Source organism: Arthrobacter sp. B0316-1-20, from assembly GCF_059091865.1.
Genome location: NZ_JBNHHC010000003.1, coordinates 171,458 through 228,771 on the forward strand (window position 1 = coordinate 171,458; position 57,314 = coordinate 228,771).

Annotated in this window: 50 protein-coding genes and 3 tRNA genes (2 of these 53 running past the window's edge); 37 read left to right on the top strand and 16 right to left on the bottom strand. The window is 68.4% G+C overall.

The window, feature by feature from the left end; all coding sequences use genetic code 11:
• The 3 genes from serA to AC5RW2_RS06025 form a co-directional block, all read left to right on the top strand.
• On the top strand, nt 1-1,426 hold the 3' portion of the coding sequence (gene serA / locus AC5RW2_RS06015; protein WP_494073765.1) for a phosphoglycerate dehydrogenase. Its footprint begins 164 nt before the window's first position; only the last 1,426 of its 1,590 coding nucleotides appear in the window; its start codon lies off the left edge, out of view; its stop codon occupies nt 1,424-1,426.
• 165 nt (nt 1,427-1,591) lie between these two features.
• Entirely contained in the window at nt 1,592-4,405 is a 2,814-nt protein-coding gene (locus AC5RW2_RS06020) for an ABC transporter permease (RefSeq protein ID WP_494073766.1), read from the top strand.
• Complete coding sequence (locus tag AC5RW2_RS06025) at nt 4,402-5,103, top strand: ABC transporter ATP-binding protein (RefSeq protein WP_494073767.1); 702 nt, start codon at nt 4,402-4,404, stop codon at nt 5,101-5,103. Before AC5RW2_RS06020 ends, AC5RW2_RS06025 begins: the two co-directional genes overlap by 4 nt.
• Before the next feature lie 276 nt (nt 5,104-5,379).
• Here the strand turns inward: AC5RW2_RS06025 and AC5RW2_RS06030 are convergent, their stop codons facing one another.
• Complete coding sequence (locus tag AC5RW2_RS06030; protein ID WP_494073768.1) at nt 5,380-6,276, bottom strand: type IV toxin-antitoxin system AbiEi family antitoxin domain-containing protein; 897 nt, start codon at nt 6,274-6,276, stop codon at nt 5,380-5,382.
• A gap of 196 nt (nt 6,277-6,472) precedes the next feature.
• On the opposite strand from AC5RW2_RS06030, the gene metG reads away from it, so the two are divergent.
• Entirely contained in the window at nt 6,473-8,032 is a 1,560-nt protein-coding gene (metG, locus tag AC5RW2_RS06035) for a methionine--tRNA ligase (RefSeq protein WP_494073769.1), read from the top strand.
• A gap of 155 nt (nt 8,033-8,187) precedes the next feature.
• Here the strand turns inward: metG and AC5RW2_RS06040 are convergent, their stop codons facing one another.
• Nucleotides 8,188-8,706: a hypothetical protein gene (locus AC5RW2_RS06040; RefSeq protein ID WP_494012353.1), complete on the bottom strand. Its 519-nt coding sequence runs from the start codon at nt 8,704-8,706 to the stop codon at nt 8,188-8,190.
• A 210-nt stretch (nt 8,707-8,916) separates the two neighbouring features.
• Complete coding sequence (locus AC5RW2_RS06045) at nt 8,917-10,323, bottom strand: APC family permease (RefSeq protein ID WP_494049787.1); 1,407 nt, start codon at nt 10,321-10,323, stop codon at nt 8,917-8,919.
• A gap of 183 nt (nt 10,324-10,506) precedes the next feature.
• Here AC5RW2_RS06045 and AC5RW2_RS06050 point away from each other — a divergent pair, with 183 nt between their 5' ends.
• Both AC5RW2_RS06050 and AC5RW2_RS06055 read left to right on the top strand, forming a co-directional pair.
• Entirely contained in the window at nt 10,507-10,833 is a 327-nt protein-coding gene (locus tag AC5RW2_RS06050; RefSeq protein ID WP_494073770.1) for a cupin domain-containing protein, read from the top strand.
• Nucleotides 10,834-11,070: 237 nt separating this feature from the next.
• Nucleotides 11,071-12,192, top strand: a complete 1,122-nt coding sequence (locus AC5RW2_RS06055; protein ID WP_494073771.1) for an LCP family protein — start codon at nt 11,071-11,073, stop codon at nt 12,190-12,192.
• An 89-nt stretch (nt 12,193-12,281) separates the two neighbouring features.
• Here AC5RW2_RS06055 and AC5RW2_RS06060 read toward each other — a convergent pair whose 3' ends face one another.
• On the bottom strand, nt 12,282-13,142 hold the full coding sequence (locus tag AC5RW2_RS06060; RefSeq protein ID WP_494073772.1) for a DUF2382 domain-containing protein: 861 nt from the start codon (nt 13,140-13,142) through the stop codon (nt 12,282-12,284).
• Nucleotides 13,143-13,474: 332 nt separating this feature from the next.
• Between AC5RW2_RS06060 and AC5RW2_RS06065 the strand changes: the two genes are divergently transcribed.
• From AC5RW2_RS06065 to AC5RW2_RS06075, 3 genes are all read left to right on the top strand, one after another.
• The gene (locus tag AC5RW2_RS06065) at nt 13,475-14,539 is read left to right on the top strand and encodes a 3-isopropylmalate dehydrogenase (protein WP_494000022.1); all 1,065 of its coding nucleotides are present in this window, start codon (nt 13,475-13,477) and stop codon (nt 14,537-14,539) included.
• A gap of 64 nt (nt 14,540-14,603) precedes the next feature.
• Nucleotides 14,604-15,707 (top strand): branched-chain amino acid aminotransferase, encoded by a 1,104-nt coding sequence (locus tag AC5RW2_RS06070; protein ID WP_494022884.1) that lies wholly within the window; start codon nt 14,604-14,606, stop codon nt 15,705-15,707.
• A 58-nt stretch (nt 15,708-15,765) separates the two neighbouring features.
• On the top strand, nt 15,766-16,140 hold the full coding sequence (locus AC5RW2_RS06075; RefSeq protein ID WP_494073773.1) for a DUF1304 family protein: 375 nt from the start codon (nt 15,766-15,768) through the stop codon (nt 16,138-16,140).
• A 106-nt stretch (nt 16,141-16,246) separates the two neighbouring features.
• Here the strand turns inward: AC5RW2_RS06075 and AC5RW2_RS06080 are convergent, their stop codons facing one another.
• Together AC5RW2_RS06080 and AC5RW2_RS06085 are read right to left on the bottom strand one after the other, a co-directional pair.
• The gene (locus AC5RW2_RS06080) at nt 16,247-16,867 is read right to left on the bottom strand and encodes a hypothetical protein (protein ID WP_494025693.1); all 621 of its coding nucleotides are present in this window, start codon (nt 16,865-16,867) and stop codon (nt 16,247-16,249) included.
• 63 nt (nt 16,868-16,930) lie between these two features.
• Nucleotides 16,931-17,329, bottom strand: a complete 399-nt coding sequence (locus AC5RW2_RS06085; protein WP_494000018.1) for a DUF7793 family protein — start codon at nt 17,327-17,329, stop codon at nt 16,931-16,933.
• Between the two features lie 241 nt (nt 17,330-17,570).
• On the opposite strand from AC5RW2_RS06085, the gene AC5RW2_RS06090 reads away from it, so the two are divergent.
• From AC5RW2_RS06090 to AC5RW2_RS06135, 10 genes are all read left to right on the top strand, one after another.
• Entirely contained in the window at nt 17,571-18,362 is a 792-nt protein-coding gene (locus AC5RW2_RS06090) for an MBL fold metallo-hydrolase (protein ID WP_494000017.1), read from the top strand.
• Between the two features lie 63 nt (nt 18,363-18,425).
• Nucleotides 18,426-19,199 (top strand): fumarylacetoacetate hydrolase family protein, encoded by a 774-nt coding sequence (locus AC5RW2_RS06095; protein ID WP_494022887.1) that lies wholly within the window; start codon nt 18,426-18,428, stop codon nt 19,197-19,199.
• A 4-nt stretch (nt 19,200-19,203) separates the two neighbouring features.
• On the top strand, nt 19,204-19,404 hold the full coding sequence (locus AC5RW2_RS06100) for a hypothetical protein (RefSeq protein WP_494073774.1): 201 nt from the start codon (nt 19,204-19,206) through the stop codon (nt 19,402-19,404).
• 56 nt (nt 19,405-19,460) lie between these two features.
• Nucleotides 19,461-20,960: a glutamate--tRNA ligase gene (gene gltX / locus AC5RW2_RS06105; protein WP_494073775.1), complete on the top strand. Its 1,500-nt coding sequence runs from the start codon at nt 19,461-19,463 to the stop codon at nt 20,958-20,960.
• Nucleotides 20,961-21,102: 142 nt separating this feature from the next.
• Nucleotides 21,103-21,174: transfer RNA gene (locus tag AC5RW2_RS06110), tRNA-Gln, on the top strand.
• Nucleotides 21,175-21,237: 63 nt separating this feature from the next.
• Nucleotides 21,238-21,310 (top strand) — tRNA-Glu (locus AC5RW2_RS06115).
• A 49-nt stretch (nt 21,311-21,359) separates the two neighbouring features.
• A tRNA-Glu gene (locus AC5RW2_RS06120) sits at nt 21,360-21,435 on the top strand.
• Nucleotides 21,436-21,534: 99 nt separating this feature from the next.
• Nucleotides 21,535-23,325: a dynamin family protein gene (locus AC5RW2_RS06125; protein ID WP_494073776.1), complete on the top strand. Its 1,791-nt coding sequence runs from the start codon at nt 21,535-21,537 to the stop codon at nt 23,323-23,325.
• A complete protein-coding gene (locus AC5RW2_RS06130; protein ID WP_494073777.1) occupies nt 23,322-24,932 on the top strand; it encodes a GTPase in 1,611 nt (536 codons plus the stop codon). Before AC5RW2_RS06125 ends, AC5RW2_RS06130 begins: the two co-directional genes overlap by 4 nt.
• Before the next feature lie 23 nt (nt 24,933-24,955).
• Nucleotides 24,956-25,990 carry a thiamine-phosphate kinase gene (locus AC5RW2_RS06135; protein WP_494073778.1) on the top strand — a complete coding sequence of 345 codons (1,035 nt, stop codon included), beginning with the start codon at nt 24,956-24,958 and terminating at the stop codon, nt 25,988-25,990.
• Nucleotides 25,991-25,997: 7 nt separating this feature from the next.
• Here the strand turns inward: AC5RW2_RS06135 and AC5RW2_RS06140 are convergent, their stop codons facing one another.
• On the bottom strand, nt 25,998-26,717 hold the full coding sequence (locus AC5RW2_RS06140; protein WP_493977303.1) for an IclR family transcriptional regulator: 720 nt from the start codon (nt 26,715-26,717) through the stop codon (nt 25,998-26,000).
• 148 nt (nt 26,718-26,865) lie between these two features.
• On the opposite strand from AC5RW2_RS06140, the gene leuC reads away from it, so the two are divergent.
• The 6 genes from leuC (at nt 26,866) to AC5RW2_RS06170 (ending at nt 33,459) form a co-directional block, all read left to right on the top strand.
• Nucleotides 26,866-28,332 (top strand): 3-isopropylmalate dehydratase large subunit, encoded by a 1,467-nt coding sequence (leuC, locus tag AC5RW2_RS06145; RefSeq protein WP_493986902.1) that lies wholly within the window; start codon nt 26,866-26,868, stop codon nt 28,330-28,332.
• Between the two features lie 15 nt (nt 28,333-28,347).
• Nucleotides 28,348-28,947 carry a 3-isopropylmalate dehydratase small subunit gene (leuD, locus tag AC5RW2_RS06150; protein ID WP_494000009.1) on the top strand — a complete coding sequence of 200 codons (600 nt, stop codon included), beginning with the start codon at nt 28,348-28,350 and terminating at the stop codon, nt 28,945-28,947.
• A gap of 224 nt (nt 28,948-29,171) precedes the next feature.
• Nucleotides 29,172-30,488, top strand: coding sequence for a UDP-N-acetylglucosamine 1-carboxyvinyltransferase (gene murA / locus AC5RW2_RS06155; RefSeq protein ID WP_494073779.1), 1,317 nt, complete (start codon nt 29,172-29,174; stop codon nt 30,486-30,488).
• A gap of 6 nt (nt 30,489-30,494) precedes the next feature.
• Nucleotides 30,495-31,280, top strand: coding sequence for a lysophospholipid acyltransferase family protein (locus tag AC5RW2_RS06160; RefSeq protein WP_494073780.1), 786 nt, complete (start codon nt 30,495-30,497; stop codon nt 31,278-31,280).
• On the top strand, nt 31,277-32,311 hold the full coding sequence (locus AC5RW2_RS06165) for an NAD(P)H-dependent glycerol-3-phosphate dehydrogenase (protein WP_494022893.1): 1,035 nt from the start codon (nt 31,277-31,279) through the stop codon (nt 32,309-32,311). The genes AC5RW2_RS06160 and AC5RW2_RS06165 overlap by 4 nt, the downstream gene beginning before the upstream one ends.
• An 11-nt stretch (nt 32,312-32,322) precedes the next feature.
• Nucleotides 32,323-33,459 carry a D-alanine--D-alanine ligase family protein gene (locus tag AC5RW2_RS06170; RefSeq protein ID WP_494001270.1) on the top strand — a complete coding sequence of 379 codons (1,137 nt, stop codon included), beginning with the start codon at nt 32,323-32,325 and terminating at the stop codon, nt 33,457-33,459.
• Between the two features lie 36 nt (nt 33,460-33,495).
• On the opposite strand, the gene AC5RW2_RS06175 is transcribed toward AC5RW2_RS06170, so the two are convergent.
• Entirely contained in the window at nt 33,496-33,975 is a 480-nt protein-coding gene (locus tag AC5RW2_RS06175) for a DUF3515 domain-containing protein (RefSeq protein ID WP_494000005.1), read from the bottom strand.
• A gap of 125 nt (nt 33,976-34,100) precedes the next feature.
• On the opposite strand from AC5RW2_RS06175, the gene AC5RW2_RS06180 reads away from it, so the two are divergent.
• From AC5RW2_RS06180 to rsmD, 4 genes are all read left to right on the top strand, one after another.
• A complete protein-coding gene (locus AC5RW2_RS06180; RefSeq protein ID WP_494073781.1) occupies nt 34,101-35,144 on the top strand; it encodes an LCP family protein in 1,044 nt (347 codons plus the stop codon).
• A 148-nt stretch (nt 35,145-35,292) separates the two neighbouring features.
• Nucleotides 35,293-36,231, top strand: a complete 939-nt coding sequence (locus AC5RW2_RS06185) for a DAK2 domain-containing protein (protein WP_494001269.1) — start codon at nt 35,293-35,295, stop codon at nt 36,229-36,231.
• Nucleotides 36,221-38,416 (top strand): ATP-dependent DNA helicase RecG, encoded by a 2,196-nt coding sequence (locus AC5RW2_RS06190; protein ID WP_494000003.1) that lies wholly within the window; start codon nt 36,221-36,223, stop codon nt 38,414-38,416. Before AC5RW2_RS06185 ends, AC5RW2_RS06190 begins: the two co-directional genes overlap by 11 nt.
• Before the next feature lie 3 nt (nt 38,417-38,419).
• Complete coding sequence (gene rsmD, locus AC5RW2_RS06195; protein ID WP_494025703.1) at nt 38,420-39,010, top strand: 16S rRNA (guanine(966)-N(2))-methyltransferase RsmD; 591 nt, start codon at nt 38,420-38,422, stop codon at nt 39,008-39,010.
• Here the strand turns inward: rsmD and AC5RW2_RS06200 are convergent.
• Together AC5RW2_RS06200 and AC5RW2_RS06205 are read right to left on the bottom strand one after the other, a co-directional pair.
• A complete protein-coding gene (locus AC5RW2_RS06200; protein ID WP_494012334.1) occupies nt 38,993-39,763 on the bottom strand; it encodes a spermidine synthase in 771 nt (256 codons plus the stop codon). The genes rsmD and AC5RW2_RS06200 overlap by 18 nt on opposite strands.
• Nucleotides 39,764-39,766: 3 nt before the next feature.
• Complete coding sequence (locus tag AC5RW2_RS06205; protein ID WP_494049798.1) at nt 39,767-41,008, bottom strand: aminotransferase class I/II-fold pyridoxal phosphate-dependent enzyme; 1,242 nt, start codon at nt 41,006-41,008, stop codon at nt 39,767-39,769.
• Nucleotides 41,009-41,071: 63 nt separating this feature from the next.
• Here AC5RW2_RS06205 and coaD point away from each other — a divergent pair, with 63 nt between their 5' ends.
• From coaD to mutM, 6 genes are all read left to right on the top strand, one after another.
• Nucleotides 41,072-41,554 carry a pantetheine-phosphate adenylyltransferase gene (gene coaD / locus AC5RW2_RS06210; protein WP_494073782.1) on the top strand — a complete coding sequence of 161 codons (483 nt, stop codon included), beginning with the start codon at nt 41,072-41,074 and terminating at the stop codon, nt 41,552-41,554.
• A 58-nt stretch (nt 41,555-41,612) separates the two neighbouring features.
• Entirely contained in the window at nt 41,613-42,545 is a 933-nt protein-coding gene (galU, locus tag AC5RW2_RS06215; RefSeq protein ID WP_494073783.1) for a UTP--glucose-1-phosphate uridylyltransferase GalU, read from the top strand.
• Nucleotides 42,546-42,664: 119 nt separating this feature from the next.
• Entirely contained in the window at nt 42,665-43,228 is a 564-nt protein-coding gene (locus AC5RW2_RS06220; protein ID WP_494012331.1) for a YceD family protein, read from the top strand.
• 2 nt (nt 43,229-43,230) lie between these two features.
• A complete protein-coding gene (gene rpmF, locus AC5RW2_RS06225) occupies nt 43,231-43,434 on the top strand; it encodes a 50S ribosomal protein L32 (RefSeq protein ID WP_127511582.1) in 204 nt (67 codons plus the stop codon).
• An 11-nt stretch (nt 43,435-43,445) separates the two neighbouring features.
• Complete coding sequence (gene rnc, locus AC5RW2_RS06230; RefSeq protein ID WP_493999996.1) at nt 43,446-44,165, top strand: ribonuclease III; 720 nt, start codon at nt 43,446-43,448, stop codon at nt 44,163-44,165.
• Entirely contained in the window at nt 44,158-45,153 is a 996-nt protein-coding gene (gene mutM, locus AC5RW2_RS06235; RefSeq protein ID WP_494073784.1) for a bifunctional DNA-formamidopyrimidine glycosylase/DNA-(apurinic or apyrimidinic site) lyase, read from the top strand. Before rnc ends, mutM begins: the two co-directional genes overlap by 8 nt.
• 4 nt (nt 45,154-45,157) lie before the next feature.
• Here mutM and AC5RW2_RS06240 read toward each other — a convergent pair whose 3' ends face one another.
• From AC5RW2_RS06240 to AC5RW2_RS06265, 6 genes are all read right to left on the bottom strand, one after another.
• The gene (locus AC5RW2_RS06240; protein ID WP_494073785.1) at nt 45,158-45,973 is read right to left on the bottom strand and encodes a serine hydrolase domain-containing protein; all 816 of its coding nucleotides are present in this window, start codon (nt 45,971-45,973) and stop codon (nt 45,158-45,160) included.
• A gap of 9 nt (nt 45,974-45,982) precedes the next feature.
• The gene (locus AC5RW2_RS06245) at nt 45,983-46,948 is read right to left on the bottom strand and encodes an NAD-dependent epimerase/dehydratase family protein (RefSeq protein ID WP_494073886.1); all 966 of its coding nucleotides are present in this window, start codon (nt 46,946-46,948) and stop codon (nt 45,983-45,985) included.
• A gap of 44 nt (nt 46,949-46,992) precedes the next feature.
• A complete protein-coding gene (locus AC5RW2_RS06250; protein WP_494073786.1) occupies nt 46,993-49,635 on the bottom strand; it encodes an alpha/beta fold hydrolase in 2,643 nt (880 codons plus the stop codon).
• Nucleotides 49,629-50,654 carry a 3-oxoacyl-ACP synthase III gene (locus tag AC5RW2_RS06255; protein ID WP_494073787.1) on the bottom strand — a complete coding sequence of 342 codons (1,026 nt, stop codon included), beginning with the start codon at nt 50,652-50,654 and terminating at the stop codon, nt 49,629-49,631. Before AC5RW2_RS06255 ends, AC5RW2_RS06250 begins: the two co-directional genes overlap by 7 nt.
• Before the next feature lie 179 nt (nt 50,655-50,833).
• A complete protein-coding gene (locus tag AC5RW2_RS06260; RefSeq protein ID WP_494073788.1) occupies nt 50,834-52,339 on the bottom strand; it encodes a hypothetical protein in 1,506 nt (501 codons plus the stop codon).
• Complete coding sequence (locus AC5RW2_RS06265; protein WP_493999989.1) at nt 52,336-53,346, bottom strand: glycosyltransferase; 1,011 nt, start codon at nt 53,344-53,346, stop codon at nt 52,336-52,338. Before AC5RW2_RS06265 ends, AC5RW2_RS06260 begins: the two co-directional genes overlap by 4 nt.
• 216 nt (nt 53,347-53,562) lie before the next feature.
• On the opposite strand from AC5RW2_RS06265, the gene smc reads away from it, so the two are divergent.
• Both smc and AC5RW2_RS06275 read left to right on the top strand, forming a co-directional pair.
• Nucleotides 53,563-57,174 carry a chromosome segregation protein SMC gene (gene smc, locus AC5RW2_RS06270; RefSeq protein ID WP_494073789.1) on the top strand — a complete coding sequence of 1,204 codons (3,612 nt, stop codon included), beginning with the start codon at nt 53,563-53,565 and terminating at the stop codon, nt 57,172-57,174.
• A 17-nt stretch (nt 57,175-57,191) separates the two neighbouring features.
• Nucleotides 57,192-57,314 carry the beginning of an alpha/beta fold hydrolase gene (locus AC5RW2_RS06275; protein WP_494073790.1) on the top strand. Its footprint extends 654 nt past the window's final position, so 123 of the gene's 777 nt are visible here — the first part of the coding sequence; the start codon lies at nt 57,192-57,194; its stop codon lies off the right edge, out of view.

The following is a 57,314-nucleotide window of genomic DNA, read 5'->3' on the forward strand; positions in this document are numbered from 1 at the left end:
GGACGCCGAGGCCATTGCCGCGGCCAAGAACCTGAAGGTCATCGCCCGCGCCGGCGTGGGCCTGGACAACGTGGACATCAAGGCCGCCACCCAGGCCGGCGTCATGGTCGTGAACGCTCCGACCTCCAACATCGTCTCCGCCGCTGAACTGACCGTCGGCCACATCCTGGCCCTGGCCCGCCACATCCCCGCCGCGAACGCCTCGCTCAAGGGCGGCGAGTGGAAGCGCTCCAAGTACACCGGCACCGAGATCTACGAGAAGAAGATCGGCATCATCGGCCTGGGCCGCATCGGCGCCCTGATCGCCGCGCGGATGCAGGCGTTCGAGACCCAGATCCTGGCCTACGACCCGTACGTGACCAGCGCCCGCGCCGCCCAGCTGGGCGTGCAGCTGGTTAGCCTGGACGAGCTGCTGGAGCAGTCCGACTTCATCACCATCCACATGCCGAAGACCCCGGAGACGGTGGGCATGATCGGTGCCGCCGCCTTCGAAAAGATGAAGCACACAGCCTGCGTGGTCAACGTGGCCCGCGGCGGCCTGATCGACGAAGCCGCGCTCTACGACGCGCTGAAGGAAGGCAAGATCGCCGGCGCCGCCATCGACGTCTTCGTCACCGAGCCGAGCACCGACCTGCCGTTCTTCGAACTGGAGAACGTGGTGGTCACCCCGCACCTGGGCGCCTCCACCGAGGAAGCGCAGGAGAAGGCCGGCATCTCCGTGGCCAAGTCCGTGCGCCTGGCGCTGGCCGGGGAACTTGTGCCCGACGCCGTGAACGTGGCCGGTGGCGTGATCGCCCCGGACGTCCGCCCGGGCATCCCGCTGATCGAAAAGCTCGGCCGGATCTTCACCGCGCTGACCCACGACTCGGTGACCCAGATCGACGTCGAAGTGGCCGGCGAAATCGCCGAGCTGGATGTGAAGGCGCTGGAACTGGCCGCGCTCAAGGGCGTCTTCCGGGACGTCGTCTCCGAGCAGGTCTCCTACGTCAACGCCCCCGTGCTGGCCGAGCAACGCGGCATCAACACCCGCCTGATCACCACCACGGAGTCCGAAGAGTACCGCAACGTGCTCACCATCCGCGGCGCCCTGTCGGACGGTTCGCAGATCTCCGTCTCCGGCACGCTGACCGGCCCCAAGCAGATCCAGAAGATCGTGGCCATCAACGGCTACGAGGTGGAGATGCCGATCAGCGAACACGTGATCGTCTTCCTCTACGAGGACCGTCCGGGCGTCATCGGCACCCTGGGCCGGCTGCTGGGCGAGCAGGACATCAACATCGCCGGCATGCAGGTGGCCCGCAACGACGCCAGCAAGCAGGCGTTGGCCGTGCTGACCGTGGACAGCGCCCTGCCGCAGGACCTGCTGGAAAGGCTCAGCGCGGAGATCGGCGCCGTCGTGGCCCGCGAAGTCGACCTGCAGGACTGACTCTCGCCGCGCGGTAAAGCGCGCCCGGTCCATGCTGTTCCCCCGGGGCCGGGCGGGCTTTACGCAGACCCGCGGGTCGATTCCTCGCCTGCGCTCACCTCGTGAGAACCTTAATGCCGGGTCAATTCGACCTCTGGCCTTTTTGCTGCCGTATGGAGTGATTCTGTGGAAATCCGGTTCAACGCTGCGTCACGCTTCATGCGCAGCCGTTCGCTCGTGGTGACGGTCGCCGTCCTGATCGCGGCAATGGTCCTTTCCATTTTCGTCCAGGGTCGGGCACAGGCATCGCTGACCCGGATCGTCGACGCCAACACCCGCGGCGTGTACGACATCCTGGTCCTGCCCGAGGGCACCGCGGGCGACGAACTGCGCCAGCCGGACTTCCTCAGCGGCAACGGCGGCATCGCCGCGTCGGATCTGGAGCAGGTCCGGGGAATCGACGGCGTCTCCGTCGCCGCCCCGATTTCGCTCGTGTCCAAGGTGGTCCAGGACATCGAGTTCCCGCAGCTGAAGGCCACCGATTACGTCGGCTACAACCCGAACATCGAGCAGTACCTCAAGGGCCAGGGCATCAAGGACGCCGTGCCGAAGGAAGAGTGGCCGGCGCCGGATTCCGTCTTCAACGAAGAACCGACGAACTACCGCATCACCGCCAAGGCCGTCAGCTCCGACGGCCTGTCGGACACCGTCCTCTTTGAAACAGCCGCCGAGGGTTCCCTGGGCCAGGCGAAGCTGGAGGAGCTGAAAGTACCCGGCGGCACCAGCCTGCGCACCGTGGCCCCCAAGGGCGAAACCGGCATCAAGTTCCCGGACCCGGCCGGCGGCAGCATGCACGGCGATTTCGACACCACCATCGCGCTGCCCATGCTCCCGCAGATCACCGAGACGGTGGTTGCCGTGGACCCGGCGGCCGAATCCGCGCTGCTCGGCGAGGCCGGCGACTTCCTGGCCCCGCTCAAGCAGGCACCGGAACCGACCGACCGCAACGCCCAGGAACTGGGCCAGCACTTCTCCTCGCAGTTCGGCATGGGCATGTTCTCCGAGGGCGGCGAAGGCGCCGCCATCGATGGGCACCCGTTCGAGTTCTGGAGCCCGTTCTTTGTCCAGTACCAGAACGCGGTGGAAGCCGGCACGCTGGACGAGGAATCCCAGGTCATCCCCATGGTGGTCCGCTCCGGCACCGACCTCGACCTGACCTACTCGGTCACCATCGAAGAACTGGACGACGCCGGCAACACCGTTTCGGAGGTCGGCACCGTCAGCAAGGAGCTGGGGGAGGGCTACCTGCCCTTCGCCTCCAGCAAGCCCTTCCAGCTGCGCTGGCCCGGCGGAGAGGACTACAACTACCTGCTGGGCTCCGGCGGCGTCCAGATGGTCGCCGGCCTGCACCAGCCGCCGGTGTGGACCACGGACTTCATGTCCAACCCGGAGTTCACCGCCGGGGATGCCGCCAGCGACGGGAGCGCGGAGCAGACCGCCACGCCGCAGGGTTGGATCCAGGTCAACAAGCTGCCGGAGAAGACCCTCCAGTGGCAGCTGGAACCGGACCAGAGCCAGCGGGAACCGGTGGAAGAGCAGTCCTACCGCAGCACCGTGGATTCCGGCGGCGAATCCGCCACTCCGCTGCCCTTCGTCTACGGCACGTTCGACGCTTCCGCCGTGCGCGAGGCCGCCGGCGACGTGAACTACCTGCCGTTGGGCGGGTACGACCCGACGCCGGTGACCATCACCAAAGACGCCGAGGGCAACAACGTCGACGACACCGTGATGAAGCCGGGCCTCAGCGGCGCCGGCCTGTCCGTGCAGTCCGCGGGCGCCATCACCGACTTCGCCGGACTGGCCGCCGTCCGCGGCACCGGCGCCGAGGAGCCGGTCATCGACGCGGTCCGCGTCCGCGTCGACGCCGCCGGCTCGTGGGCCGACGCCGAAGACCAGATCAACGCCGTGGCCGCCGCGATCGAGGACCTCGGCCTGCAGACCCAGGTGGTGGCCGGCTCGGCCCGCGAAGACGTGTCCATCTACGTGCCGGACTACTACAAGGACGCCTCCGGCACGGTCAGCGACCTCGGCACCGTGCAGCAGTCCTGGGTCCGCCAGGGCGCGGCCGGCGAGGTGCAGGGCGCCCTGAGCGCCTCCAGCGCGGCGTTGCTGGCCCTGACCGTCGGCGGCGCGGCCCTGTTGACCGCCGCCAGCGCCGTCGCCTTCACCCGCTCCCGCCGGACCGAAGCCGTGACGCTGCGGGCCATGGGCTGGAACCGGCGGCGCATCCGCTCCTGGTTCCTGAACGAGCTGCTGGTCGGCGGCGTCGCCGTGCTGGTGGTGGCCGTCGTGGCCAGCGCCATCAGCCGCAGCGCCGTGACCCTGTGGGTGTCGCTGATCGCGCTGGTCGTCTACGGTGCCTCCGCCTTCATCTCCGCCGCCATGCTCAAGCCGCACCCGGCGAAGGACGTCGAACCGTCGGGGGCGGCCGGTGTGCCGTCGGTGAAGACACCGCTGCAGTTCGCCGCCCGCCAGCTGAGCACCAACCGGTTCAACACCGTGGCCATCGCGCTGGGCGTCGCGGTGCTCGGCGCCGCGGCCGGAGCCCTGATGGCGGTGCTGGCGGACATTCCGCGGGCAGCCGGCAGCACAGCGCTCGGTTCGCTGGCCGCCGCACAGCTGAGCGGCCTGAACATCGCGCTGGCGCTGCTCGGCGTGGTCACGGCGCTGTTGCTGGCGCTGATGACCACCCGGTTCGAGGCGCGCCGCAAGCGCGAACAGTTTGCCATCCTCGGCGCCATGGGCTGGACGCCCACGCTGCTGCTGCAGGCCCGCCGCGGCGAGGCCGGCATCACCGCCGCCGTCGCCCTGCCGCTGGCGGTCATCGGCGCCGTCGTGACCGCCCTGTTTATTGCACCGCATACCGCGGTGTGGGCCGCTGCCGCTGGCATCGCGGCCGTGCTCCTTTGGTTTGTTTTGATGACAAGGACCCGGAAATGATCGAAGAACCCCTGACCCGCGCCGCCACCAAGGAGCGCACCGCCGACCATGCCATGCCGGTGGAGCTGCGGGGCATCACCATCCGGTACGACGGCGGTGCCGAGCCGCTCGTGATTGCCGACGACTTCGACCTCGGCCTGGAAGCCGGCACCATGCACTGCCTGGCCGGCCGCAGCGGCTCCGGCAAGACCAGCATCCTCACCGTGGCCGCCGGGCTGCAGCAGCCCACGGCCGGCGAGGTGTTCTGGCAGGGCGACGCCCTCAGCACCATGGACGACGACGAGATCTCCGACCGCCGCCGGGCCCTGATCGGCTACGTGGACCAAGGCGGCGCGCTGATCGACGGAATGAGCGCGCTGGAGAACGTCCTGCTGCCCGCCGTGCCCGACGGCAAGGTGGAAGAGCGCACCGAGATGGCCAAGGACCTGCTGGACCTGGTCGGGCTGGGCCGCCGCATGCGCCACCGTCCGGGCCAGCTCTCCGGCGGTGAACGCCAGCGGGTGGCCATCGCCCGGGCGCTGATCCTGGGCACCAAGGTCCTGGTCGTGGACGAGCCCACCGCCAACCTGGACCGCGAACAGGCCAACAAGATCATTCACATCCTGAAGGACACCACCAAGGACGGCATTGCCGTGCTCGTGGCGTCCCACGACCAGGAACTCATCAAGGCCGCGGACAGCAGCACCCGGATGAACTAGCGCCCGCGCAACGTAGCGACGAACCGGCGCCCGAGGGCAGAGGCACCTCCAAGGCCAAGCCCGCGCCCGTGACATGCCGGCGGGCGGGCAGGCGCCGGGAGACGTTGACCTGCCGGCCCTACGGTCCGGGCCGACGGCCATTAGCCACCGCGGTACGCGCCGAGTTCCCGGCAGGTGCTTCCGGTGCGGGGTAAATCCTTCAGTGCAGGGTCCACGCCCCCTGCACTGACCGGTAAACCCTGCACCGGGCAACGGGACGCGCCGTTAGCCGTTGTCCTAAGCGGCCGGGGGCCGACCGCTTGCGTAGACGGCCCGGTTGTAGGCCCTGGCTATGCGGTTCCTCAGAGCCGCCTCGTGATCCAGCTCCGGCCAGCGGACGCGGACAAAGCTCCAGCCGCATTCCATCAGCGCAGTTTCTCGTTTCCGCTCCTCCAGCAGCACAAAGTCAGTCGGCGCCCGGCCGTACTTGGTGTCGCCGTCGAACTCCAGGATCAGCATCAGTTCCGGCCATGCCAGGTCTGCCCGATACCGTCCGCTGGCTGTGTCGATCCCATACTGCAAAACCGGCGGCGGGAATCCCCATTCGATCACCTTGAGCCGGAGCCTGGTCTCGCCTGCGGATTCGCTCAACTCCCTCGCGGCGGCCACCACCCGGCGGGCTTTGCGGACATTGGCGTAGCCGGCCTGTTGATCGAGGATCGCAACGATTCCGTCCCGGCTGGCGCCGCCGTGCAGGGCCGAATCTGCAATGACCGTCGCCACGTCGAAAGGCAGGAGCTTGGCACAGTCGACGACGGTGCGCTCCCTGCTGGTCAGGCGGAAACCGTCCAGCGACGCCACTTCATGGTCGGCAAGCGTCAACTGGTGCCGAACCGCGCCGGCGGAATTGTCGCCGTGCCTCGTTCCCTGGGCCACGTGGATCTCACTGGTCGCGTTCCAGACATCCATGCCCCACAGGCGGGCAGCCGAGACGTGGGTGTAGACCAGCTCGGAGCGTGTAGCAAGATGATGGGCGCGAATCATCCAGACATCGCGATCCCACGGCTTCAGCGTCCGCCAGTACGCTGCCGAGGCATAAACACCGTGCCTTACTCTCACGATGTTGCGCGCCCGGAGCGCCGCAGCTATCTCGCTCTCCTCGTAGTTTGAGTGTCGCAACTCGGAAAAAGTCATCAACCGGGCCGGAGGGAGATCCACCAACCGGGGAGGAGAAGAAGCAGGCATGGCACCAACCTGCCCTCACCTCCCGTCCGCCGTCGATCCCGCCGGCCCATCTGTGGATAAAACCCGACGGCTACCGACCTACCACGCACCTACCGCGGGCGTCGCACATTTCGACACCGCCGAACGCAGAGGGTAATTTCATAGGGTGACCGCATCCGAGCCCAAGCCCCCGTTCTACATCACCACGGCCATCACGTACCCCAACGGCGTGCCGCATATCGGCCATGCCTACGAGTACATTGCGACCGACGCGATGGCCCGCTTCAAGCGCCTGGACGGTTACGACGTCATGTTCCTGACCGGCACCGACGAGCACGGCATGAAGATCGCCCAGACCGCCGCCAAGGAGGGCATGACCCCGAAGGAATTGGTGGACCGGAACACCGCGGCTTACAAGTCGGCCCACCAGGTCCTGGAGATCTCCTACGACCGGTTTATCCGCACCACCGACGCCGATCACTACGCCGCTTCCCAGGCCATCTGGAAGAAGATGGAAGAGGCCGGGGACATCTACCTGGGCAAGTACGAGGGCTGGTACTCGGTCCGCGACGAGGCCTATTACGCCGAGGACGAGACCGAGCTCCGCGAAGACGGCAAGCGCTACTCCGTCCAGACCGACACCGAACTGACGTGGACCGAGGAGGAGAGCTACTTCTTCCGGCTCTCCAACTACCAGGACAAGCTGCTCAAGCTCTATGAAGAGCACCCCGATTTCGGCGCCCCGCGCAGCCGCTTCAACGAGGTCATCAGCTTCGTCAAGGGCGGCCTGGAGGACCTGTCCATCTCCCGGACCACCTTCGACTGGGGCGTGCCCGTGCCGGGCAACGACAAGCACGTCATGTACGTCTGGGTCGACGCGCTGACCAACTACCTCACCGGCGTCGGCTACCCGGACACGGAGTCGGAGTCGTTCAAGAAGTTCTGGCCGGCCGACGTCCACGTGATCGGCAAGGACATCTCCCGCTTCCACGCCGTCTACTGGCCCGCCTTCCTGATGTCGGCCGGGCTGGAACTGCCCAAGCGCGTCATGATCCACGGCTTCCTGAACAACAACGGCGTGAAGATGTCCAAGTCGCTGGGCAACGTGGTCGCTCCCGCCGAATGGGTGGCGCAGTACGGCCTGGACCAGGTGCGCTTCTTCCTGCTGCGCGAAGTTCCCTTCGGCGCCGACGGCTCCTACAACCACGATGCCGTGGTCGGCCGGATGAACGCGGACCTGGCCAACAACCTGGGCAACCTCGCCCAGCGGTCGCTGTCCATGGTGGCGAAGAACTGCGAGGGCAAGGTCCCGCAGCCCGCGACGCTCGCCGCCGAGGACCACGAACTGCTGGCCCGCGCCGAGCGCCTCCTCGAGAAGTCCCGGGCGGCCTATGAGGTCCAGGATTTCCACGGGTCGCTCGAAGCCATCTGGACCGTGCTTGGCGACACCAACGCGTACTTCGCGGAACAGGCTCCCTGGGTGCTGCGCAAGACGGATGTGGAGCGGATGAACACCGTGCTCTACGTGACGCTCGAGGTGCTGCGCATCGTCTCCATCCTGGTCCAGCCGGTCATGCCCGCCGCGGCCGGCAAGCTGCTGGACGTGCTGGGACAGGACGACGACGGCGCCCGCGACTTCGCTGCCATCGGCACGGCTTTGGTGCCGGGCACCCTGTTGCCGGCGCCCACGCCGATCTTCCCGAAGTACGAAGAACCGGCCGGCTAGCTGATCGTCGTGCTGCCGGAAGCGCAAGCCGGGTAGCCCTAGCCGCCCGGCTGGAAGCGGCTGCCGGGTAGCCCAGCCGCCCGGCCGGAAGCGGCTGCCGGGTAGCCTAGCCGCCCGGCTGGAAGCGCCGGCGGGCCAACCCCGGCTGGTTGGCCCTAGCCGCCCGGCTGGAAGCGCCGGGCCGCGGTCGCGGCCATGATGCGCTCCACCCGTCTCTGCTGGTCCGCAGCCTGGGCCTCGAGTTCCTGGAAGCGGGTGGCGTCCAGCCGGCGGTCCCTGGGCGCCAGAACGGTCAGGACCTGCCACATGCACTGCTTGCCGCGCAGGGCGGACATCAGTGATTCGAGTTCCAGTTGGGCGCCCACCCCGCCCGAAGCGCGCGTGGGGTTGAGCGGGTTCACTTTGCTGGCAATGGCACCGGCCATCGAGCCGAGCTGCTTGAGCTTGTTGCGCCGGTAACCGAAGCTGCGGTGCAGGGCCTTCAATTCCTTGCGCTCTGCGGACACCTCGTCGCGCAGCTTCCGGAACTCGGCCTCCTCCGGTGTTCCCGCCCACGACTGGCGGACGGCGTCGAACAGCTGCACGCCCGCAGCCGAACCCAGCAGGTGGTAGTCAAGATAGGCGGCGAGGTTCTCCTGGTCCAGTGTCCCGGTCCGGTGTTTCTTGGCGGCCATGGCCTTCCTTCCTGCTGGCTCTGATTCACGCCCGCGGCCGGTCTCAGAAGGCCGCCGGCGTCGTCGTCACGCGGACGGCCTCCGCCGTCGTTGTTTCACTGTCCTTACCCACCCATGCCCCGGGTCAATCGCCCGGGCTCCGTCAATCGGCGGCTTCGGACGATCGCCGGTGCGATGAGTCACCCGGTTCGCTCCGTACGCCCGGTCCCGTCAACCGCCCAGTTCCTCCGGGCTGCGGAACCTCGTCTTCCTGCCGTATGCGCCGCGGTTCCAGAGCCAGGTGAGCAGCCACAGCACTAGGCCGAGGCCGATCAGCAGGCCGGCAATCTGGTATTCGATCGGATCCTGCGCCCACGGGCCCACCAGGAAGAGGCATGTGGCCATCCCGAGGTAGGGCAGCACGGTGGGGGTCCGGAAATGTTTGCGGTCGACCGGTTTGCGGCGCAGGACCAGCACCGCCAGGTTCACGATCGTGAAGACGCCCAGCAGCAGCAGGGCAGTGGTGCCGCCCAGCGCGGCGACGGTGTCGGTGCCCATCAGGTTGGTGACCACGAAGATCAAGACGAACGCAATGAGCGTGGTGAAGATGATGGAGGCCCAGGGGGAGCGGCGGTTGGGGTGGACCTTGCCCAGGAACCGCGGCAGCACGTCCTGGCGGGCCATGCCGTAGAGCAGGCGGCTGGCCATCAGCATGTTGATCAGCGCGGTATTCGCCACGGCGAACATGGACAGGAACGGGTAGATGACGTCCACCGGGAAGCCCGGCGCGCCGACCGACACGACTTCCAGCAGCGGCGTCGGGCTTTCCGACAGCTGCCCGATCGGCACGATGGCCACCGCGGTGATGGACACCAGCACGTACACGATCACCGTGATGCCCAGACCCGTGAGCATGACCTTGGGGAAGGTGGTGACCGGGTCCTTGGTCTCTTCGGCCATGTTCACCGAATCCTCGAAACCCACGAAGGAGAAGAACGCCAGCGAGGTGGCGGCTGTGATGGCCAGGAAGACGCCCTTGTCCTCCGAGGTCTCGAACACCATGACCCGGCTGAAGTCAACATTGCCCTGGCTCATGGCCCAGAAGCCGATGAAGATCACGATCAGCAGGCCGGTGAACTCCACTACCGTCAGGACCACGTTGAACTTCACCGACTCGCTGACGCCGCGGAAGTTGATTCCCGCCAGGACCGCCATGAAGACGATCGCCACCCAGGTCACGCCGGTCTGGTTCCAGTCCAGGTTGAACCCGGCGATGAAGTTCTCACCCAGGAACTTGGCGGCGGTGGAGGCAGAGGTGATGCCGGAACTGAGCACGGCGAACGTCACCAGGAAGGTGAGGAAATGCACGCCGAAGGCCTTGTGCGTGTACAGCGCGGCCCCGGCGGCCTGCGGGTACTTGGTGACGAGCTCCAGGTAGGAGAACGCGGTGATGGTGGCCACGACGAACGCGAGCAGCAGCGGGGCCCACGCCGCGCCGCCCACCTCGCCGGCCACCTGTCCCGTCAGCGCGTAGACGCCCGTGCCCAGGATGTCACCCACAATGAACAGGAGCAGGAGTTTGGGTCCTATGGCCCGTTTCAGCTCCGGTTGTTTTTCGGTTGTGGTGGAACCGCTCATGCCTTTCCTCCGTCCGCACGGCGCTCTGCACTGGTCTGTCCCGCCAACGTAGCATCAGGCCCTGCCGATGTCTCCGCCGTGGCGGCCGCCGGGGGAAGCGAACGGCTGGATCGCCGTTCCCCTGGGACCGCCGGCGCGCAGTCGGTAGAGTGTCGGCTACCCGCTGACCGGAAGGCCGCTCCGATGACCTACAAAGCCCTGTCCCTTGCCAGCCTGCGTCCCGCCTCGGGAGCAGCCGTCTTCCGTGGCAGCGAACACGGCGCCCACGCATCCTTCTTCGTGAACTCGCGGGGCGCCGAACGCCACCGCCATCCCTATGAGGAAATCTTCGTACTGCTCGACGGCGAGATCGACTTCACGATCGACGGCCAGTCCGGCCATGCGGGCGCGGGAACGGTGATCGTCATCCCGGCGTACGCCTGGCACGAGTTCACGGCCACCACCGGGGACGGCGTCAGGATGGTGAACATCCACCCCGTCGCGGAAATGCAGACCGAATGGGCCAGGTAGCTGCCCGCCGGCGCATGCCGGAGACGGGGGCGCCCGGGCTGGTCCCGCCACGGGCCGGGGCCCGATGGCAGTGGGCAGGTACCCTCCCACGGGCGAGCCGCGGCGGTGGGAAGGGCACCCGCTGACGCCCCCCTTGAGGAGAACATCGGTCCGACGGGAAGGGCTGTCTCGGCCGGCGCACAGACGTCGCGCGGTGAAACCTTTGCACGGCGGCCGGGTACGCGGGAACATAAAGCCATGAAACTTGCCCGCCTCGCCGCGCTCCCGCTCGTATCCCTTCTCCTGCTGACCGGCTGCGCGCCGAAGGCCGAGCAGCCCCGTCCGCTGCATTCGGCAACTCCCAGCCCCAGCATGGTGGAGACCGGCGAGATGCCCGAACCCCTGGCGGAGTTGGCGACGGCCATCTACGAGGGCGGCGACGTGGCGGCCAACAAGCTGGCGGCCGGAGCGCTCGCCGGCCGGACTCCGGTCGAAGCCAAAACCACGGTCAAGGCCGCGACCGGTAAATGGAACGGGCAGCACATGGCCGTCCTGACCTCCGGCGACGACGTGACCCTTGCCGTAGACAAGGACGGAACGTGGACGGCGGTGGGCGGCTGGTGGCCCTCGCTCGACGTGAACAAGACGGTTCTGGGCGGCAAGCGCCACGTCCTGCTCATAGGCTCGGACGCCCAGAAGAGCAAGGGCGAGAAGGTTCGTGAAGCCCGCGCCGACGCCCTCCAGGTAATCGGTGTGGACGGCAAGGGCGGAGGCGGCATCCTGGGCATCCCGCGGGATCTCTGGGTGGACATGCCAGGCGGCGGCCAGGCGAAGATCAACGCGGCCATGATGCGGGGCGGACCCAAGGCGCAGCAGAAGGTCGTGGCGGACGTGACAGGCCTGAAGGTGGAGGGCTACATCCTCACCGGTTTCAGGCAGTTCGAGGACCTGGTGGATGAAATCGGCGGCGTCACCATTGACGCCCCGATCCCGGTGCTGGACGTCAAGGCGGGAAAGAGCAAGCTCGACGGTGAGACGGCGCTGGACTACGCCCGGGAGCGGAAAACCCTGCGCAACGGCGACTTCGGCCGCTCCGCGCACCAGGGGGTGCTGTTGCTCGGATTCGCCGCCATGGCCAAGATGAGCGGACCGGCCGGGCTGGTCGACCTGCTCACCGCCGCCGATCCGCTGGTCGAGACCAACCTGAGCGCGGAGCAGGCGCTGACGCTCGGCGCCTGGGTCTACAAGACCAAGCCGGCCAAGGTCGGGCACCAAGTCCCCGAGCCCGGCTTCGGCTACAGCGCGGACGGTCAGTACATGCTGCCCATGGATGCCAAGACGCGCAAAATCTTCGATTCCTTCGCTGACGGCGATCTTTAGGCGGCCCTGGCCACCCGCCATGCCGGGGCGAGCGAAAGGCCGGGGCGGGAATGCTCCCTGCCCCGGCCTTTCCCGTCGGCCAGCCCCCGCTAGCGGCGGGTGTCGGTGTCTGTGCCGTCGGTCTCGATGCGTTCCTTACGCACTTCTTCGTCGACCCTGACCTCGTCGGTGACGGTGTCCTTCTCAAGCCGGACCCGTTCGACCGGGACGGTCTCCTTCTCCACGACGGGCCGTTCCTCGTGGAGCGTGACCTCGTGTTCCTCGTCGCTCAGGTCCGGGCCGGACATGGCGTCGCCGCGGTTGGCATCGGTGATCGGTTCGCGTTCGATGCGGACTTCCTCGCGCTGGACCGGCACGGTCTGGGTGACATTCTCGGTGGTGACGTACTTGCGCAGCCTGGCCCGGCCCGTCGCCTGCTTCTCGGTACCGACATGCAGGCGCTCCTCGGAGCGGGTCATGGCGTCGTCGGTAGTGGGACCGGAGGTGTCCCGGCCCACCGTGCCCGGGGCGTCCTCGGTGTACGTGCCGCGGGTATCGTCGGTGCCGTACTGCCCGGTAGTGCCGGTGCCCGTGCCGGCAGCGGTGTAGTCGGTGTCCCGGCCGGTCGTGGCGTCGGTATAAGTCCGCCCGCCGCCGCCCAGCTGATAGTGCGCGTAGAGCCGGTCCTCCTCTGCGGGCTCAAGGTAGCCGTCCACGTCGACCCGCGGGGCGTCCTTGATCTGGTCCTTGGTGTAGGGGACCACAATGTCGTCACCCTCCACGCGTGCCGCTTCGAGCGGGACGAAAGTTTCGGAGGAGCCGAACAGGCCCGTCTTGGCCGTCACCCACGTGGGGCGGCCGCTGTCATCATCGGCGTAGACCTGGCCGATGGAGCCGATTTTGTCTCCGTCAGTCGAAACGACGTTTCCGCCGCGGCTGAGCAGGTTGTTGATTTGTTCTTGGGCGAGCATGGTATCTCCTTCTCGATCGATGTCTTTTGGAGGGTACGGACGCCCGTGTTGAGCGTGATCCGTGCGGCCCTTAACGATTTAACCTAAGCATGCTTATTAATCTTTGGCAAGGCCCGGAGGGGGCGCAGCAGCATGTGCCGGTGGTGCTTGTCCTGGCATGGCAGTTGATGGGAAAGGCGCCCTCCGGTCTGCCGCGGCCGAGGGCGGAGCCGAAAGGTTGCCATCGCGCAGTTCCACCTTTGAGTCGCCACCCTTGCTGCACAAAACCCTGAGGTGTTCACATTTTGGGACGGTTTGCCCAGAATGTGGAATGGTTTCCTAAACTTGAAGCCATGAGCGCAGCAGCAAAGGCATTCTCCCTGGCAGTCATTCCCGGCGATGGCATCGGACCGGAGGTCGTGGCGGAGGCGGTAAAGGTCCTCACGGCGGCCACTGCCGACGGCGGCGCCACCTTCGACCTGACCGAGTACCCGCTGGGCGCCGAGCACTGGCTGGCCACCGGCGAGACCCTGCCCGAGGAGACGCTGGAGCGGCTCCGCAAGCATGACGCGATCCTCTTCGGCGCCGTCGGCGCCGCCCCCGGCGACACCCGGATTCCGTCCGGCGTCATCGAGCGGGAGATGCTGCTCAAGCTGCGCTTCTCCCTCGACCACTACGTGAACCTGCGCCCGGCGAAGCTGCTGCCCGGCGTCCCCAGCCCGCTGGCAAACCCGGGCGAGGTGGACTTCGTCGTCGTCCGCGAAGGAACCGAAGGGCCCTACGTGGGCAACGGCGGCGCGCTGCGCGTGGGCACTCCGCATGAAATCGCCACCGAGGTCTCGGTCAACACCGCCCACGGCGTGGAGCGCGTGGTCCGCGATGCCTTCCGCCGCGCGTCCGGCCGCCGCAAGAAGCTCACCCTGGTGCACAAGCACAACGTGCTGGTCCACGCCGGGCACCTGTGGCGGCGCACCGTGGAGACGGTCGGCGCCGAGTTCCCGGACGTTGCCGTCGACTACCTGCACATCGACGCGGCCACCATCTTCATGGTCACGGACCCGGCCCGCTTCGACGTGATCGTCACCGACAACCTGTTCGGCGACATCATCACCGACCTGGCCGCCGCCATCACCGGCGGCATCGGCCTGGCGGCGTCCGGCAACATCAACATGGACCGCACCGCTCCGTCCATGTTCGAGCCGGTTCACGGCTCCGCGCCGGACATCGCCGGCCAGCAGAAGGCCGACCCCACGGCGGCCATCCTGTCCGTGGCCCTGCTGCTGGAGCACCTGGGCCTCGCCGACGCGGCCGCCCGCGTGCAGCAGGCGGTGGAGCACGACGTGGCAACCCGGGGGAGTGCCTCCCGCACCACTGCGGAAATCGGCGATGCGATCACCGCCGCTTTGGCAGTAGGGTAGTTAACGGTTACTAACCAGAATCATTATTTGACGCACAAGGGCGTGCCCTCACCGCGGAGGAACCATGACTGAACCCCTCGAATTCACCCAGCAGCTCTCGGAGCGTCCGAAGAGCGCCGAGGAGCGCGCCGCCATCTTGGCGAACCCGGGCTTCGGCAAGCACTTCACGGACCACACGGCCGTCGTCGACTACAAGGTCGACGCCGACGGCACGGGCAGCTGGTCGAATGCGCGGATCGAGCCGTACGGACCCATCATGATGGATCCTGCCGCCGCGGTGCTGCACTACGGCCAGGAGATCTTCGAGGGCCTGAAGGCCTACCAGCACGACGACGGGTCCGTCTGGACCTTCCGGGCCGAGGCCAACGCCGCCCGCCTGAACACCTCGGCGCGCCGGCTGGCCCTTCCGGAGCTGCCGGAGGAAACCTTCATCGAGTCCCTGCGCCAGCTGGTCACCACCGACAAGGCGTGGGTGCCCTCCGGCGACGGCGAAGCCCTGTACCTGCGCCCGTTCATGATCGCCACCGAGGCGTTCCTGGGCGTTCGCCCCGCCCACGAGGTGTCCTACCGCGTGATCGCCTCGCCGGCCGGGAACTACTTCGGCGGCGAGCTCAAGCCGGTGTCCATCTGGCTCTCCGAGCGCTACTCCCGCGCCGGCGAGGGCGGCACCGGGGAGGCCAAGTGCGGCGGCAACTACGCCGCGTCCCTGGCCGCGCAGCTGGAAGCCGAAGCCAACGGCTGCCAGCAGGTGCTCTTCCTGGACAAGTTCAACGACAACGCCATCGAAGAACTCGGCGGGATGAACGTGTTCTTCGTGTTCAAGGACGGCAGCCTGGTCACCCCGGAACTGAACGGCCACATCCTGCACGGCGTCACCCGTTCCTCGGTGATCGAGCTGGCCAAGGACCGCGGCCTGGACGTGCAGGAACGCAAGATCACCATCGACGAATGGCGCGACGGCGTGGCGGCGGGGGACATCACCGAAGCCTTCGCCTGCGGCACCGCCGCGGTGATCACCCCGATCGGCGAGCTGAAGGCCGACGGCTGGAGCATCGCCTCGCCGAGCGCCGGGTCCGGCGACGTGTCCATGTCCATCCGCCAGGAGCTGCTCGGCATCCAGACAGGCGCCGTGGAGGACTCCCGGGGCTGGCTCACCCGCCTGGCCTGACCGCCGCCTGGCCTGACCGCCGCTTCCGTTCGGGCCCCGGCCGGGCCACACTGGGTCCATGACGGTGGCGGCGTACGTCTTGGCGGCGCTCTTCGGAGTGATGCTGATTGCCGTTGGCGCGGCGGAGGCCTTCTTCTACCGCGACCAGCGCTTCCACCGGTTGTTCCTCATCCGGCCGGAGGACGTGGGCGCGGTGCGGCTGTGGACCATCAACGTGGGCTTTTACAACATGGCCTGGGGGCTGGGCGCCCTGGCCGGCGTGATCATCGCCGCCGGCGGCAGCCCGGCCACCGGCGAGACCATCATCGTCTTCACCTGCATCGCCCACGTGATCCTCGGGGCCGTGCTCTGGTTCTCGGAACGCCGCCTGTGGCAGAGTGCGCTGGCCCAGTCGCTCCTGCCGCTGGCGGTCCTGCTCCTGTTGTTCCTCTGACGCAGGACCACGACGGCGGGGCACACCTTCGACGCCCGCCCACCTTCCGACGCCCGCCCACCTTACCTTCCGGCGTACCCCCGGGGAGCGCCGGAAGGTGCTGCGGCTAACCCTTCCGGGCGGCTGCCTTGCGCTCTGCGGCCTTTCGAGCCTTCTTGGAGACGGGCTTGAGCGCTTTGCGCTCGGCCTCTTCGGCGGCGATCCGGTTCTTGCGGGCATCCACCAGGTCGTTCCACAGGGCGGTGGCGAAGCTGCCGCCGTCCCGCGCGTAGACCTCGTACGGGAACGAAGCGAAAATGCCGGCCGGCGCCGCCGTCCCCGGGAGTTTCTTCCCGCTCTTCAGCGCGTAGGCGTCGCCGAGGGCCCAGGTCTCCGACAGGAAGCGGGCCAGGTTCTCGCGGATAAACACATTGGCGTCCGGGGCCTCGGCAGCCTGTTCCAGCAGGGCCTGCAGCCGGGAGGACGCCAGGGCCGCTGCGGCTTCGGCGGCATCCGCGCCGCCCGCGGCGGCGGCCTCGAGCTCGGCGGAGAACTCTTGCACGGCGGTTTCCCAGTCGGTCGTCTCGCGGTTTTTCTGCCAGGTGGGGAACCACACGATGTCCCCGTTGGCGTGGTTATGAATGTGCTGCATCCCGCTGTTGCGCTCGGCCACCGCATGGTCGTGCTCGGCCACGTCATATTCGGCCAGCAAATCGGCCAGGGACGTGGTGTTCTGGGTATCCGCCATGGGGTTTTCCTATCCTGCAGCTGCAAATGGTTCCATCAAGGGCAACCCAGCCGCAGCCCGGACTTATTCCGTCTCCACCCCGGCAAGGCGTCCGGCATGCGTCGCCAGCCACTGACGCGCCGCGGCCTCGTCGTCGAAATATCCCGTCGGGAAGTCGTCCTTGGCGAAGATCCGCACGAAGAAGCTGGCGAGCACCCGGTCGACGGCCCCGTTGCCGAGCACCGCGAGGGCGACGCACGGCGTGAAGGTATCTGCGATCAGCCGTGCCTCCGGAGTCACCCAGCGCACGCCGGCCATTTTCAGCAGCACCGCCACCCGCCGGTCCCCGGCGACGTCGAAGAGGTGGTCGACGACGTGCTGCGCGAGCTCGGCACCGACGCTGAGGCCGCGCCGGACAGTCAACACCAGGAGGCCATCCCGGCCCAGCTGCACGTCGTACGGTGAGTGGACTTCCGTCAGCACTGATCCTCCATCCGGCCGGGAAGATGCGCGCATCGCCCGGCCCTCGTCCGGCCGCCGTTGGCGGGACTGCAGGTGCCCAGCGTAGCGAACATGGTCAAGCCACCGGTACGGGCCCGGCAAGTATGACGGATGCCGTCCGGCCCGGGGGATGATGAGGGCCGTGGCAACCTCCCGGGGCGCCGGCCACCAACGGCCGCCTCCCCGGGGCGCCGGCCTGCGGCGCCGGGCGGGGAGTGCGAGGATGAATCCTGTGACCGCTGAACTAAATCCCTCCCTTGTCCGCAGCAGTGAACTGACCCGGTACCGGCTGGCCCCCAACCCGGGGCCGATGAGCCTGGACGGCACCCAGTCCTACCTGATCGCCGCCCCGGGGAACGGGGGAGTGGCAGTTGTCGATCCCGGGCCGCTGGACGAGGAGCACTTGGCTGAGCTGGCGGCAGTGGGGAAGGTGGAACTGGTCCTGATTACCCACCACCACATCGATCACATCGAAGCGAGCGAACGCTTCCACGAACTGACCGGCGCTCCCGTGCGTGCCTTGGACGAAGCACTCTGTTACGCCGCCGAACCGCTGCGGGACGGCGAGGTGGTTCGGGCGGCCGGCGTCGACATCCGCGTGCTGGCCACACCGGGCCACACGGCGGACTCGGTGAGCTTCCATCTTCCCGACGACGGACCTCACGGCTCAGTGCTCACCGGCGACACCATCCTGGGCCGCGGCACCACCATCATCGCCTACCCGGACGGCAGGCTCGGCCCGTACCTGGCTTCGCTGGCCCGGCTGGAACTCCTCGGTCCGGCGAAGGTCTTGCCCGCGCACGGCGGCACGCTTCCGGACCTGTCGGCCATCTGCCGCGAGTACGCCGACCACCGCCGGCTCCGCCTGGACCAGATTCGCGCCGCACTGGAGCACCTCGGCGCCGACGCGACCGTCGACGCGGTGACCGACCATGTCTACGCCGACGTCGATCCCGCGGTCCGCTTCGCCGCCGAATCCTCCGTCGCCGCCCAGCTCGAATACCTGCGCGGTTGAGAGGTGCAGGTTCGGGCCCGTCCCATTTGAAATCCGCGGGCGGGAAACCAGTAGGCTAAACCCATGCGCATAGCCCGGTTTGTCCTTGAATCCGACCCCCAGTACGGCATCGTCGAAGGCGAGGAGGGGAGTGAGCAGATTACCGTCATCGCCGGCGACCCGTTCTTCAACGGCATCCAGCCCACCGGTGCCCAACACAAGCTCGAGGACGTGCGGTTGCTCGCCCCGATCATTCCGCGCAGCAAGGTGATCGGCATCGGCCGCAACTACGCCGACCACATCCAGGAAATGGGCAACGAGACGCCGGCCGCCCCGTTGATGTTCCTCAAGCCCAACACCTCGGTGATCGGCCCGAACGAGCCGCTGGTCCTGCCTGAGTTCTCCGACGAAGTCTCCTACGAGGCCGAACTCTGCGTGATCATCGGCCGGATCTGCAAGGACGTCCCGGTGGAGCGCGTGGACGAGGTCATCTTCGGCTACACCTGCGGCAACGACCTGACCGCCCGGGACGCGCAGCGCACCGACAACCAGTGGGCCCGCGCCAAGGGATTCGACGGCTCGGCCCCGCTCGGCCCGTGGATCGAGACCGAACTGGACACCGAAGACCTGGCCATCCGCGGCCGGCTCGACGGAGAGCTGAAGCAGGAGGGCAATACCTCGCAGATGATCTGGGGCGTCAAGGAACTGGTCTCCTACGCCTCCCAGGCCTTCACCCTGCTCCCCGGCGACGTCATCATGACCGGCACCCCCTCCGGCGTCGGCACCATCGAATCCGGCCAGCGCTACGAGGTTGAGATCGAGGGCATCGGCACCCTGTCCAACACCGCCCGCCGCTGATCCCATGCCGGCACGCCGCCGCTCCTTCGGAGTCTTTGCGCTCGGATCGCTGGCCACGTTTTCCGTGGCGGCCCGGGCCACCCACTACTGGGGCGGCCCGGACTGGCTGGCGGGGACGTTCCTGGCGGTCGGCATCCTGCTGGCGCTCTATTACCTCTACCGATACACCGCCGGTTCGCGCCGGAAGAAGCCGCACAAGAAGTAGCCGGGCCTCCGGCCCGGCCAGCGGCAGCGGCTTGGCAGACTAAACTGGAGCACATCATGACTACTGCTGCTGCCATCCCCACTGTTGACGACGAAACTCCCGTCCGTGTGCGCTTCTGCCCGTCTCCCACGGGCACGCCGCACGTCGGACTGATCCGCACCGCCCTGTTCAACTGGGCCTACGCCCGGCACACGGGCGGCACCATGGTGTTCCGGATCGAGGACACGGACGCCGCCCGCGACAGCGAGGAAAGCTATCAGCAGCTGCTGGAAGCGCTGAAGTGGCTGGGCATCACGTGGGACGAGGGCGTGGAGGTCGGCGGGCCGCATGAGCCGTACCGCCAGTCCCAGCGCGGCGACATCTACCGGGACGTCATCGCGAAGCTGAAGGAGGCCGGCCACCTCTACGAGTCCTATTCCACCCCGGAAGAAGTCGAGGCCCGGCACAAGGCCGCCGGCCGCGACGTCAAGCTGGGCTACGACAACTTTGACCGGGACCTGACACAGGACCAGATTGCCGCGTTCAAGGCCGAGGGACGCGAACCGGTGCTGCGCGTGCGGATGCCGGACGAGGACATCACCTTCACGGACCTGGTGCGCGGGGAGATCACCTTCAAGGCCGGCAGCGTGCCGGACTTCGCCGTCGTCCGCGCCAACGGCAAGCCGCTCTACACCTTGGTTAACCCCGTGGACGACGCACTGATGGGCATCACCCACGTTCTGCGCGGCGAGGACCTGCTGTCTTCGACTCCTCGCCAGATCGCGCTCTACCGGGCCCTGGTGGACATCGGCGTGGCCCGCTACATGCCGTTGTTCGGCCATCTCCCGTACGTGATGGGCCAGGGCAACAAGAAGCTTTCCAAGCGCGATCCCGAGTCCAACCTGTTCCTGCACCGGGAGCGCGGTTTCATCCGGGAGGGCCTGCTCAACTACCTCTCGCTGCTGGGCTGGTCGCTGTCCGCCGACGAGGACATCTTCACCATCGACCAGATGGTGGAGGCCTTCGACATCCACGATGTGCTGGCGAACCCGGCGCGCTTCGACCTGAAGAAGGCCGAGGCCATCAACGGGACCCATGTGCGCCTGCTTGAACCCGGCGACTTCAAGCTCCGGCTGATCCCTTACCTGCAGCATGCCGGCCTGGTCGGGGAGTCGCTGACGGAACGCGAGCAGATGATCCTGGCCGACGCCGCGCCGCTGATCCAGGAGCGCATCACCCTGCTGGGGGAGGCGCCGGAGATGGTGGCGTTCCTCTTCAAGAACGACGACGAGATCGAGGTCGCCGACGACGCGCGCAAGGGCCTGCCCGAGAACCTGGCGGAAGCCCTGGACGCCGCGCTGGCCGCGCTGGAGCCGCTCGAGGAGTGGACGGCAGAGAACATCCAGGCGGCCCTGCGGTCGGCCCTGGTCGAGGGCCTGGGGCTGAAGCCGCGGCTGGCCTTCGGGCCGGTGCGCACCGCGGTCTCCGGGCGTCGGATTTCGCCGCCGCTTTTCGAGTCCATGGTGATCCTGGGCAAGGACTCCTCCCTGGCGCGGATCAAGGCCTTCCGCGGCTGAGCGCGCCCCGGGCGACGCGCGGCCCGGCTGCCGCGCGTTGCTCGTTTTGCACTTTCGAGCAGGCATCCGGTAAAGTAATTACTCGTGCTGAGGCGCCAGGGAATGGGTAAAAGCCCGTTTCCACCGGCTCCGAAAGTGCCAGTGGGATATGGTGTAATTGGCAACACAACGGTTTCTGGTACCGTCATTCTAGGTTCGAGTCCTGGTATCCCAGCGCTACAGTCTCCGCTCCGGCGGGGACTGGATTGTGTGGAGCGAAAACTCCGCGCAAACCTACGGCCCCATCGTATAGCGGCCTAGTACGCCGCCCTCTCACGGCGGTAACGCGGGTTCGAATCCCGCTGGGGTCACGGTCCGCAAGGGCAAGGCAGTGCAGGCCTTCAACTGTGCAAGCTATGCGGCCCCATCGTATAGCGGCCTAGTACGCCGCCCTCTCACGGCGGTAACGCGGGTTCGAATCCCGCTGGGGTCACCAACAGCCGGTCCCGGACATCCCGTCTGGGACCGGCTTTTTGTATGCCCCGAAGAACCAGGCCTACGGCCCGCCGTGGCAGGGTTGGCGGCTCCTGCTGGCATGATAGGAACCGTGACAAGCAGGTTGCCCGAGGGCCAGGACAGGGGAGCGGCGGACGCCGTCGTGCTCCTGGAACAAAGCCGGGGCGCGCTTGAAGCGGTCCAGTTGCCGCTAAACGTTCCCGGTGCCGCCGCAGCCCGCGGAGCCGTCGCCGCCGCCATTGCCCAGTTGAACGACTACATTCTGCCCCGCTACCGCACGCTGGAAGCCCCGCTGCTGGCCGTCGTGGGGGGATCCACCGGCGCCGGGAAATCGACGCTTGTGAACGCGGTGGCGGGCTTTCCGGCCACCCGTGCCGGAGCGATCCGGCCCACCACACGCCAACCCGTCCTGCTGCATCATCCGGGCGACGCGGCATGGTTTTCGGATCGGCGGATCCTGCCCGGCCTCAGCCGAATCACCGGAACGCCGGCGCCGGCCACCGCCGACAGGCAGGCCCACAATCCGGAACCGGCCGGCGAACCTGCCGGAACCTCGCTGGTGTTGCTCGCCCACAACAGCATTCCCGCGGGCATAGCGCTGCTCGATGCACCGGATATCGATTCGATTGCCGACGAGAACCGGCGGCTGGCGGGACAACTGCTGGCCGCCGCCGACCTGTGGATTTTCGTTACCACCGCCAACCGGTACGCCGACGCCGTGCCGTGGGCGCTGCTCCTGGACGCCGCACAGCGGGACATCGAAGTGGCGATCGTCCTGGACCGGGTGCCGGAAGAAGTTGAGCGTGAAGTCCGCGCCGACCTTGCCGGTCTGCTGCAGCGGCAGGGTCTCGCCGCGGCCCGCCTGTTTGTCATCCTCGAGTCCCGGCTGGACGAACGGGGCATGCTCCCGGCCGGCGCCGTCGATCCCCTCCGGGAGTGGCTCCAGGAACTCGCCGCCGACGCCTCCGGCCGCGCAGACATCGCCCGGCGCACCCTCGGCGGGGCAGTGCGCTCACTGGCCGCGACGGTCGGCTCGGTCGCCGATGCCGCGAACGACCAGCATGCCGCCGGCCAGCGGCTGCGAAAGGTCGTGGAAGACGCCTACGAGGCGGCGACCACGCGGGCTCTCTCGGCCACGGAGGACGGAACGCTCCTCCGGGGCGAGGTGTTGGCGCGCTGGCAGGACTTTGTCGGCACCGGAGAATTCTTCCGGGGTATCGAGAGCGGCATAGGCCTGCTGCGGGACCGGATCGGCGCGTTCTTTTCCGGCAAACCCGCTCCCTCCGTCGAAGTCGAAGAAGCCATCGAGTCCGGGCTGCAGGCCGTCGTCGTCGAGGCGGCGGCCGCCGGCGCGGAGGAGGCCGACGCGCGCTGGCGGACAGACCCGGCCGGGCAGGGCCTGCTCGGACGCGAAGATCTGTCGACTCCCAGCGCGGGCTTTGCGGACGAGGTAGCCCGCGAAATCCGGGCGTGGCAGGCAGACCTGCTGGACCTGATCCGCAGCGAGGGTGAGAGCAAGCGCTTCACCGCGCGCATGCTCTCCTTCGGAGTCAACGGCCTCGGGGTAGCGCTGATGGTGGTGATATTCGCGGCCACCGGAGGGCTGACCGGCTTGGAAATCGGCGTGGCGGGCGGAACGGCCGTGGTGGGCCAGAAGCTGCTGGAAGCGGTCTTCGGCGAGGACGCCGTACGCAGGCTGGCGCGCAAGGCCCGCGCCGAACTGCAGGAGCGAACGCGCAGGCTCATGCGCGCCGAAGCGGAGCGCTTCCTGGCGCGGATCCCTGAGGTGGAGGACGCAGGGACCATGCGCGCACTGGAAGGGCGGCTGCACGCGCTGGGGGCAAAGACGGACACGGGAGCCCCGGATTGAGCCGCCACCGGGGCCAGCCCGAGACCTCCCTGCTGCAGACACGGCTGGATGCCTTGAACACGGCCGCCGAGCTCGCCGCCGGGGTGCTGCCGGAAGCGGAACTCGCACCCGTCACCGAAGTCCTGGAACGGGCCAGCACCCGCCGCTCCCTGTCCGCCGAGCACACCGTGGTTGGCTTTTTCGGTGCGACCGGCAGCGGAAAGTCCTCCCTCTTCAACGCCGTATCCGGCACCCGCCACGCCACCGTGGCGGCACGCCGCCCCACCACGTCCGAAGCAATGGCGGGAATTTGGGGAACGGCCGGCAGCGAACCGCTGCTGGACTGGCTGCAGGTAGCCAACCGGCACGTGGTGGACGACGGATCGTTCGCCGGGCACGGCGGCCTGATCCTGCTGGACCTGCCGGACTTTGATTCCACCGCCGTCGAGCATCGCGCCATCGTGCAACGGTTCGCCGGCCAGGTCGACGTACTGGTCTGGGTGCTGGATCCGCAGAAGTACGCCGATGCCGCCGTGCACCAGGGATTTTTGCGCCCGTTGGCCTCGCACGATGCCGTGACGCTGGTGGTGCTGAACCAGGTGGACCGGCTGGCCGAGGGACAGCTGCAACCGGTCCTGGGGTCGCTGAGGGAGATTTTGCTGCGGGACGGGCTCGCCCGGGTGGATGTCTACCCCGTCTCCGCGACGACGGGGACCGGCCTTGCCGAGCTGACGGCAGCCATCACGGCCTTTGCCGACAAGCGGCAGGCCGCGGCCGAGCGGCTGCTCGCCGACGTCAGGAAGGCGGCCCAGGGCCTGGCCGTTGAACCCGGGGCGGAGCCGGCAGGCGTCAGCAAGGCGGCCAGGAACACGTTGGCCGAGCAGTTGGCGCAGGCGGCAGGCGTGGAAGCGATCAGCGACGCCGTGGGGGCCTCCTACCGGCGGCGGGCGCATGCCCGGACCGGATGGCCGGCGGTCCGCTGGCTCGGAAAGCTGCGCCGCGACCCGCTCAAGCGGCTCAACCTCGACCGCCAGGACGTTAATCCGCTGCTGAACCGCTCGTCCATGCCGGCCCCGGGCCCCGCCCAGCGGGCGCAGGCCGACAAGGCCATCCGTCAGTTCGCCGACCGCGCCGGTGAAGGCGCCGCCGCCCCCTGGCGCGCGGCCATCCGCCGGGCGGCACGATCCGCGGAGGAAACGCTTCCGGACGACTTGGACCAGGCCCTGGTGGGCACGGACCTGCGCTCCGACCGTGCCTCGTGGTGGTGGCCGGTTTTCGGCCTGCTCCAGTGGCTCGCCCTCGCAGCCGCCTTGGCCGGAGGGCTCTGGCTCCTTGGCATCGCCGCGCTGGGCTACCTGCAGTTTGCGGTCCCTGAGACACCAACGGTCGAAGGCTTCCCGGTGCCGACCTTGTTGCTGGCCGCCGGGATCCTCGCCGGGGTGGTGCTGGCGCTGGCATCGGGCGTGATCGCGCGGTTCGTGGCCCGTGCCCGGGCCGCAAATGCGCGGCGGCGGCTCCGGGACGCTGTTGCGCGGGTCGCGGAAGAGCGGGTGGCACGGCCGGTCGAAGAAGCGGTGGCCCGGCACCGGGCATTCAGGCAGGCAGTGCTGAGGGCGTCCGGCGAATGACGTCCCGGGGGAGGCGCGGGGCCATGGACCCGGCAGACGAGATACAAGGAGAACGCAAAAGATTGGCCGCTGAACTGACTGTCAACGATCTGGACGAAGGCTCGCTTCTGGAAAGGATTTTCCCGCGCCTCGGCCCCGCCCGCGTCCCGGTCGGGCCGGGCGATGACGCTGCCGTGATCGAGGCACCCGATGCCCGCACCGTCATCTCGATCGACACATTGGTCCAGGACCAGGACTTCCGGCTTGAGTGGCCCTCCGGGTACCGGACGACGGGCTACGACGTCGGATGGAAATCCGTCGCGCAGAACCTCTCGGACATTAATGCCATGGGAGCCGTGCCGACGTCACTGGTCATCAGCCTGACCCTGCCCGGTGCGACGCCGGTGGCATGGGTCGAGAGCCTGGCCGACGGCGTGGCCGATGCCCTGCGGAAACTGGGGGCGGGCCGGTGCTCCGTCGTGGGCGGTGATCTTGGCCGCGGCGAGTCGATCGTGGTCACGGCTGCCGTTACCGGGGACCTCGAAGGCCGCAGCCCGGTCCTGCGCAGCGGCGCGCGTCCCGGCGACACCGTCGCGGTGGCCGGCACGCTGGGGCGCGCGGCGGCCGGACTGGCGCTGCTCGAAAGCCCGGTTTTCGACGACGGGGCCCCGGCTCCGCTGCAGGAGCTCGCCGGAATCCAGTCCCGGCCGGTGCCTCCGCTGAGCGCCGGCCCCGCTGCGGCCGAATGTGGCGCGACCGCCATGATGGACATCTCGGATGGCCTGCTCCGTGATGCGGCGCGGTTGGCCCGCGCCAGCAGTGTCGCGGTAAACCTTGCGTCGGCGCAGTTGCGGCACTTTGCCGCACCCTTGGACGAGGCAGCGGCCCTGGTGGGGGCGGAGCCCAGCGACTGGGTCCTCGGCGGCGGCGAAGACCATGGCCTGCTGTGTACCTTCCCAGCAGCACAAACCCTGCCGGCGGGGTTCGCCGCCATCGGAGTGGTCGGCGGCGGGAAGGATACGGTGACCCTCGACGGCGTCCCCGTCCGGGTTCGGGGATGGGACCATTTCAGGGGCTGAAGCGCTGCTAGTCGTTGGTCTTTCGCAGGGCTTCGGTCAGTTGGGCGGCCGCGTTGCAGACCACCTCGGCATGCAGCCGGCCGGGTTGCCGCGTGAGCCGCTCGATCGGCCCGGAAATGGAAACCGCGGCGATGACCCGCCCGGACGGACCGCGGACCGGGGCGGAAACCGACGCCACGCCGGGTTCGCGTTCGCCCAGGCTCTGGCCCCAGCCGCGGCGGCGGACGCCGGCGAGGACCGTCGGGGTGAAACGCGCCCCATGGAGTCCTTCAAGCAGCCTCTCGTGGTCTTCCCAGGCCAACAGCACCTGGGCGGCGGAGCCGGCCTTCATCGAGAGCTGTGTCCCCACCGGAATGGTGTCCCGCAATCCGATCGGCCGCTCGGCCGAGGCGACGCATACCCGCGAATCGCCCTGCCGGCGGAAGACCTGGGCGCTCTCACCCGTGGCATCGCGGAGGTTCATGAGCACCGGGCCGGCGGCGGCTATGAGCCGGTCTTCGCCGGCGGCCGCGGCTAATTCGACCAGCCTGCTGCCCAGGACGAACCTGCCCTGCATGTCCCGGCTGACCAGCCGGTGGTGGACCAGCGCCAAAGCGAGCCGGTGGACGGTGGGCCGGGCCAGGCCGGTGGCGGCCACCAGTTGGGCCAGGGACGTGGGTCCGGCCTCCAGGGTGTCCAGCACCATGGCCGCCTTGTCGATGACGCCGACACCGCTAGGATTGTCCATAAGCTGATATTCGCATCTCAATATGTGAGATGCAAGTCGATTGACTGGCGGGCGGGCAGCCGCGCTGGAAGAGTTAAAGCACACACTTTTTGCGGGCCTCCCGGCGGGAGAAAAAGCCTGCGTTGGTATTGATGGAGGAGATCTGGCCATGGCCGGTAACACTGCGGGCAAGACGCTCGCCGAAAAAGTCTGGGATGCACACGTGGTGCGCCACGGCGACGGTGAAGGCGCGGCGCGCCAGCCCGACCTCCTCTACATCGACCTTCACCTGGTACACGAGGTCACGTCGCCGCAGGCCTTCGAGGGCCTGCGCCTGGCGGGGCGCGGGCTGCGCCGCCCGGACCTGACCATCGCGACCGAGGACCACAACACCCCCACGCTGGATATCGACAAGCCGATCGCCGACCCGACCAGCCGCACCCAGATCGAGACGCTGCGCACCAACTGCCGTGAATTCGGGGTCCGGCTGCACTCGCTCGGGGACGCCGAGCAGGGGATCGTGCACGTGGTGGGTCCCCAGTTGGGACTCACCCAGCCCGGCATGACGGTGGTGTGCGGCGACTCGCATACCTCCACCCACGGTGCCTTCGGTGCCCTGGCATTCGGCATCGGGACCTCCGAAGTTGAGCACGTCATGGCGACCCAGACGCTGTCGCTGAAGCCGTTCAAGACGATGGCCATCAACGTCGAGGGCACGCTGCGCCCCGGCGTCACCGCCAAGGACATCATCCTGGCGGTCATCGCCAAGATCGGCACCGGCGGCGGCCAGGGCTACGTGCTGGAGTACCGTGGCTCCGCCATCCGGGCCCTGAGCATGGAAGCCCGGATGACCATCTGCAACATGTCCATCGAGGCGGGCGCCCGCGCCGGCATGGTCGCGCCGGACCAGACCACCTTCGACTACCTCAAGGGCCGGCCGCACGCCCCGGAGGGCGCCGACTGGGACGCCGCCGTCGAAAATTGGCAGACCCTGCGTACCGACGACGACGCGGTGTTCGACGCCGAGGTCTTCCTGGACGCCGATACGCTGGAGCCGTTCGTCACGTGGGGGACCAACCCCGGACAGGGCGTTTCCCTGTCGGAAGCCGTGCCGTCGCCCGACGACTTCGCCGACGAGAACGCCAAGGCAGCCGCGGAACGTGCGCTGGCCTACATGGGTCTTGAAGCCGGCACCCGCATGAAGGACATCCCGGTCGACACCGTCTTCCTGGGCTCCTGCACCAACAGCCGGATCGAGGACCTGCGCATCGCGGCGGACATCATCCGCGGCCGGGCCAAGGCGCCGAACGTGCGCATGATGGTGGTGCCCGGGTCTGCCCGTGTCCGCCTGGAAGCAGAGGCCGAAGGCCTGGACAAGGTGTTCAAGGAGTTCGGCGCCGAGTGGCGGTTCGCCGGCTGCTCCATGTGCCTGGGCATGAACCCGGACCAGCTGGCCCCGGGCGAGCGCTGCGCGTCCACGTCCAACCGGAACTTCGAGGGCCGGCAGGGCAAGGGCGGGCGGACGCACCTGGTATCGCCGGTAGTGGCGGCCGCCACTGCAGTCAGGGGCACGCTGAGTTCGCCCTCGGACCTGGACCCGGTCAACAACGACGCCGTCTCGCGGCCTGCCGCCTAAGGAGCCTGAAGAATCATGGAGAAGTTCACCACCCATACCGGCATCGGGGTCCCGCTGCGGCAGTCCAACGTGGACACCGACCAGATCATCCCGGCGGTGTACCTCAAGCGGATCACCCGGACAGGCTTCGAAGATGCCCTGTTCGCAGCCTGGCGCAAGCACGAGGACTTTATCCTCAACCAGGAGCCGTTCAGCCGCGGGTCCGTTCTCGTGGCCGGCCCGGATTTCGGGACCGGTTCCTCGCGCGAACACGCGGTCTGGGCTTTGAAGGACTATGGGTTCCGCGTCGTCCTCTCCTCCCGGTTCGCCGACATCTTCCGCGGGAACTCCGGCAAGCAGGGGCTGCTGGCCGCCGAGGTCGCCCAGGATGACATCGAGCTGATCTGGAAGGAACTGGAGAACCACCCGGGCACCGAAATCACGGTGGACCTCGAGTCGAAGACCGTCACCTGCGGCACCATCACCGCGCCGTTCGAGATCGACGACTACACCCGCTGGCGGCTGCTCGAAGGCCTGGACGATATCGGGCTGACCCTGAAGCATGAGGCGGAAATCACCACCTACGAGGCCACCCGCCCGTCCTGGAAGCCGACGACCCTCCCGGCAAAAGTCTGAGGACACGCGCCCTGGCGCGAATCGGCGCCGTCGAGGGAGCCGTTCCGGCTCCGTCGGCGGCGCCGATTTGCACCTGCGACTGCCTCATGCAAGGCACCGGCCGGCGGGACGGAAAGCGCCGGACTCGCTGCCCGTTTATTTCAGAGTGGTCACGGATTGCCAATATGCTTAGCTGAGGCCCTGGCGCAGTTCGGCGCTAAACTAGCTTGAGGAAACAGGTATTCATGGCAAGTGTTTTGACCATTCGTGGTGGCGTTCCGTTGGCGGGGAAGGTATCCGTCCGCGGCGCCAAGAACCTGGTTCCCAAAGCGATGGTCGCGTCCTTGCTCGGCAGCAATGCCTCGGTCCTGCGGAATGTGCCCGAAATCAGGGACGTGGAGATCGTCACGAGCCTGCTCCGCCTGCACGGCGTCGAGGTGTCCAAGGACGCGGTGACGGGTGACCTGACGCTTGACCCCACCAAGGTCAAGACGGCCCACATGAAGGACATCGACGCCCACGCCGGCGATTCCCGCATTCCGATCCTTTTCTGCGGGCCCCTGATCCACGCGATCGGCGAGGCCTTCATCCCCGACCTGGGCGGCTGCCGGATCGGCGACCGGCCCATTGACTACCATCTCGACGTGCTGCGGCAGTTCGGCGCGATCGTGGACAAGCGGCCCGGTGGCATAGCCATCTCCGCACCCAGGGGACTGAAGGGCGCGAAACTCACGCTGCCGTATCCCAGCGTGGGCGCCACCGAGCAGGTTCTCCTGACGGCAACCCGCGCCGAGGGCATCACGGAATTGAGCGGCGCCGCCATCGAGCCGGAGATCATGGACCTGATCGCCGTGCTGCAGAAGATGGGTGCCATCATCACGGTCCAGACCGACCGTGTGATCCGTATCGAAGGCGTCACCGAACTGTCCGGCTTCAACCATCGCGCGCTGCCCGACCGCAACGAGGCCGCGTCCTGGGCATCCGCGGCGCTCGTGACGCGGGGAGACATTTACGTCGAAGGTGCCCATCAGGGCGACCTCACCGCCTTCCTGAACACCTACCGCAAGATCGGCGGGGCGTTCGACATCGACGACGACGGCATCCGCTTCTACCACCCGGGCGGCAGCCTGTCGCCGCTGGTGCTCGAGACCGACGTGCACCCGGGCTTCATGACGGATTGGCAGCAGCCCCTCGTCGTCGCCCTGACGCAAGCCGAAGGCGTCTCGATCGTGCACGAGACCGTGTACGAGAACCGGTTCGGATTCACCGAGGCGCTGATTCGGATGGGTGCTAACATCCAGGTGCACCGCGAATGCCTCGGCAGCATTCCGTGCCGCTTCGGGCAGCGGAATTTCCTGCATTCCGCCGTGATTTCCGGACCCACACAGCTCTCCGGGGCGGAGATAGACATCCCCGACCTCCGCGGCGGCTTCAGCCACCTGATCGCCGCGTTGGCGGCGGCCGGAACCTCCCGCGTGACCGGCATCGAACTCATCAACCGTGGCTACGAACGCTTCCAGTCAAAGCTGGAGGGCCTCGGCGCGGACTTCGACGTCGAGTAGGCGGACATGGGAGCAGACTCCAAAGAGCGGGTGGTCATTGGTGTCCTCGCCGGCGTTGTCCGGCCAGTCCTGAACCTGGTCCTCCGGCGCAACTGGACGGGAACGGAGAATTTCCCCAAGGACCGGGGATTCATCGTCTGTCCGAATCACAACACCGAAATCGATCCGCTCGTGGTCGGCCATTACGTCTACAACCAGGGCGCCCTTCCGCACTTCCTGGCGAAGGCCTCGCTGTTCAAGATCCCGGTGGTCGGGCAACTGTTGACGGCGGCCCGGCAGATACCGGTGGAGCGGAGCAGTTCGGGCGCAAACCGTTCCCTTGACGTCTCACGGGAGGTGCTCGACGAAGGCGGGGCCGTGATCATCTACCCGGAGGGGACGCTGACCCGGGACCCGGACCTGTGGCCGATGCGCGGGCGCACCGGGGCGGCAAGGCTCGCGCTGCAGACCGGCGCACCGGTTATTCCGGTGGCGCACTGGGGTGCCAACGAGCTGTTGCCCCGTTATGCGAAAAGGCCCAGCCTTTTTCCGCGCAAGACGGCACACGTCACGGCCGGACCGCCGGTGGACCTGAGCGAATTCAGCGGCTTGCCGATCACCAGGACCGTTCTCGAGGCCGCAACGAATAGGATTATGGACAGCATCACGGCGCTGCTGGCCGAAGTACGCGGCGAGGCAGCGCCCGCCGTCCGCTGGGATCCTTCTGCTCACGGTCAAAGCGCCATGGGCCGGGACTTTGGTTCCGGCGAACCGGTGCATACAGAAGAGCTACCGCCCGAGGAGAAGTTGTGACAGCACGCCCCGACCTGCCTGCCAACATCGCCGTTCTGGGAGCAGGAAGCTGGGGCACTACCTTTGCCAAGGTCGTCGCGGACGCCCACCCCGAGGTCGAGGTCAGGCTCTGGGCCCGGCGCGCCGAAGTGGCGGAGGAAATCAATTCCCGGCACCGGAATGCGAAGTACCTCCGGGACATCGCGCTGCCGGAGAACATCGTCGCTTCGGAGGACGTCGCCGAAGTCCTCCGCGGCGCGCCGCTGGTGGTGCTCGCTGTTCCCGCCCAGACCCTCCGGCCGCAGCTGGCGTCCTGGAAGCCGCTGCTCGATCCGGAGGCAGTGGTCGTCTCGCTCATGAAGGGGCTGGAGCGCGGGACCGATGCGCGCATGAGCGAAGTCATCAAGGAAGAGCTCGGCCTGTCAGACTCCCACGTGGCCGTCATTTCCGGTCCCAACCTGGCGCTCGAGATTGCGCGCAAGGAACCGACCGCCTCGGTGGTGGCCTGCACGGACGACGACACCGCGCAGTGGATTGCGCGGTTGTGCACCGCCAGCTATTTCCGTCCGTACACGAACTCGGACGTCACGGGGGTGGAGATCGGCGGCATCGTGAAGAACATCATTGCCCTGTGCGTGGGAATCTGCGACGGCAAGGGCATGGGAGACAACACCAAGGCGACGGTCATCACCCGCGGACTGGCCGAGACCACCAGGCTCACCCTTGCCCTCGGGGGAGAGGTCCAGACGATGGCCGGGCTGGCCGGGCTCGGCGACCTGGTCGCCACCTGCGCGTCGCCGCTGTCGCGCAACCACACAGCCGGACGGCTCTTGGGCGAAGGCCTGACCCTGGACCAGGTGACGGAACGAATGACCCAAACGGCCGAAGGCATCAAGTCCGGCCGCGCCGTGCTGGATCTGGCCACCAAGGTGGGCGTCGACATGCCGATTACCGAGGCAGTGGTTGCCGTCCTGGAGGGGCAGGTTTCCGTAGAGGCGCTGGCGCCACGCCTGTTGACCCGTGAACTCAAATCCGAAGGTGAACTCCAGTGAACGACGAGACCATTCCCGCCGCGAACGCCCCCTCGCCGGGCCGCAAACCCCGCGTTGCCGTCCTTTTCGGCGGGCGGTCCAGCGAACATTCCGTCAGCTGCGTCACCGCGGCCGGGGTTCTCGGGGCCATCGACAAGGACAAGTACGACGTCGTTCCCATCGGAATTGCGCGCAACGGCCAGTGGGTCCAGGTCGCCGATGATCCGGCCCAGTGGTCGCTCGCCTCGGGGAAAATGCCGGAGATCAGTACGTCCGCCGAACCCGTCGTGCTGGCCAGCAGGCGGGACACGCCGGAACTCATGGTCGCGCCGGCCGCGCAGGTTCCGCAGAGCCTGGGCAACGTCGACGTGGTGCTGCCGCTGCTGCACGGGCCGTTCGGCGAGGACGGAACGCTTCAGGGGTTGCTGGAGATGGCCGACGTCCGCTACGTCGGCGCCGGCGTACTGGCCTCTGCCGTCGGCATGGACAAGCACTATATGAAGGTGGTCTTCGAATCGGCCGGCCTCCACGTCGGTCCCTACCAGGTCATCACCGACCGTCAGTGGCAGCAGGACCCGGACGCGGTGCTCGAACGTCTGGGCACGCTCCAGTTCCCGGTCTTCGTCAAGCCGGCCCGTGCGGGCTCCTCCATGGGAATCACCCGGGTGGCCGAGCCGGGCGGCCTGCGCGACGCCGTGGAGGCCGCCCGCGAACACGATCCCAAGGTGGTTGTCGAAGCCGGCATCATCGGCCGCGAGATTGAAGTAGCGGTGCTGCAGGGCAGGGGAACAGAACCGACGCGCACCAGCCTGCCCGGGGAAATCGCCGTCCAGCCCGGCGAGCATCAGTTTTACGATTTCGAAGCGAAATACCTGGACGGTACGGCCGCCGCCCTCAGCTGCCCGGCGGATTTGCCCGCCGACGCCACGGAACGAGTGCGCGAACTCGCCGCACAGGCGTTCGACGCGCTCGGGGGAGAGGGACTCTCCCGGGTCGACTTCTTCTACACGCCGGACGGCGAGCTCATTATCAATGAGATCAACACCATGCCCGGGTTTACGCCGATCAGCATGTATCCGCAGATGTGGGCGAAATCCGGACTGCCTTACACCGAGTTGATCGACGAGCTGCTGTACCTGGCCCTCAACCGCAAGACCGGCCTCCGCTGACCATGCCGGCCAGCGCGGTGTCGCCGGCCGTGCCGCCTACAGGACGTCGGAAATGCTCAGGCATTCGCGTTCCTGCGGGATCTCCGACGCCGCCGCCGAGATGTCCATCAACACGGAGCTCTCTGCCACGTCATCGGGCTTGAACAGCAGTTCCGTGGCCGGGGTGCGCCCGTAGGTCGTGGCCGTCCAGTAGCCGTTCTCGCCTTCGCGCAGTACCCAGTCGACGCCGTCGACCGAGACGCATTGGTCCGTCGTCGGGCCGGGAACCGGCACACCGCACCGCAGGATGACCTGGGAAGGGTCCCCCCAGGCGGCGGTCGCCTGGCTGCTCGTTTCACGGCGCGGGAAATCGGCGACGTACTGGGGGAGGATGACCATCATCGGGGCGCATCCGGGGTTTGCCGCGTCCGGAGCGGCGTCAACGTCGACAACAGGCGAACACGCCGTGAGGCTGCCCAGGGCTCCTAGCGACAAAAGGACGGCAAAACGGCGGCGTCGGGGGAAGGCGCGGGTCATACAGCCAGCGTATCCCGACCATCGCGGCCCGCCGGAGCGACAGTGACCGCAGCCACGCCAGACCGGCCCTGCGGTGAGGAGTCGCCCGCGGGGTTTATCCTTTTAGGTAGCCTCACCCCTAGGAAGTGACCCCATTGACTGCTGACCACGACAACGAATACCGCCCGCGGCGGCAGCGCCGCCAGCGGAAGAAAGATCCCATCCGCACCATCTTCTTTACCCTCGTGGGCATCGTTGTCGTCGCTGCAATCGTCGGAGGTGGCTACTTGTTCAACTTGGCCAACTCCTTCAACAGCAAGTCCCAAACGATCGAATCGGCCTTCCCGGACAATCGGGCCGAGAAGGACCCGAACGACAAGACGGTCAACATTCTTCTGATGGGCTCCGACAGCCGCGCCACGGGTACGCAGAATCTGACCGAGGTCTCGGACGGCAGCCGCTCCGACACCATGATGCTGATGCACATCCCGGAGAATCGGGAGAACGTCTACGTCATGTCGATCATGCGCGACACCTGGGTGGACATACCGGGCCAGGGCGAGCACAAGATCAACGCCGCCATGGCGTTCGGCGGGGTACCGCTTGTCGTCGAAACCATCGAAGGGCTGTTTGAGACCCGCGTCGACCACGTCGCCATCATCGACTTCTCGGGGTTCAAGGAACTGACCGACGCCTTGGGCGGGGTGGAGATCAACAATCCGGCGGCCTTCTCGGCAACCGGGTCGACCGGCGAGTTCTTCCCTGCGGGCACCCAGACTCTGGACGGCGAGTCTGCCCTGTCCTTCGTGCGCGAGCGCAAGGCCTTCGGCGACGGCGACTATCAGCGCGTGCGCAACCAACAGCTCTTCGTCAAGGCTCTGATGTCCGAGTTCCTGACGGCCGAGACACTGACAAACCCCGTGCGCATTAACGAGGTAGTCGACGAATTTTCCCCGTTCGTGAGCGTTGACAGCGAATTCGACGCCATGACCGCAGGCTCCCTGGGCGTCTCGCTTCGGGATGTACGGTCAAGCGACGTTCAGATGTTCACCCTTCCGACCCTGGGCACCGGCACTTCCGCGGACGGCCAGTCGATCGTCGTGCCGGACGAGGCGGCCATCGCCGAGATAGCCGACGCGCTGCAGAACGACAGCCTCGGCGAATATCTGAGTACTTCGGATCTCGAGTGAGCCGCGACGCGGCCGTATGCCGGTGAGCGGAGCCGGCTGCGGTAGGCTCAGGTAACGCCGGAGGACTGAGATCGATCGTTGGCGGGCATCGCCGGCGCATGCAGATGGGACCCCTTTGCAGACGAAAATTGCTGCCAATGCCGAAGCGCTGCGCCGCTGGCTGTCCAGGGCCGAGGTCGTCCTCGGCAACCACAGCGACCGCCTGAACGCCATCAACATCTTCCCGGTGGCCGACGGCGACACGGGGACCAACCTCTATCTGACCGTCCGGGCGGCGGCGAAGTCGGCCGCCGAAAACCGGACGGCGGACATCGGCGAACTCCTGGCCGGAGCAGGCCAGGCGGCGATGGAAGAAGCGCGCGGGAACTCGGGCACCCTGCTGTCCGTTTTCCTGGCCGCCCTGGCCGAACCCTTGCGGGGCACGACCCGGTTGACGGGGCCGCTGCTGGCCGCGGCCCTCCAGCGTGCCGAAATCAGGTGCTGGTCCGCGTTGAGCGAGCCCGTGGAGGGCACCATGCTCTCCGTCATCGCGTCGGTCTCGCGGGCGGCATCGGCGGTACATGCGGCGAAGAACGGCGACGACAGCAACCACGGCCTGGCGGCAACGCTGGAATCGGTCGTGGAAGAGGCGGTGGCCGCGGTCGTCAGGACCGAGACACAGCTCGGGGCACTTGAATCGGCGCACATCGTCGACGCCGGCGCCGTCGGGTTCCTGCTCATCATGGACACCCTGCGGGCCAGCGCCCTGGGCGTGGAACTGCAGCCGGAACTGCTGGACGGCCTGCACGGCTACAACGTGCAGGATCCGCACCTGCACCTGGACCACGTGCACGAAGGTGTCGAGGTCATGTGCACCGTCAACCTCAGCCCCCTCGACGCCGCGACGCTGCGCCTGAAACTGGACGAGCTGGGCGACTCGGTCATCATGAGCGCCGTGACTGAAATCGAGGGCGGGTACCGTTGGCGCGTCCACGCGCACGTGCCGGACGGCGACGCGGCCCTGGAGGTTATCCGGGAGCTGGGTGAACCGATGAACGTCAGCATGACGGAGCTGGCCGGCCCGCCGGAGCAGAACCATGGCGGTTGACCCTGCCGACGAGCTGAGCGTCCCGCTGGAGCGGCGGCTGGGCAAGCGCTCGGCCTCGGCACTCGAAAAGCACCTGGGCATGACGGTGACCGGGGAACTGCTCAACTACTTCCCGCGGCGATACATGAAGCGCGGAGAGCTGACCATGATCGCCGAGCTGCCGATCGACCAGGACGCAACCCTGGTGGCACGGGTGCTGAGCTCCAGTTCACGCAAGATGCGGGCCCGCCGCGGTTCGCTGACCGAGGTCGTCGTGACCGACAATTCCTCGGACATCAGCCTCACCTTCTTCAACGGCTATCAGGCGGAACGGGAACTGCGGCCGGGGACCATCGCCATGTTCTCCGGCAAGGTGACGTCCTACCGCGGAAACCTCACCTTGACCAACCCCGACTACCAGTTGCTCGAAGACGCCTTCGACTTCGACGCCGAGGAGGCCCTGCGCCCGGTGCCCATGTATTCGGCGACGGCAAAACTGGGCAGCTGGCGCATCAAGGCGGCCGTTGACCTGTTGCTCGATGCCGTGGACTTCGGGCGCCTGGGGGACCCCATCCCGACCGACATCGCCGTACGGGACGGAATGCTCTCACTGGCTGAGGCCTACGAACAGATCCACCGGCCCTCGACGATGGAAGCCGCCAGCGCGGCCCGCGACCGCTTCCGCTATCAGGAAGCGCTGGTCCTGCAGGCGGCCCTCGGGCGGAAGCGGGCCATCGCCGCGGCCGAACAGGCGACCGCACGCCCGGGCCGGAAGGGCGGTATTGCCGACAAGTTCGACGCCCGCCTGCCCTTCGACCTGACTTCGGGACAGCGCGAGGTCGGCGCGACGATCGCGGCGGAGCTGGCCGGAGATTCACCCATGAACCGGTTGCTGCAGGGGGAAGTCGGGTCGGGGAAGACCCTGGTTGCCCTGCGGGCCATGCTGCAAGTGGTCGACTCGGGCGGCCAGGCCGTCCTGCTCGCGCCGACCGAGGTCCTGGCGGGCCAGCATTTCGCATCGATCACCCGGACGCTTGGCCCGTTGGCGCAGGGCGGCATGTTGGGCGGCGATCCCGACGGCACTAAAGTCGTGCTGCTGACCGGCTCGATGACCGGAACGGCCAAGCGCAGGGCCTTGCTCGATGTGGCGGCAGGCGAGGCGGGCATCGTCGTCGGCACGCATGCCCTGCTGTCCGACACGGTGCAGTTTTTTGACCTCGGCCTCGTGGTGGTGGACGAACAGCACCGCTTCGGCGTGGAACAGCGCGATCGCCTCCGGAGCCGCTCGGCCACGCCACCGCACCTGCTGGTCATGACTGCCACGCCCATTCCCCGGACGGTGGCGATGACCGTCTTCGGGGACCTGGAAACGTCCGTGCTGACGGAGCTGCCCGCGGGCCGCGCTCCGATCACCACCCACCTGGTGGCCCTCCAGGAACATCCTGCCTGGGAGGACCGGATCTGGGAACGGGCCCGGGAGGAGGTCGCCGCCGGCCGGCAGGTCTACGTCGTGTGCCCCAAGATCGGGGATGACGAGCTCGAAGAGGCCGATCCGCCGGACGAGCTGTCAGGGCAGCCGGAGCAACAGCGGCCCATGGCATCGGTGGCCGCCCTGGTCGAGTACCTGGGCGGGCTGCCGGTCCTGGACGGAATCCGGATCGGCATGCTGCACGGCCGGATGGAGCCGGAGCAGAAGGCCGCTGCCATGGCGGCGTTCAACGACGGAACGTTGGACATCCTGGTGTCCACCACGGTCATCGAGGTCGGCGTCGACGTGCACAACGCCACCATGATGGTGATCCTGGACGCCGACCGCTTCGGCATTTCGCAGCTCCACCAGCTCCGCGGACGGGTGGGCCGCGGCGGGCTCCCCGGCACCTGTCTGCTGGTCACGCAGCTGGAGCCCGGGCACCCCAGCCGCGAGCGGCTGCAGGCCGTAGCCGCGACCACCGACGGGTTTGAACTCTCGCAGGCAGACCTCCAGCTGCGTCGCGAAGGCGACATCCTCGGGGCGTCCCAGTCCGGCGGCAAATCCACCCTGAGGCTGCTGCGCGTGATCAAGGACGAGGCCGTTATCGCCCGTGCCCGGGAAGACGCCACGGCCATCCTGCAGCGGGACTCTACCCTGGCCCGGTATCCCGAGCTGGCGGCCGCCATCGAGCTGTACCTGAACCCCGAGCGGGAGGCCTTCCTTGAGCGCGGGTAACCGGTGAGCCGCATCGTGGCCGGCGTGGCCGGGGGACTGGCCCTGGCCAGCGTGCCCGGGGAGAACACCCGGCCGACGACGGACCGGGTCAAGGAGGCGTTGTTTTCCCGGCTGGAGTCCTACGATGTCGTGGCCGGCGCCCGGGTACTCGACCTTTTCGCCGGCTCCGGGGCTCTGGGAGTCGAGACCGCCAGCCGCGGCGCCGCCACGGTGGACCTGGTCGAAGCGGCCGACAAAGCCGCGGGGGTCTGCCGCCGCAACGCCGAGCTGGTCAACGGCAAACTGGGCCGGAAGACGGCCACGGTGCACCGGATGAAGGCGGAACGGTTCCTCAAGGACCTTCCGCCGGGACACCATTGGGACCTGGTGCTGATGGACCCGCCGTACCCGCTGGCCGAGGACGCGCTCGCCGGCATCCTCGCCTCCTTGTCCGGATTCCTCGCCGACGGCGCCGTCGTCGTCGTCGAACGCTCTTCGCGGTCACCCGAACCGGAATGGCCCGAAGGCCTCGTCCGGTTCGCCGTCCGGAAGTACGGCGAGACGCGTCTCTGGTTCGCCGAACCCGCCGTGGACCCGTCAGCTGCGGGCGAATGAATCGAGCTCCGGGCCGCTGAGGACCGCCGCCGGGTGCGGGCCCGCCGCCAGCAGGGCGGCCGACCATTCCGGCGGCCACAAACCGCCGCGGGCGGCCAGGACGATGTTGCCCGCCCTCCGGCTGCCGAACATGCCGGCCTCGCCCAACGCCGCCACCGAACCGGCGACGGACGCGAGCTCGGCGATCTGCCGCTTGGCGAACGCCAGCGGCGGGTCGTCTCCGACGTTGACCAGCAGCACCCCGTCCGGTTCCAAAGCCTCCAGCATCTCCGCGTAGAAGTCCGCCGTGGTCAGGTGCTCCGGGGCGTCGTCGCCGGCGAAAACATCCAGCACGATCACATCGAAGGTGCCCTCGATGTCCCCGAAGGCCAGTTCATGCCGGGCATCGCCGAAGTGGACCGTCAGGTCCGTGCCGTCGGGCATGGGAAGGTGCTCGAGGACGAAGTCCAGCAGCTCCCGCTCCAGCTCGACGGCGACCTGCCGGGAACCGGGCCGGGTGGCCTGCACGTACCGGGCCAGCGTCAGGGCGCCGGCGCCCAGGTGGAGGCAACGCAGCGGGACCCCTGCCGGGCCCGCCAGGTCGACGACGTTGGCGATCCGGCGCAGGTATTCGTAGAACACGTCGCCGGGATGACGCAGGTTGACGTGCGATTGCTCGGCGCCGCCAATGCTCAGGACGTAGGATCCCGGTACCCGGTCGTCCTTGTCGATTCCGGCGTGGAGGCCGGTGCCGCGCAGGTAGCGTTCGGCCACGGCTCAGATCCTGTCCGGCAGGGAGGCGAGGCGTTGCGCGGCGTCCTGCAGGACCTCGGTCCGCTTGCAGAACGCGAAGCGCAGCAGCGAGCGGGTCCGCTCGGCGCCGTCGGGGTGGCAGAAGACCGGCACCGGGATGGCGGCCACGCCGATCAGCCCGGGCATCCGGCGGGCCAGGTCGAGTGCGTCGGTGATACCCAGCGGTGCCGTGTCCACGTTGACGAAGTAGGTGCCCTGCGGCGTGAAGACATCGAAGCCGGCCTGCCGCAATCCGTCGCTGAGCAGGTCCCGCTTGGCCTTCAGGCCGGCGGCGATCCCGCCGTAGAACGAGTCCGGCAGCCCCAGCCCCGCCGCCACCGCATCCTGGAACGGTGCGCCCGAGCTGTACGTGAGGAATTGCTTGACCGTGCGGACGGCTGCTACGAGGTCCGCCGGGCCGGAGAGCCAGCCGACCTTCCAACCGGTGAACGAAAACGTCTTGCCGGCCGACGAAATGGTGAGCGTCCGCTCGGCGGCTCCCGGCAGGGTGGCGATGGGGATGTGCGGTGCATCGAAGGTCAGATGCTCGTAGACCTCGTCGGTGACGATCAGCGCGTCGTAGCGCTCAGCCAGCTCGACGATGCGCAACAGGGCCTCGCGGGAGAAAACGCTGCCCATCGGATTGTGCGGGTTGTTGACCAGGACGATGCGGGTGCGCTCCGAAAAGGCCGCTTCGAGTGAGTCGAGGTCCGGCTGGAAATCGGGGGCGAGGAGCGGGGCCGTGGTGTGCCGGGCTCCGGCCAGGCCAATGATCGCCCCGTACGCGTCATAGAAGGGCTCGAACGTCAGCACGTCGTCGCCCGGTCCGCTCAGGGCCAACAACGTCGCTGCCAGCGCCTCGGTCGCTCCGGTCGTGACGATGATCTCGGTTTCCGGGTCCGGTGACAGGCCGTAGAACCGCTGCTGGTGGGCGGCAACGGCGCTGCGCAGGGTGAGTGTTCCCTTGCCCGGAGCATACTGGTTGGCTCCGGCGCGGATGGCGTCGATGGCGGCGGCGGCGATTTCCGCCGGGCCGTCCTCGTCGGGAAACCCCTGCCCCAGATTGATGGCGCCGGTCCGCGCGGCGAGGGTCGTCATTTCCTCGAAAATGGTGAGGCCGAGGCCGCCGTCGTCGCCGAGGAGGTTCGATCCGGCCGCGGTCCGCTGCCACGGCGCCGGAACGCCGGCCCGCCGGCCGTGAACGAGTTGCCGCATAGCTGTGCTCATGACTCCCAGTATTACCACCGAAGCGTGGTGCACCGCCCGCCCGGATCGACTAGATTCGACTCTATGCGCCGTGCCGTCTGCCCAGGATCCTATGACCCGCTCCACAAAGGCCACGTGGAAATCATTGCCCGTGCCGCCAGCATGTACGACGAGGTCATCGTCGCCGTCTCGACAAACTATGCCAAGAAATACCGCTTCAGCCTGGACGAGCGGCTGACCATGGCCCGCGAGACGCTCTCCTACCTCCGCGGCGTAAGCGTTGAAGCGATGGGTGAAGGCCTGCTGGCCGAATACTGCCGCAGCCACGGCGCCGGCGTCATCGTCAAGGGCCTGCGCTCGTCGCAGGACTACCACTACGAGCTGCCGATGGCCCACATGAACCGGCATCTGGCCGGCATCGAGACGGTTTTCCTCGCCGCGGAGAGCAGCTACACGCACCTGTCGTCGACCTTGATCAAGGAGATTGCCTCGCTGGGCGGGGATATCTCGGAGTTCGTGCCGAAGGCCGTGCTCGCCGGTTTCCGCGCCGCGGAGCAGCTCCGATAGCCCGGCCCGGATCGCTTCCGGCGGTTGCGGCGGAGCCCGCGTTTGCTAACGTTTGACCATGCCTCAAGCTCAATCCGTACGAAAAGCCGTTCTGCCCGCCGCCGGGCTGGGGACCAGGTTCCTGCCGGCCACCAAGGCCATGCCGAAGGAAATGCTGCCCGTCGTCGACAAGCCGGCCATCCAATATGTCGTCGAAGAAGCGACGCGCGCCGGCCTGGACGACGTGCTGATGATCACCGGGCGCAACAAGCGTTCCCTGGAGGACCACTTCGACCGGGTCCCGTTTATCGAGCAAACCCTGGAGGACAAGGGCGACGCCGACAAGCTGGCCGCGGTCCGGGAATCTTCCCAGCTGGCCGACATTCACTACCTGCGCCAGGGCGACCCCAAGGGGCTCGGCCACGCCGTTCTCTGCGCCAGGCAGCATGTGGGCAACGAGCCCTTCGCCGTCTTGCTGGGCGATGACCTGATCGACGAGCGCGACGAACTGCTCACGGAGATGATCGCGGTCCAGCAGGCGACCGGCGGCTCCGTCATTGCCCTGATGGAGGTCGATCCGGAAGCGATCAGCGCCTACGGGTGCGCGGACATCAGGCGCATCGACGGCGCGGCGCACGTGAAGGTGAACGGCTTGGTGGAGAAGCCCGACGCCGCCGAGGCGCCGTCGAACCTGGCCGTGATCGGACGTTATGTCCTGCACCCCGCGGTCTTCGACGTCCTGGAGGAGACCCCGCCGGGCCGCGGCGGAGAAATACAGCTGACGGACGCGCTGCAGGTGCTGGCCGGCTCCGAGGAGGCCGGCGGCGGTGTTTATGCCGTGGTCTTCAAGGGGCGCCGCTACGACACCGGCGACAAGCTCAGCTATCTCAAGGCCGTCGTCTCCCTGGCCACGGAGCGCGAGGACCTGGGACCTGAGCTGCGTTCCTGGATCGTCGACCTGGCATCACAGATCCAGGCCGAGAGGCCGTTGGAGCCCGCCGGACGGGACTGACACCCCCGCAGCGCCGCCGGTTTGGGCCCGCGGGAGATCCGGGCTAAGATGATACGTCGGTCGTATGTTCTTTAGGAGTTCTCAGTACTGTGGTCTTGAACCATGATCAAAGTTCGGCCTTGACCCTTGCGGTCAAGGACCTCGGGCGCAGCCCGGGCACCATGCGGACTCTTGAAGAACGTATCGCTGCGCCGAAGGATTTCGGGGCAGCACTCATTGGCGTTCAGGAAGGCTCCGACATGGAGCTGGACCTGAAGCTTGAGGCCGTGCACGAGGGAATCCTGGTTTCCGGCACCGTTTCCGTGGCTGTCACGGGCGAGTGCGGGCGTTGCCTGGATCCCATCGCGTACGACCTCGACGTCAATGTGCAGGAACTCTTCTACTACGAGGAAGCTGAACTCCTCGAGGAAGAAGAACAGGACGAACAGCGGCGGGTTGAGCGCGATCTGATCGATCTCGAACCGGCGCTGCGGGACGCAGTGGTGACCGCCCTGCCGTTCCAGCCGGTGTGCCGGGAAGACTGCCAAGGCTTGTGCCCGGAATGCGGGATGCGCCTTGAAGAGGATCCGGGTCACCACCATGAGGTCGTGGATCCTCGCTGGGCAGCCCTTGCCGGGTTGGCCGGTACGGCCGCCGATGAGGCGCCCGAAAGTAAAGAGTCAGACGAGAGAGAAGAGAGTTAGCCGTGGCTGTTCCCAAGCGGAAGATGTCCCGCTCGAATACGCGCGCACGCCGGTCCCAGTGGAAGGCCACTGCGCCCAACCTGGTCAAGACCGTTGAGAACGGCCGTGTCACCTACAGCCTGCCGCACCAGGCCAAGGTTGTCACCGACTCGGCAGGCACCGCGCTGTTCCTTGAGTACAAGGGCCGCAAGGTAGCCGACGCGTAACAACGTCCGGCATGCCTTCAACTGAAGAGCTTTTGGAGCGTCTCGGCGTTGATATCGACGCCGAGACGCTCCGTCTTGCTTTAACCCACCGTTCCTACGCCTACGAGCACGGCGGACTGCCGACCAACGAGCGCCTGGAATTCCTCGGCGACTCGATCCTGGGCTTTTCCGTGACCGACGCGCTGTACCGGGACAACCCGGACCTGCCCGAGGGCGAACTGGCCAAGCGGCGCTCCGCCGTCGTCTCCACCCGGGCGCTGGCCGGCATCGCGCGCAGCCTGGACGTCGGCCGGCATGTGCTGCTCGGGCAGGGCGAAAAGCTCACCAACGGGGCCGACAAGTCCTCCATCCTGGCCGACACGATGGAGGCCCTCTTCGGCGCCGCCTACCTGTGCCAGGGCATCGAAACGGCGCGCCAGCTGGTGATGCGCCTCGTCGGGCCGCTCCTGGCGGACGCCGACGCCCTGGGCGCGGGCACAGACTGGAAGACCAGCATCCAGGAGCTGGCCGCCGCCCGGAAGATGGGCACCGTGACCTACCGGGTGGACGGATCGGGCCCGGACCACGCCCGGACCTTCGTGGCCACGCTGCTGATCGGCACCACCGAATACGGCCGCGGCACCGGACATTCCAAGAAGGAAGCCGAGCAGGAAGCGGCCGCCACCACGTGGCGGGCGCTGCGTGCCTCGCTGCCCGTATCGGTGACGGAGACCGCCGACTCCGATGCCTGAACTGCCTGAGGTGGAGGTTGTCCGCCGCGGGCTCGCCCAGTGGGTCCGCGGGCGGACGATCACCGGAGTGGACGTCCTGGACGAGCGTTCCATCCGGCGCCACGCCCTCGGAGCCGACGACCTGCGCGGCAACCTCATCGGCGCCCACGTGGCCGACGTCGTCCGGCGCGGGAAATTCCTCTGGATGCCGCTGCTGGAGACCACGCCGGACCCTTCGCCGCACCCGGGCGCCGTTAATGCCGTGCCCGACGAGCCCAAACTCGCCCTGATGGCGCACCTCGGCATGAGCGGCCAGCTGCTGGTCGAAGACAGCGGGCAGCCCGACGAGAAGCACCTGAAGGTCCGGTTGACGCTCAGTCCGGCCGGCGGACCCGACGGCCCGCCGATGCCGGCCGAGCTGCGGTTCGTGGACCAGCGGATATTCGGCGGCATGTTCCTGGCCGACCTGATGCCCACTCCCGACGGCCATGCCGGCGGGATGTCCGAGACCGGCCTGCCGCTGATCCCGGTCGAGGCCTCCCACATCGCCCGCGACCCGCTCGACCCCGCCTTCTCCTTCGAGGCGTTCTACCAGCGCCTGCGTGCCCGCAAGACCGGCATTAAGCGCGCCATTCTGGACCAGGCCTTGGTCTCCGGCATCGGCAACATCTATGCCGACGAAGCCCTGTGGGCCGCGAAGCTGCACTACGCCCGCCCGACCGACACCCTGCGCCGCAAGGAAGCGGAGCGGCTGCTCAGCGCGTGCCGGGACGTCATGAGCAGGGCGCTCGAGGCCGGCGGCACCAGCTTCGATTCCCTCTACGTGAACGTCAACGGCGCCTCCGGATACTTCGAACGGTCGCTGAACGCCTACGGCCGGGAGGGCGGGTCCTGCCACCGCTGCAGCGCCCTGGGTCTGTCCACGAAGATTCGCCGGGACACCTTCATGAACCGGTCGTCCTACACCTGCCCGGCCTGCCAGCCGAGGCCCCGGAACGGCCGCTGGTAACGGGCTACCGTCCCAGCTCCGCCAGCACCGCGTCCGTGTAATCGCGCCACGCGTCGGCGGCCCAGGGCCCGAAGTCGCGGTCGGTGAGCGCGATGCAGGCGGCGCCGGCCTCCGGATCCACCCAGAGGAAGGTGCCGGACTGGCCGAAGTGTCCGAACGTTTTCGGCGAGCTCTTGCTGCCGGTCCAGTGCGGCTCCTTGTGGCCGCGGATCTCGAAACCCAGGCCCCAGTCGTTGTTCTGCTGGCGGCCGAACCCCGGCAGCACACCCGCCAGCCCCGGGTAGGCCACCTGCGTCGCCTCCTGGACCGTGGCGGCGGCCAGCAGCGACGGCCGCTGCAGTTCCGCTGCGAAACGGGACAGGTCGGCGGACGTGGAGGTCGCCCCGGCCGCGGGGGAGCCGTCCAGGCTGGTGTCCTTCATGCCGAGGGGAACGAGCACGCCCTCGCGCAGGTAGTCCGCGAAGGCCATGCCCGCCGCGGCCTCAAGCGTCTCGCCGAGCACCTCGAAGCCGGCGTTGGAGTAGAGCCGCCGGTCGCCGGGGGAGAACCGCACGGTGCGGTCGCCGAAGTCGTAGCCGGCGCTGTGCGCCAGCAGGTGGCGGACGGTGGCGCCCTCGGGGCCCGCCGCCTGGTCCAGTTCCAGCGCGCCTTCCTCGACGGCCAGCAGCACCGCATAGGCGCTGAGCAGCTTGGTCACGGACGCCAGCGGGAAGCGCCGCTGCTGGTCGCCATGGGAGGCAACGACGGCGCCGTCGGCCGCGACGACGGCGGTGGCCGCGTTGTCCACCGGCCAGGAATCGATCAGCTTCACGCTTTCCAATGCTTGCTCCTACCTCGTCGTTCCGCCGTAATGGGCTGCCAACCGTCGCAGCCCTTCTTCAATGCTGACCTCGGGCACCCAGTCCAGCACCTCGCGGGTGCGGCGCTGGTCGAACCAGTGCGCGGTCGACAGCTGCTCGGCGAGGAAGCGCGTCATGGGCGGTTCGTCGCGGACCAGCCCGCGGGCTCCGGCGGCCGTCCAGGCCCGTTCGATAACCGAGCCGGCGCCGCGGGCCAGCCAGCCGGGAACCGACCAAGCGGGCGCCATCACGCCGGCGGCCCGGCAAATGCCGGCGATCAGTTCGCCGACCGGCCGGGGCTGGCCGTTGGTGACCACCAGGGCCTGGCCGTGCGCCTGGTCCATCCGTTCGAGCGCACGGACAATGGCTGCCGCGGCGTTGTCGATATAGGTGGTGTCGATCAGCGCGGCGCCGTTGTCCAGCAGCGGCAGCCGGCCGGCCCTGGCCCGCGCAATGACGCGTTCCACCAGCTGGGTGTCGCCGGGGCCCCAGACGATGTGGGGGCGCACGGCCGCGACCCGGAAGCCGGGGGAGTCCGCGGCCAGCGCGAGCAGCTCGGCGGCGGCCTTGGACCGGGCGTAGTTGCCGCGGGCCCTTTCCGGGTCCGCCGTCCCCGCGCCGGCGCCGGCGATGGCCTCGCCGACATGGGCGACCGAGGGGGAGGACACGAACACCACGTCGCGCACGCCCGCCGACCTCGCCGCGTCCAGCAGGGTCCGCGTGCCGTCGATGTTGGTGGCCACGAACTCGCTCCACGGGCCGGTGAACGAAACTTTCGCCGCCAGATGGATCACGGCGTCGACCCCCTCGACGGCCCGGGCGACGGCGTCGGCGTCCGTCAGCGAGCCGAGGACGGTCCCCACGGCGGAGCCCACGCCGGCGGCGGGGCGGCGCTGGAAGGTGCGCACGCCGTGGCCCTCCGCCAGCAGCAGCCGGGCCACGGCCGCGCCGAGCATCCCGCTGGCACCCGTGACGAGGACGGTCCGGGTCTCGGCGGCGCTCACGGTGCGGTGATCCGTCCGCCGGCCAGCGCCTTGCCGGCCCACACGGCCAGCCCGGCGCGGTCGATCTTGGAGTTGTGCCGGATGTCGGTGGGCAGCTCGGGCAGCACCAGGACGGCGGCCAGCTCCAGACCCGTGGCGCGGGCGACGGCGGTGCGCACCTCGGCGCCGAGGGCGTACGGCGCGGTGTCCGGCTTCGAGGACGGCGGCACGGTCTCCAGCACCGCGACCGGGACCTGGGCGCCCGCGGGACCGACGCCGACGACGGCGGCCAGCCGGACGCCGTCGTGCGTTTCCGCGGCCTGCTCGGCGGCCACCGGGGTGGCGACGCCGTTCGCCGTCGTGATGATGTGCGCCAGCCGGCCCTCGACCCACAGGCGCCCGTGGGCGTCGAGATGGCCCACATCGCCGGTGCGGTGCCAGCCGGGCACGGACGCGCTGTGCCGTTGCGTGATCCAGAGCCGGTCGTACCGGTCCTTGACGTGCGGGGCGCTCACGAGGATCTCCCCGGTGACGTTGGGGTCGGTTGTCGGCAGTTCCGCCACGCTGCCGTCCGGGGCCACCGCAGCGATGGCCACCGTGGCCCCCGCCACCGGGGTGCCGACGCAGACGCCGTTCCCGAAACCGGCCGCGCGGATTTCCGCCAGGCTGATGTCCGTCACCGGCAGCGCTTCGGTCATGCCGTAGGGGGTGTGCAGCTGGGCGGACGGCATCAGCGACTGCATCTTGGCCAGCAGCGGCTCGGGGATCGGCGCGCCGGCCGAGAGCAGCAGCTTCACGTCGGCCAGGGCCACCCGGTGTTCGTCCGTGAGGCCGTCGGCGGTGGCGAGCACGTTCGCGAGGGCGGCCGGCGAGGCGAAGACGGCGGTGGCGCTGACCGCCGCGGCAGCATCGGCCAGGGCCGCGGCGGTGAGCGTCTTGGGCGCGGTGACGTCCATGTCCGGGGTCACCGAGGTGGCCCCCAGCGCCGGGCCCAGCAGGGCGAACGGCGCGAAGCCGGCCACCAGCGAGGTGCCGGCTTCCAGCCCGTAGGTCTCCTTGAGGGTGTCCCGCATGGCGGCCAGCCGGCGGTGCGTATAGACGACGCCCTTGGCCGGCCCGGTGGAGCCGGAGGTGAAGAGGATGGCGGCGTCGTCGTCGGGCTTGGGGGCGGTGCGCCCGGCGCGGCCGCCGCCCGGGCCAGCCGCAGCAGCGGCGGCGGATTCGAGCAGTTCGGGCACCGTGTGGGCGACCCCGTAGAGCCGGCGCTTGGCCCCGCCCATTTCGGTCACGCTGATCCGCTCGCCCGGCCAGTCGAACAGCCGCGCGGCCGCGAAGGCGCGTTCGATGCCGATGATGAACCGGGGGCCGGCCCCCTTGATCGCACGGCTCAGGCCGGCGGGCCCCAGCCCGGCGTCCGCCACCACGACGACGGCGCCGAGCCTCAGGCAGGCGTAGATCAGGCTGGTCAGTTCGATGCCCGGCGGAACCAGCAGGTTGACGCGGTCGCCTGCTTTCACGCCGATCCCGGCCAGGCCGTCGGCGAGCAGGTCCACCTGGCCGGCGAGCTCGGCCCAGGACAGCGTCCGCTGTCCTGCCGCCGCGGCGCCCAGCGGGGCCATGTCGACGACGGCGGGGGAGTCGTCGGTCCGGCGTTCGTCCAGTTCGGCGAGCATGGAGCGGAAGGGGGCCGCAACCCGGGGCCCTTGGGCGGCGGCCGCGTGCCCGCCGCCGGCCACGGCGGCGTCGAGCCAGGTGAACACGGGGCCGGCGATGTCGCGGTCTTCGGGGAGCAGGTGTCCGGCGCCTTCGAAGCGGTGGACGTCGGCCTGCGGCAGCCGGTCCAGCAGGTCGCGCAGGTAGCGGTCGGAGAACACCGGATCCCTGGGGCCCCACAGGATCAGCGCCGGAACGTCCAGGCTGCGGATGCCCTCGGCCACCCCGTTCAGCGCGTCCCAGCTGGGCGCGGCCTCGTCGGCCGGGATGTCGGCCACGAAGTTGCCCACCCCGGTGCGGCGGGCCGGGTGCCGGTACGGGGCCATGAACGCGGCCCTGACGTCCTTCGCCAACGGAGGATGCGCCAAGGCGTGCGTGACGCGCAGGAAGGCGGCCGACGTCGTCGTTCCCCAGCGATGCACGGCGGGGTGCAGCGCCAGTTTGAGCGGGGCGGGCAGCCCGAACCCGGCGGGGTGGACGGCGGTGTTGGTCAGGACGACGCCGGCGAGCTGGTCGCGGTGCCGGGTGGCCCAGCCCAGCGAGATCACGCCGCCCCAGTCGTGTCCGACGGTGACGACGGGGCCGGTGATGCCCAGTTCTGCGGTCAGGTCGCCCAGGTCGGTGATCCGGTCCTCGAGCCTGCGGAAGCTGCCGGTGCGTTCGGAGAAGCCCATGTCCAGCTGGTCGACGGCGACCACGCGCCACGGGGCCGCGGCGTCACCGGCGGCGGCCAGCAGGCTGCGCCACAGGTAGGACCAGGTGGGGTTGCCGTGCACGCACAGCAGGGTGCCGGCTGGTTCCATGCCGCGTTCGGCCAACTGCGGGCCGTTGTCCAGGAGGTGCCAGGTGTGGGCGCTGCCGGCCTGGTCTACGGCGGCGGTGGAGCGAACGCGGACGCGGCGGGACCAGGCCGGGTCGACGCCGGGCCAGAGGGGGGTGTCTACCACGCAATCTCCATCATGGTGGTGTTCAATCCGGAGCCCACGCCCATGCAGAGCACGCGGTCGCCGGTGCCCAGGGTCTGGGCCTCCTGGGCGAGGGTCATCGGCAGCGAGGCCGGCCCCACGTTGCCCCACTTCGGGAAGGTGATCGGCACACGCTCGCGGACCAGGTTGACGGCCTTGATGATCGCGTTGGTATACGAGGTGGAGACCTGGTGCGTGACGTACCGGTCCATGGCGGTCCAGTTCCAGCCGTCGCGGTGGGCCTCGTGCCAGGCGTTGACCACCAGTTCCAGCCCGTTCTCCAGCAGGCCCTTGGTGTCCGTGAACATGCCGGCGGGCCCGCCGACGCACAGCTCGTGGTGTTCGGTGCCCGCGCGGGAGACGCCGCCGAGGATCCGGTGCGAGCCGGGGTGGGCGTCGGCGGGGCCGATCACGGCCGCGGCGGCCCCGGACCCCAGGGTCAGCGTGGCGAATTCGCGCAGGTAGTCGGCGCGGGTGGAATCCGGGTGGTTCAGCCGCTCGAAGGTGGTTTCCTGGGTCGGCTGCGCGTCCTCGCCGGCGACGATCAGCGCGTACTTGATCTGCCCGGCATCGATCATGTTGGCGGCCAGCGTTATTCCGTTGACGAAGCCCAGGCAGGCGTTGGCCAGGTCGAAGTTGATGGCCGACGACGGCAGCCCCAGCCCGTGGTGGATCTTCACCGCGACGGACGGCTCAAGGTTCTTGCGGGTGACGGAGGTGTTGATCAGCAGGCCGATCTGGCCCGGCTCCACGCCGGCCTCGGCGAGGGCCTTGGCGCCGGCTTCGATGGCGGCGTCGTCGAATGATGAACCGGGCGACCACCAGCGGCGTTCGGTCACGCCGGCAACACGTTCCAGCAGCTTCCGGGAGAGCTTCAGGCGCTTCAGGCTGGGTGCCAGCCGGTCGTCGAAGTCGGCGGAAGTGACGGCTACCGGGGCCTCCACGCTCGAGACGGCCAGCAGCGCCGTGTTGTCATGTCGAAACGTCGCGTTACCGATCAATATCCAGCCTTTATTCGTCTTCGGGGACGTTCACCTGTACACGGAGAATCCCCCATTGGTACCCGAACTCTTAACTATGCACCCCGAACCAGCGTTCCGCACATGCAGAGAATGGCATGCGTGTGTGGTCATTGTCTCTCCGGCTGCCTTTGCCCGTGCCTCGGATCGCCTTGCAGACGTTACTCGGGGGCCCCGGAGCGTGATTCGAGGGGGCGTTCGGATCCACCTGGATGCGGGCTGGAATCTTTTGGAATTCCCTTGTTGTTTAAGCGGCGGTCCGCCAGAAAGAGCACCCCTGCAAGTGTGCAGGCGACGGCGGGCCAATAGCTGTAGCGGTAGTCGGCTGCCGGCACAATGGGGAAGTATCCCACCAGGTAGAGGAGCGCCGACCAGCCCAGGGCCGCGACCTGCGGCCGCAGGTGCCGTGCCTTGGGGAGGGCCACGATCAGCGCTATCGAGGCGGCGAGCCAAAACCAGGCCTTAAAAAACCAGGGAAAAGTCTTCAGGCCGAACTCAACCACGTAGTCGTAGAGGATGTTGTCCGCCTTCGACGGCTCCACGCGGTACTCAGCGGGGACAACCTCCGCGCCGGTACCGACGAATTCCAGCTTGCTGGTGAAGAGGAACCGGGCGTACGTCTCGGCGCGGTAGTACAGGTAGCGGGCCGGATGCGTCACCACTTCATCAATCCACAGGTCCCGGACCTCCGACTGATAAGCGATCGGTTCAAAGGATTTGCCGGTTGCCCCGCGGCCGTAGCACTTCCAATAGGCATCCCAAATAGCTTCTTCGGCCCGGCATTTTTCGCGGGCGGCAAGCAGTTTGTCTTCCAGTTCCTGGGGAATATCCGCGGCCCTTATCTCTTCGGCGGGCACGGTGAAGATGATGTCGTCGAGGAAGACTTGGGATAGCTGGCCGGTGGGTTTGGGCTGGAATGCGGCGTTGAACGCCCCGCCCGTGCCCAGTATCAACACCAGGAACGTCGCGGCGGCCATGACATATCCGCCCCGCACGCGTCGCCGGCTGGCTGTCAGCCGCCTGCGCCGCTTGGGGGATGCGTTCCGCCAGGCCCGGTAGAGGAGGAAGACGAGGGGAAGGATCGCAAAGAACGCGTTTTTCCGGACCATCGCTCCGTACAGCAGGAACAACAGCGACAGGGCGAGCAACGGATACCGGAGCCTCGGGAAGCGCTCGGCGAGCAGGATGAGGACGGTGCCGCTGAAGAACGCGATCATCATGTGCACGTCCTTCCACAACACGCCCAGAAACGTGATGGTGAACGGCAGCAACGGAATCGCGAGGGCGAGCGAGGACATGAGCCGGCTGCGGGTGAGATCGTGAAGATAGACGGCCAAGAGCAGCGCGGCACTAAACGTCACCGCGACCTGCACCAGCACCAGCGAGCCGACGTCGCCGGTCAGTCTGTACAACCCTGTCCAGCCGACGGTCATGACGGCGGGGTGCCAGTCGTCCAGCGGAATCAGGCCGAGAACCTGCTTGAGCTGATGGGAGGAATCATTCGTCATCCGCCCGGGGTGGTTCGCCACCCACAGAAAAGCCGTGGCCAGGAAAGCGGAGGCGCCCAAGACTGTAAGCCACCAGTAGTCCGCCGCAGTCCAAGCGGTGCGCACACCCCTCGGGCCGCCGGCCCGGGCACGGGGGGAACGTGCCGATGAATCGCTCACGTGTTCGTCCCGTCCAGACGGGCGTGGGCCGGGTCCGCCCACGCCCCGCCTGCATCCTGCCGGTGCTGCGGCGGCTCCAGGCGCAGGTATGCCAGGCGCGCTGCTTCATGCCGTCCCCGCTTTAGGCCGTCGAGGATGATGCCGATACAACCCACCAGTACAGCCAGGCCCATCACGGCAGCAGCCAGGATCGCCGTCGGGAAGCGGGGCACCAGGCCGGTCTCGAAAAACTCGACGATCACGGGCACCCCCAACCCCAGCGAAGCCAGTGCCAGCACCGCGGCGATGATGCCGTGGAAGAGGGCCGGCCGTTCATGCCGGACGAGCTCGAAGATGAGGGACAGGATTTTGAAGCCGTCCGAATAGGTATTGAGCTTGCTTTCGCTCCCCTCGGGCCGTTGGCGGAATCCGACCTCGACCTCGGCCTGCGGCAGCCGCAGTGACGTGACGTGCACCGTGAATTCGGTCTCGATTTCGAATTCCTTGGACACGGCGGGGAATGACTTAACGAAGCGGCGCGAAAAGACGCGATATCCCGACAACATGTCCGAAACCTGGGATCGGAAGAGGACGCTGACGACCCGGTTGAACATCCGGTTCCCCATGGCGTGCCCCGGGCGGTACGACCCGGTTTCCGACGTGTCGGCACGAACGCCGAGCACATGATCGTAGGGTCCGTCCAACAGGGCGTCGATCAGGCGTGGCAGGTCCGCTGCCTCGTACGTGTCGTCGCCGTCGATCGTGACGTAGATATCGGCGTCAATATCGGCAAACGCCCGCCGGATGACGTTGCCCTTGCCCTTGCGCGTTTCCGTCCGGACGATGGCGCCGGCGGCCCGCGCCAGCTCGGCGGTCCGGTCGGAACTGTTGTTGTCGTAGACATAGACCGTTATCCCCGGGACGGCGAGCTCCAGATCCCGGATGACGGTGGCGACTGTCTGTTCTTCGTTGTGGCAGGGGACAATGGCGGCAATGCGCTGCCCTGGATGACGGGCTGGATCTGACACTGGCGAAAGCACTCCTCACCGGGACGTGGACTGGCCTTCAGGGTAGTTCTCCGTGGCCCTTACACAAGGTTGCCACCCCGCCCGCCGGGATGCGCGCACCTGCACACGCCGGCCGCTCCACACGTTTGTCCACCGCGACAAGCCCGTCGTGCCCGTGTATTCGCGGCGGGCACGGTAGATTGAGGCAAGGAAAACGTCCGCCGCGGGAGACACAACGTGCATCTTAAATCTCTGACTGTGAGGGGCTTTAAGTCTTTTGCGTCGGCGACGACCTTCGACTTCGAGCCCGGCGTCACCGCCGTGGTCGGTCCGAACGGGTCGGGAAAGTCCAACGTGGTGGACGCCCTCGCCTGGGTGATGGGGGAGCAGGGCGCCAAGACGCTGCGCGGCGGCAAGATGGAGGACGTCATCTTCGCCGGCACGGCGGGCCGCCCGCCGCTGGGCCGGGCGCACGTGTCGCTGACCATCGACAATGCCGACGGCGCCCTGCCGATCGAATACTCCGAAGTCACCATCTCCCGCACCCTGTTCCGCACGGGCGGCTCCGAATACGCCATCAACGGCAGCAGCTGCCGGCTGCTGGACATCCAGGAACTGCTCTCGGACTCCGGGCTGGGCCGGGAGATGCACGTGATCGTCGGCCAGGGCCAGCTGGACAAGGTGCTGCACGCGACGCCGGAGGACCGCCGGGGCTTCGTGGAGGAAGCCGCCGGCATTCTCAAGCACCGGCGCCGCAAGGAAAAAACGGTGCGGAAGCTGGAGTCCATGCAGGCCAACCTGCAGCGGCTGACCGACCTCACCGGCGAGATCCGCCGGCAGCTGACGCCGCTGGGCAAGCAGGCCGAGGTGGCCCGCCGGGCCCAGCAGGTCCAGTTCGAGGTCCGCGATGCCCGGGCCCGGCTGCTCGCCGACGAGCTGGTGGAGCTGAGCACCTCCCTGGCCCAGGAAGTGGCGGACGAGGCCGCGCTGAAGACCCGGCAGGCCGAGGTGGAGAAGACCCTGGAGTCCGGGCGCCGGCGCCTGGCCGAGCTGGAGCGGCTGGCGGCCGAAGCCACCCCGGAGCTCAACGCCGCGCGCGAGCGCTGGTACCAGCTCTCGTCCACCCGCGAACGCTTCCGCGCCCTCGCCGGCCTGGCCAATGAACGACGGCGGCTGCTCGGCTCCGCGGACCGGGAACCGGAGGGCGGGCGGGACCCGGAGGTTTTGGAACAGCAGGCGGCCGAGGTCCGCGAGGAGCAGGCCGAGCTGGAGTTCGAGCTCGAGGACCGCCGGGCCGCCCTCGACGACGCGATCGAAGGCCGCGCCGCCGCCGAACGGGCTGCCGAGGACGAGGAAAAGCGGCTGACCGGCATCCTGCGCGCCGCCGCGGACCGGCGCGAGGGACTGGCCAGGCTGGCCGGCCAGGTGGGGGCAGCCAGGTCCCGGGTGGAGTCCGCCGAGGCCGAGCTGGGCCGGCTCCGCGCCTCGATCGGCGAGGGCGAGGAACGCCGGCGCCAGGCGCAGGCCGAATTCGCCGCGCTGGAGTCGCAGGTGGCCGGGGTGGAACAGGGCGAAGAGGGCCTGGACGCCGCGTACGAGGAGGCCAGCGACGAACTGGCAGAGATCGAGGCGGAGCTGGAGCAGCTGCGGGCCGACGAACGCGAGGCCGAACGCGAACGCGACGCCCTCGCCGCGCGCAAGGAGGCGCTGGAAGTCGGGCTGAACCGGCGGGACGGCAGTGAGCTGCTGCTGGCCTCCGGAACCGAGGGCGTGCTGGCCCCGCTGGCGGACCTGATCACGGTGGAGCCCGGCTATGAGGCGGCGATTGCGGCAGCCTTGGGGCCGCTGGCCGAAGCCGTCGCCGTCGCGGACCCCGAGGCCGCCGTCCGGGCGCTGGAACTGATGAAAGCCGACGACGCCGGCCAGGTGGACCTCCTCATCGCCGGCGCCCCGGTGCCGGCGGGCGGAAGCGCCGGCGGCAGGGCGGAACTCCCGGACGGGGCGATCCCCGCGGCCGGCCTGGTCCAGGCCAAGCGGGGCGTCGAAGGAACGGTGCGCACGCTGCTGGGCTCCGCCGTCGTCGTGGCGGACCTCCCGATGGCGGCAGGGGTCATCGCGGCCGACCCGGCGCTGACCGCCGTCACCCGGGACGGGGATATTTTTACCGCCTGCTCGGCGCGCGGCGGGTCCGCCGGCGGCCCCAGCCTGCTGGAGGTCCAGGCAGCGGTGGACGAGACCATGCACAGGCTCGAAGCCGCCACGGCCCGGGCCGAGCGGGCCAAGTTCGCGATCGCCGGCGCCACCTCGCGCCGCGACGAGGCCAGGCTGCGGGCAGAGGCCGCCCTTGAGCAGCTGCACGAGTCCGACGCCCGGCTGGCCGCGGTCGCCGAACGCCTGGGGCAGCTGGGCTCGGCGCTGCGCTCCGCCACCGGGGAGAGCGAACGGCTGGCCAAACTGGTGCAGGCCGCCGAGGCCAACATCGTCACCGAACAGCAGAAGCTGGCCGACGTCACCGTGCGGCTGGCCGCGGCACAGGCCGCCGAGGATGCCCCGGCCGACGCCGAACCGTCCACCGAACAGCGGGACGCGCTCGCCGCGGCGGCCGCCCGGGCACGCCAGGTGGAAATGGAGGCGCGGCTGGCGCTGCGCTCGGGCGAGGAACAGCTGACGGCCATCGGCAACCGGGCGGCCTCGCTGGAACGGGCCGCCGCCACGGAACGGCACGCCCGGGCGCAGGCCGCCGAGCGCGCCCGCAAGCGCCGGCTCCAGGCCGCCAAGGCCGCCGCCGTCGCACAGGGCGCCCGTGAGGCACTGGCCTGGCTGGACGTCTCGGTGGACCTCGCCGAACGGGAACGGGACGAGGCCGAGGAGGTGCGCGCGGCGTGGGAGGCGGAGCTGTCCACGGTCCGCTCGTCGACCGACGCGCTCGCCGCCGAACTGCGCGAACTGACGGACACGGTGCACCGCGACGAGCTGGCCCGGGCCCAGCAGCGGCTGAAGATCGAGGCCCTGCAGACCCGGTCCATCGAAGAGCTGGGCCTGACCCCCGACCACCTGATCGCCGAATACGGGCCGGACCAGCCGGTGCCGGTCGCCACCGCGGCGTCGAACGACAAGTGGGCCGCCCTGCGGGCGCCGGTGGACGAGGACGGCAACGCCGTCGCCGAGGGTGTCCCGTTCGTGCGCGAGGAGCAACAGAAGCGGCTCAAGAAAGCGGAGCGCGACCTGGCCGCGCTGGGCAAGGTCAACCCGCTGGCGCTCGAGGAGTTCGCGGCGCTGGAGGAACGCCACCAGTTCCTGAGCACCCAGCTGGAGGACCTCAAGGCCACGCGCAAGGACCTGCTGGAGATCATCAAGGAAGTCGACGAGCGGGTGGAACAGGTCTTCACCGAGGCCTACCGCGACACCGCCGTGCAGTTCGAGCGCGTGTTCGGCCGGCTTTTCCCGGGCGGCGAGGGCCGGCTGGTGCTGACCGACCCGGAGGACATGCTCACCACGGGCATCGACGTGGAAGCCCGGCCCGCCGGCAAGAAAATCAAGCGCCTGTCCCTGCTCTCCGGCGGCGAGCGCTCGCTGACCGCGGTGGCCCTGCTGGTGGCGATCTTCAAGGCCCGGCCGTCCCCGTTCTATGTGATGGACGAGGTGGAAGCGGCGCTGGACGACACCAACCTGGGCCGGCTGATCACCATTTTCGAGGAGCTGCGCGAATCCAGCCAGCTGATCGTCATCACCCACCAGAAGCGCACCATGGAAGTGGCCGACGCGCTGTACGGTGTAACGATGCGCGGCGACGGCGTGACCACCGTCATCTCGCAGCGGCTGGAACACGCAAAGGCCCTGGTCGACTGAGCAGAAAGGCAGGCGAATTGGCGGGAATACCGGGCGAGACAGCCCAGTTGCTGACCATCGACGGATGCGAGGTCCGTATCCGGACCGTCGGCTCCGGGCCCACGGACTTCGTGCTGGTACACGGCATCGGCGTCTCCGGA

What these genes read in the sequence shown, in the direction of transcription:
- galU (WP_494073783.1), top strand. Translation starts at nt 41,613, where the DNA reads ATGCCTCAAGCTCAATCCGTACGAAAAGCCGTTCTGCCCGCCGCCGGG.
- AC5RW2_RS06070 (WP_494022884.1), top strand. Translation starts at nt 14,604, where the DNA reads ATGACTGAACCCCTCGAATTCACCCAGCAGCTCTCGGAGCGTCCGAAG.
- AC5RW2_RS06095 (WP_494022887.1), top strand. Translation starts at nt 18,426, where the DNA reads ATGCGCATAGCCCGGTTTGTCCTTGAATCCGACCCCCAGTACGGCATC.
- AC5RW2_RS06175 (WP_494000005.1), bottom strand. Translation starts at nt 33,975, where the DNA reads ATGACCCGCGCCTTCCCCCGACGCCGCCGTTTTGCCGTCCTTTTGTCG.
- AC5RW2_RS06050 (WP_494073770.1), top strand. Translation starts at nt 10,507, where the DNA reads ATGACCTACAAAGCCCTGTCCCTTGCCAGCCTGCGTCCCGCCTCGGGA.
- AC5RW2_RS06055 (WP_494073771.1), top strand. Translation starts at nt 11,071, where the DNA reads ATGAAACTTGCCCGCCTCGCCGCGCTCCCGCTCGTATCCCTTCTCCTG.
- AC5RW2_RS06190 (WP_494000003.1), top strand. Translation starts at nt 36,221, where the DNA reads ATGGCGGTTGACCCTGCCGACGAGCTGAGCGTCCCGCTGGAGCGGCGG.
- AC5RW2_RS06065 (WP_494000022.1), top strand. Translation starts at nt 13,475, where the DNA reads ATGAGCGCAGCAGCAAAGGCATTCTCCCTGGCAGTCATTCCCGGCGAT.
- AC5RW2_RS06025 (WP_494073767.1), top strand. Translation starts at nt 4,402, where the DNA reads ATGATCGAAGAACCCCTGACCCGCGCCGCCACCAAGGAGCGCACCGCC.
- AC5RW2_RS06135 (WP_494073778.1), top strand. Translation starts at nt 24,956, where the DNA reads ATGGACCCGGCAGACGAGATACAAGGAGAACGCAAAAGATTGGCCGCT.
- AC5RW2_RS06075 (WP_494073773.1), top strand. Translation starts at nt 15,766, where the DNA reads ATGACGGTGGCGGCGTACGTCTTGGCGGCGCTCTTCGGAGTGATGCTG.
- AC5RW2_RS06045 (WP_494049787.1), bottom strand. Translation starts at nt 10,323, where the DNA reads ATGAGCGGTTCCACCACAACCGAAAAACAACCGGAGCTGAAACGGGCC.
- AC5RW2_RS06030 (WP_494073768.1), bottom strand. Translation starts at nt 6,276, where the DNA reads ATGACTTTTTCCGAGTTGCGACACTCAAACTACGAGGAGAGCGAGATA.
- AC5RW2_RS06245 (WP_494073886.1), bottom strand. Translation starts at nt 46,948, where the DNA reads ATGCTCGGCGCGGCCGTGGCCCGGCTGCTGCTGGCGGAGGGCCACGGC.
- leuC (WP_493986902.1), top strand. Translation starts at nt 26,866, where the DNA reads ATGGCCGGTAACACTGCGGGCAAGACGCTCGCCGAAAAAGTCTGGGAT.
- mutM (WP_494073784.1), top strand. Translation starts at nt 44,158, where the DNA reads ATGCCTGAACTGCCTGAGGTGGAGGTTGTCCGCCGCGGGCTCGCCCAG.
- AC5RW2_RS06090 (WP_494000017.1), top strand. Translation starts at nt 17,571, where the DNA reads ATGAATCCTGTGACCGCTGAACTAAATCCCTCCCTTGTCCGCAGCAGT.
- leuD (WP_494000009.1), top strand. Translation starts at nt 28,348, where the DNA reads ATGGAGAAGTTCACCACCCATACCGGCATCGGGGTCCCGCTGCGGCAG.
- coaD (WP_494073782.1), top strand. Translation starts at nt 41,072, where the DNA reads ATGCGCCGTGCCGTCTGCCCAGGATCCTATGACCCGCTCCACAAAGGC.
- AC5RW2_RS06160 (WP_494073780.1), top strand. Translation starts at nt 30,495, where the DNA reads ATGGGAGCAGACTCCAAAGAGCGGGTGGTCATTGGTGTCCTCGCCGGC.
- AC5RW2_RS06100 (WP_494073774.1), top strand. Translation starts at nt 19,204, where the DNA reads ATGCCGGCACGCCGCCGCTCCTTCGGAGTCTTTGCGCTCGGATCGCTG.
- AC5RW2_RS06205 (WP_494049798.1), bottom strand. Translation starts at nt 41,008, where the DNA reads ATGAGCACAGCTATGCGGCAACTCGTTCACGGCCGGCGGGCCGGCGTT.
- gltX (WP_494073775.1), top strand. Translation starts at nt 19,461, where the DNA reads ATGACTACTGCTGCTGCCATCCCCACTGTTGACGACGAAACTCCCGTC.
- AC5RW2_RS06060 (WP_494073772.1), bottom strand. Translation starts at nt 13,142, where the DNA reads ATGCTCGCCCAAGAACAAATCAACAACCTGCTCAGCCGCGGCGGAAAC.
- AC5RW2_RS06125 (WP_494073776.1), top strand. Translation starts at nt 21,535, where the DNA reads ATGATAGGAACCGTGACAAGCAGGTTGCCCGAGGGCCAGGACAGGGGA.
- AC5RW2_RS06080 (WP_494025693.1), bottom strand. Translation starts at nt 16,867, where the DNA reads ATGGCGGATACCCAGAACACCACGTCCCTGGCCGATTTGCTGGCCGAA.
- murA (WP_494073779.1), top strand. Translation starts at nt 29,172, where the DNA reads ATGGCAAGTGTTTTGACCATTCGTGGTGGCGTTCCGTTGGCGGGGAAG.
- rnc (WP_493999996.1), top strand. Translation starts at nt 43,446, where the DNA reads ATGCCTTCAACTGAAGAGCTTTTGGAGCGTCTCGGCGTTGATATCGAC.
- AC5RW2_RS06140 (WP_493977303.1), bottom strand. Translation starts at nt 26,717, where the DNA reads ATGGACAATCCTAGCGGTGTCGGCGTCATCGACAAGGCGGCCATGGTG.
- AC5RW2_RS06040 (WP_494012353.1), bottom strand. Translation starts at nt 8,706, where the DNA reads ATGGCCGCCAAGAAACACCGGACCGGGACACTGGACCAGGAGAACCTC.